This window comes from Deinococcus budaensis (assembly GCF_014201885.1).
Taxonomy (GTDB): Bacteria; Deinococcota; Deinococci; order Deinococcales; family Deinococcaceae; genus Deinococcus; species Deinococcus budaensis.
In genome coordinates this window covers 223,355-278,075 of sequence record NZ_JACHFN010000002.1, presented here as the reverse complement: position 1 = coordinate 278,075, position 54,721 = coordinate 223,355, and the positions used below count along the sequence as shown (strand labels likewise).

Sequence of the window (54,721 nt, the reverse complement as noted above, 5' to 3'; positions counted from 1 at the left end):
ATATACTCGCTGTCCTGCGCCGTGATCACGGGCCGCGCCATCATCTCGGAGACGGTCAGCTTGCTCAGCAGGTAGTTCAGCTCCCAGACGCTCAGGGTGGTCGCCTTGCTGGGCATCGCGTCTTTGAGGTCCTTGCGGGTCGTGATGCCGATCAACCGGCCCTGTTCGACCACCGGCAGGCGGCGAAAGCCCCGTTCCTTGAGGATTTTCAGGGCGTCCATCACCGGGGTGTCGGGCGTGACGGTGATCGGGTCCGGGGTCATCCAGTCGCTGACGAGCATGGCTCAGCTTACCTTTCTTCGGGGGGCAGGAGGGGCGGCGGGCCTGCTTCCCGGATGACGCCCGTCTGACGGCCCATGTGAGTGGGCGGCGGCGAACTTCATTCCGCTCAGAAAGGTGCGTGCTAGCGTGCTCGCCATGAAGATGAACGCCAAGGCGCTCGCCCCCGCCGCCATCGTGGCCGCATTCGGCCTCGGGGCACTCGCTCCCCACGCGCAGACCACCCCCCAGAAGGTCGGCTTCGTGAACGTGCAAAAGCTGCTCTCGGCGCATCCCAACGACAAAGACCTCCAGGCCATCCAGAAAAAGGCCAACGACGAACTCGGCGCCCTCGACAAGCAGATCAAGGCCATCGATGCCAAGGGGGCCTCGGCCAGCGCCGCCGAGAAGCAAAACCGCGCCACCCTGGTCTCCACCATCCAGGCCAAGGCCAAGGCCTACGACGACCAGATGAAGCCCAAGGTCGCCGCCGTCGAAAAGGCCGTGGACCTCGCCGTCAACACGGTCGCCAAGCAAAACGGCTACAGCATCGTGATGGACAGCAACGTCGCGGCGGGCAGCAGCCTGGTGATCTTTGCCGAGAACGGCACCGACCTGACCGACGCGGCCCTCAAGGCCCTCAAGCCCTGATCCCTCTCCCCCCGGGAGGCTCCTGGGTCTCCAGCCTCCGCCCCGTGCGGGGGCTTTTGCTTGAGAGGCCTGCCTTTGCTCGGGGGGCTGGTTGCCAGCGCGGCCTGCCGAAGAATCTGCCCGAAAGGACCCTGACATGAAATACGCCCTTCTCCTCCTTCCGCTCGCGCTGCTGAGCACCGTTCCGCAGGCGCAGAAGTCGCGCAGCCGTGTGGGCTTCGTGGACGTGCAGCAGGCGGTCGCCGCCATGCCCGGCAGCAGCGCCTACCTCACCCTCAGCAAGCGGGTCGATGCCGACCTCCAGGCCAAGCGGACCAACATTCAGCGGCTCAGTGCCCAGGCGGCCCGCACCCGCAGCACTGCCGACCGCGCCGCCCTTCAGCGGGCGCAGCAGAGCTTCCTGAGTGCCCAGCAGGGTTACCAGGGACGGCTGGCGACCGCCTTCAAGCCGCTGGCCTCGCGCCTGAACACGACTGTCGCCAATGTGGCGCGCGGCAGCGGCTTCACGGTCGTCCTCGACCGCCGGGTCGCCGCCCAGTCGGGCCTGGTCGTGTATGCCAATATCGGCGCCACTGACCTGACGCCCGCCGTGGTCCGGGCACTCAAGAAGTAAGCCGCACCAGCGCGGCAGCAGCCCACCGCAGCGGCCTACCCTCATGCCGGGGGTGGGCCGCTGCTACGCTCTGCCCCATGACTGGAGACGAGAAGGACGGCGCGGCGGGTAGCTCGGGGGCCAGTTCCGCACGCGAGCAGATTTTCGGTGCCCAGGAGGACCGGATTCTGGAGCGGCTGGCGAGCCTTGACCCTGACCTGATGGGCTACGTGCGCGACTTCGCCTACGACACGGTCTACGAGCGGCCCGGCCTGGACCTGAAAACCAAGGAACTCGTCGCCTGCGCGCTGCTGACCTCGCTGGGCAGCCCCACCGAACTGCGGACCCACCTGCGCGGCGCGCTGCGGGCGGGCGCGACCGAGCAGGAGGTCCGCGAAACGCTGCTGCTGTGCGTGCCCTACCTGGGGTTTCCCCGGGCGGTCGCGGCCTTTGCTCAGCTTCAGGCGTTGCTCGACCGGCGGCTGTCCGCAACGGAAAAGGCCCCCGCCCGCGAGGGGTAGGGGGCCAAAACAGGCAACGGTCAGAAGGTCGTCTTGATCCCGATGCGGGCCTTGAAGACGGTGCCGGGACGGACGAAGCGGCTGCTGACGTCGTTGTAATTCGCCTCACCCGAACGGAAGGTGTCGGTGTTGCCGTCGGCGTCCCTGGTGGTGATGGACGAGCCGAAGAACTGGTCGACCCCCAGGTCGCCCACCAGGCTCAGGTTGCCGGAGACGGGGTAGCTGAGCATGACCCCGGCGCCGAGGCCGAATGCACTGCTGGTGTAGACCAGCGGCTGCTCGTTGAACACCTCCGTGGAGCGGAACATGCCGTAGCGCCCACCCGCATAGAGGGTGGAGCTGAGGCCCGGGCTGAGCTGGCCGAGGTTGTAGGTGCCGTCCAGGCTGAAGACGGTGCGGGAGCCGGACTCGGAAGCGTCGCCGTCCGCCTTGGCCTGTCCGAAGGTGTAGGTGGTCGGGAAAAAGAGACCGGTCGGGTCCACCGGGCTGGCGTCGTTGATCGCGTCCGCCGCGCGGGTGTAGGACACCCCTGCCTTGACGCCCACCGGCCCGGCGACGTTGGGCACGTGCACGAACAGCTCACCGCTGAGGCCGCCCGCGTAGCCGCCGGTCAGGCCGAGTTCGACGCCGCTCAGGCCCGTGCCGATGGGCGTGGCGGGAATGGTGTTCACGCTCTGGGCGCCCGCCGTGGCAAGGGCGGCGCTGAGGGTCAGGGCAAGAATCTTTTTCATATCGCCTCAAAGCCTGACCCGGCAAGATGAGTGGGCAACCTCATGAGAGTCACGGCGGCTTTATGAACTGGGCAGCTCATCGTCAGCCACAGATGTGAGAACGGCGTCATGGCGGCGCGGCCACGGGTGGACCGCAGATGGAAATTTGCCTGACCTGCTAAACTTGGACCCGGTTTAATTTGCCCCACCGGGCGTGCGCCGCGCTTTCTGGGGCGGATCGCCACCATTTGGCCGCGCCCGCCCGCCCTATTCTGGAGGACCCATGAAGATCCTGACCCTAGTTCGCCAAGTGCCCGACGCGGAGGCCCGCGTCAAGATCAGTGCCCAGCAGGTCGACCTCGAAGGCACCACGCTCGTGATCGACGGAATGGACGAGTACGGGGTGGAGGAGGCCCTGCGCCTGCGCGAGAGCGGCGCGCCCGTCGAGGAAATTGTCGCCCTGGCGGTCGGCCCCAAGCGGGTCGAGGACGCGCTGCGGACTGCCCTGGCGATGGGCGTGGACCGCGCGATCCACGTGGAGACCGACGAGAAACTCGATCCCATCGCCCTGAGCCGCGTGGTGGCCCAGATCGCGGGGCAAGAAGGCGCGGGTCTGGTGCTGGTCGGCGGACAGGAGGCCGACTGGGACAGCCAGGCGCTGGGGGCCGCGACCGCCGAGCGGCTGGGCTGGCCGCAGCTCACCTGGACCAACGAACTGAAGGTCGAGGAGGGCAGCCTCACCGGGCGCCACGACGTGGACGACGGCAACGAGAGCTTCCGCGCGGCCCTGCCCGCCGTGGTGACCACCCAGCAGGGCCTCAACGAGCCGCGCTACCCGACCCTGCCCAACATCATGAAGGCCAAGAAAAAAGAACTGCGCAAGGAGACACTGGACACCTACGGCGTGCAGCCCACCGTGCGCGTGGTGAACGCCGAGATCCAGACCCGCGCCCGCCTGAACCGGATGATCGACGGCAAGGACCCGCAGGCCGCCGCCGCCGAACTGCTCGACCTCCTGCGTAACGAAGCGAAGGTGCTCGCATGATCCTGATCGTCGCCGAACACGCGGGCGGCAAGCTCGCCAAGTCCACCCTGGAAATGGTCACTGCGGCCCGCGAGTCGGGCCGCGAGGGGCCGGTCACCGTGCTCGTGCTGGGGCAGGGGGTGGCGGAAGTCGCCAGCGCCGCCGCGGCGGTCGCGGATCAGGTGCTGGTCGCCGACCTGCCGCAGCTCGCGCAGTACAGCGCCGAGGTCTGGGCCGCCGCCGCCGCGCAGATCGCGCAGGAAGGCGAGGCCCACACCGTCCTGATCGGCGGCAGCCGCTCGGGCCGCGAGTACGCGCCGCGCGTGGCGGTCAAGCTGGACGCCCCCTACCTCGAAGACGCGATCCGGCTGTCCGTGAGCGGCAGCGCCCTCCAGGCCCAGCGCTACACCTACCTCGCCCGCGTGACCGAGACGGTGGAGGCCCAGGCCCCCGTGACTGTCGTGACGGTCAAGCCGGGGGCCTTTGCTCCAGCGGCGGCGAGCGGCGAGGCCGGGGAGCAGTACGACGTGGAACTGGAACTCCCGACCCCGCGCGTCGAGGTGACCGGCCGCAGCGTCGAGAAGTCCAGCCGCGTGGCCCTGACCGAGGCCGACGTGATCGTGTCGGGCGGGCGCGGCGTGGGCAGCCCCGAGAACTTCGCGGCCTACGTGGAAGGCCTGGCCGACCGCATCGGTGCCGGGGTGGGCGCGACCCGCGCGGTCGTGGACGCGGGGTGGCGGCCCTACGCCGAGCAGGTCGGGCAGACCGGCAAGACCGTGCAGCCCAAGGCCTACGTGGCGCTGGGCGTCAGCGGCGCCGTGCAGCACCTGTCCGGCATGGGCAAGAGCAAGTTCATCGTCGCCATCAACAAGGACGCCGAGGCCCCCATCTTCAAGGTCGCGGACTACGGCATCGTGGGGGACGTCAACCAGATCGTGCCCGCCCTGATCGAGGCGGCCAGGAAGTAAAGCGGGTGCCCAGGCCCGGGGCCGCTCGCGCCTGGCCCGCGCTGCTGCTCGCCGGGGTGCTGGGGTCGTGCGCCCCGGCCCTCTTGCCCGCCGCGCCCGTGGGGGACGAGGGTGATCCCGTCGCGCTGGTCAAGCGGCTGGGCTGGGGCAGCCCGGAGGCCTTCGAGGCGGCGCGGCCCCTGCTGGCCCCCCGTTGGCCCGCCCTGGACTGGGCGGGCAACGGGTGCAGCGCTCCCCGGGGCCTGGGCCTGAGCTACCGGGACGACTTTGCCCCGGCCTGCGCGGTGCACGACTTCGCCTACCACAACCTGCGGGTGCTGGAACCCACCGCCGCGAACCGCCGCGCCAGCGACGACGCCTTTGGGGTCAACCTGCGGGCCATCTGTGCCCGCAAGGCCCTGGTCGCGCGGCCCGCTTGCCTCTCGGCGGCAGCGGCCTACCTCGCGGCCGTGCGGCTGCGCGGACACACCCGCTTCGCGCCGGGGACCTAGACCGTTCCGGTCGGCGCCGCTCAATGGCCTTCCCATTCCCCTGGGAGGGCCATGTTCCTGGCGCGGCGCGGCCGTGTAGACTCCGGGGGCACCGACAATTTCCCTCCGGCACTGTTCCCTTTTTGGGAGGCCCCATGAACCGACGGCCCGCCGCCCTGCTGACGCTCGCCCTCGCCGCCTGTGGAGCGGCGCCCCCGGTCCCCCCCTCCGCCCCCGCCCCCTCTGCCAGTCTGACCGCCTCCTACGCGGCTCGCCCCGAGCTTCAAGACGCGGACAGTCAGGCGGTCCTGGCCCGTTACGGGGACGCCCCCGGCCTGCTTGCGGCGCTTCAGGAGGCCTACGGGGAGCGCCCGGCGGACCACTCGCGCCCCCAGGTGCCGGCGCTGACCGGCCTTGACCTCGCCAGCGACCGGCTGGCCTACGTCAAGCGCACCGGCTGGGGCAGCGTGGCGAACTACACCGCCCAGTACGGTGCCTACGCCGGCACTGCCTTGCCCTACAGCGGCCTGGACTGGACCCGCGACGGATGCAGCGCCCCCGACGGCGTGGGCCTGGGCTACCGCGAGGATTTCCGGCCCGCCTGCAACGTCCACGATTTCGGCTACCGCAACCTCAAGGTCTATGAGCGCACGGCCGCCAACCGCCTCGCCACCGACGACGCCTTTTACGCCAACATGAAGGCGATCTGCGCCGCCAAGGGCTGGTACGCCCGCCCGGCTTGCTACAGCGCCGCCTACGCCTACTACCAGGGGGTGCGGATCGGCGGGGGCAGCAGCTTCTAGAGCGCGGCAGGAGCCGGGCTGCGTCAGTCCAGTTCCAGAATCGCGGGATGCGCCAGCCCCGCCGCCTTGGCGGCCCGCCAGGCCCCCCGCGCGTCCCCCCGCCCGACCCCGGCCATGAACTGCGGGTCGCGGGCCAGGGTGGTGAGCACCCAGAAGTCGCCCCAGACCTCCAGGCCCCACTCGGCGCGCATCGCCCTCGCGGCGGCGGCCCACACCGGCTCGGAGAGGTGTTCCAGCGGCGCGATGAAGTGCAGTTCGCCGTCGGTGCCGGGGGTGCGGGCGACCTCGCGCCGGTAGCTCTCGCGCTCGCGGCGGGTCATCTGCTCCCACGCGCCGGCCTCGCAGTAGCGGGCGGGCAGGGCGCTGAAGGTGTCGCGGCAGCGGGTGGGGCGCACGGCGTACTGGGTGCAGCCGCCGCTCCTGGGGTCGAGCAGCGGGCAAAACCCCACCTCGCGGCGGTGGCGCTCCACGTAGGTCTCGTCGTCGGGGGCGGTGCGGGCGTTGTGCAGGACCCGGCGGGCGTGCGCGGCGACGGCGGCGGCCTGCGCGGCGTCCAGCGCCCCGGCGGTCAGCAGCGCCTCGGCCAGGCTGACCCGGATGGGCATGTTGCAACACGCGAAACACCCCGCCCCGCAAAACACCCGCCCGCCGCGTTCCTGGTAACGGGCGGTCCAGGCGGCCGCCCGGCGGGCGTAGGCGGCGTACCCGCGCTCGACCGGACCGGTCACCCGCGCGTGCGGGTCGCAGGAAGGCCGGGGGGTGGGGGGGAGCGGGCGTGTCACCCGCGTAACGTAGCGCGGCTATACTGACCGGAACGTGTTCCGACGCCCCCGTCCGCAGTCCCCGGCCCCGTCCGGGCCTGATCCCCGTCCGTCCGCTGCCCTCCCGGTGGAGGACCAGCCCTCCGATTCTGCCCAGGTGCTCGCGGACCTGCTGGCCCGGCCCAACACGCGGGGGGTTCTGGAAGCCGCCCTGGCCCATGCCTGCGGCCTGCTGGGAGGCGAGGCGCGCGGGTACGCCGTGCTGCGCCGGGCGGCCCAGGACCGGGGAGGGCCGGACCGGGTGGCGGCCGCCTCCGGCTATCCCAAGAGCCTGGTGGGCACCCTGCTGGCCGGGCCGTGGAGCGGCACGCGCCCGCGCCTGCTGGAGGCGGGCAGCCGCGAGGTGTACGCGCTCAACCCGCCCGAGGTGCAGGCGGCGCTCGACGAGGCGGGGCTGCGCGACGCGGCCGTGACGCTGGTCGTGCCGCTGCTGGACCGGGGGCGCAGCCTGGGGGTGCTGGTGCTCGACCGGACCCGTGGCAGTGTCACGCCGGAGCAGCAGGAGGCCGCCGCGCGCTGGGCCGGGGCCGTCGCGCCGCTGCTGGGCGTGTTCGAGTCGCGCGACGAGTGGCGCCAGACCGCCCGGCATATCGCGGCGGCGGTGGTCGAGGCGGTGGAGAGCCAGGAGTTCGACGCGCTGGGCCACGGCCAGGCGGTCGCGGACACGGCGGTGCGGCTGGGCCGGGCGCTGGGGCTGTCGGGCCGCGAGCTGGAGGAGCTGTGGTACGCCGGAGCGCTGCACGACCTGGGCAAGATCCACGGCGAGACCGGGCACGCCGAGGTGGGGGCGAACTTCCTGCACAGCGTGCCGCACCTCGCGCAGGCGCAAAAAGCGATCCGCCACCACCACGAGCGCTGGGACGGGGCGGGGCAGCCGGGCGGCCTGGAAGGCGAGAGCATTCCGCTGTACGCGCGCATTCTGGCGGTCGCCAACGCCTCGGTGCGGCTGGGCGACCCCGAACGGGTGCAGGCGGAAGCTGGCCGGAGCCTCGACGCGCGGCTGGTCGAGCTGCTGCTGAAGTTGCCCCCCGAACCGGCCCCTGTGGGCGAGGCGGCGGGCGGACCGGGCGCGGCGCGGGCGAGTGCCGATTGAGGCGCGGCGTTTCCCGCCCGCCTCCGGTCCGGCTCCCGGTCCGCCCGGCAACGCGGCCCCCGCTATGATGCGCGCGTGACTCCGGGCGGCCTGCCAACCCACCGCTTTCCCGTGCTGGAAGCCCGCTTCGGTCCGCTGACCCCGATGGACGCGGGCATGCAGAGCCGGGTGTATGCCGCGCCCGGCGGCGACGTGGTCGTGAAGGTGTACCGCAACCAGCGCGGCGACCACCGCCTGGAGGCCGCCAACATGCGCCGCGCGGGCCTGGGCGCCTGGGTGGTGGACGCGGTGGAGGCCGACGGGGTCGAGGCCCTGATCCTGCGCCGCTTTCCGGGGCGGCCGCTGGGGGCCGACGACGTGCCCGCCGCGTTGCCGCGTCTGCGCGAGATCGTGGGCGCGCTGCACCGGGCGCGGGAAGGCCAGGTGGACGTGGAACGCCTGCGCGAGCGGCTGAGGCGCTTTCGCCGGGCGCTGGCCGCCTATCCGCTCGACGACCTCTTCGGGGCGGTGGAGCTTCCCCTGGAACGGGGCCTGCTGAACCAGCCCGCCGCCTTTTGCCACCTCGACCTGTGGCACGACAACATCCTGATCGCGGCGGGCAGAGAGGGAGACGGGGCGCGGCGCGAGGTGCTGGTGATCGACTGGACCAAGGCGGGGTGGGACGATCCCCTGCGCGACGTGGCGCTGCTCAAGACCGGCACGCTGGACCTGCTGGGGATGGACGCCAGCCTGGACGCGGCGCTGACTTTCCTGCCCGACCACGCGCCCGCCACCCTGACCCGGCTGCGCGCCTACCTCGCGCACACCTACCTGCACGACCTCTACTGGTTTCTGATGAACGAGCCGTACGAGTTCGACCGCCAGCGCGCCCAGAAGCTGCCCCGGGCGCGGCACGTGCTGGCGCGGCTGCCAGAGTAGCGGGAGAGCGGCAGCGGTCAGCCGACCGCCCCAGAGGCTGCGCCCACAGCTCCCGCCCGCTGACCGCCACCTGCCTCGCGCCGGGTATCGTGGGCACATGCTCACGGCCGTGACCCATCCCCTGATCCAGCACAAACTCTCCCTGATGCGCGACGTGAAAACCGGCGTCAAGGAGTTCCGCGAACTCGCCGCCGAGGTCTCCATGCTGCTCGCCTACGAGGCGACGCGCGACCTGGAGGTGACGCCCACCCGGCTTCAGACGCCCATCGAGGAGGGCGACTTCCCGATGCTCAGCGGCAAGAAGCTCGCGCTGGTCGCCATCCTGCGCGCCGGGCTGGTGATGACCGACGCCATCGTGAACCTGGTGCCCGCCGCCAAGGTGGGGCACATCGGGCTGTACCGCGACCCCGGGACCTTGCAGCCCGTCGCCTACTACAACAAACTCCCCGCCGACATCGCCGAGCGCCGCGTCTTTCTGACCGACCCCATGCTCGCCACCGGCGGCAGCGCGAGCGCCGCGATCCAGTTTCTCAAGGAGGCGGGTGCCCAGAGCATCAAGCTGATGTGCATCCTGGCCGCCCCCGAGGGCATCGCGGTGGTCGAGCGCGACCATCCGGACGTGGAGATCGTGGTCGCCGCCGTGGACGAGCGCCTCAACGACCACGGCTACATCGTGCCGGGGCTGGGGGACGCCGGGGACCGCATCTACGGGACGAAGTAGGGGAGGGGGCCGGGCCGCTCCCCACCTTTTGCCGGACGCGCGTTCCTCACCCCCAGCCTTTAGACTCCCCTTAGTTTATGGAGTCCCTCAAGGCGCTCTCGGCGCAAATCGGTATCGCGGACCTGTTCGGGCGCGGCTTTTTCAGCGTGCTGCTGACCTTTCTGACTGCCTGGGTCTTTACCTGGCGCTTTATTCCCCGGGTGCGCGCCTTTGCCATCAAGGTGGGGTGGGCGGACCTGCCCAACGAGCGGCGGCTCAACCGCGAGCCGCTGCCCAACGCGGGCGGGCTGGCGATCTTCGCGGGCTTCCTCCTGAGCGTGGTCGTGGCCTGGGCGCTGCGGCCCATCGTGATCGAGCAGGTCAATATCCAGGTGCTGGCAATTTTGCTGGGCGCCTCGGTGCTGGTGCTGACCGGCTTTATCGACGACCAGTTCGGCCTCTCGCCCGTGTTCCGGCTGCTGGTGCAGGCGCTCTCGGCGGTGCTGCTGGTCGTCAACGGGCTGACGGTGGATTTCAACAGCCTGCCCTTCCTGCCGGTCTTGCCCGACGCGGTCAACGGTCCCCTCAGCGTGGGCCTGACCATTCTGTGGGTGGTCGGCCTGACGAACGCGGTCAACCTGATGGACGGGGTGGACGGCGTGGTGGGCGGCGTGGGCTTCGTGGTGAGCATGGTCCTCTTGGTCACGGCGGCGCAGTTCACGGACCGGGCGGCGGCGGTCGTGCTGCTGGCCGGGCTGGCGGGCGCCGCGCTGGGCTACTTGCGGCACAACTTCAACCCCAGCCGCATCATCATGGGGGACGCGGGCGCCTACCTGTTCGGGTACACGCTGGCCGCCGTGAGCCTGCTGGGCACCCTGAAGTTCAGCGCCGGCGCCAGTCTGCTGGTCCCGCTGCTGGTGATGGCGCTGCCCATTCTGGACACCACCCAGGTCGTGATCGGGCGGCTGCGGCGCGGCATCCGCAATCCCCTCGGACACCCCGACAAGACCCACATCCACCACCGGGTCCTGGCGCGCACCTCCAGCGCGCGGCGCACCGCCGTGATCCTGTGGGGCATCGCGCTGGGCTGCGGCGTGGTCGGCATGCTGGCGCAGGGGGTGGGCCTGCTCGCCATCGTGGCGACGGTGCTCGCCGTGCTGCTGTGCCTGTGGTTCGTGGCCTACCGCCGCGTTCTCGCCCACGACCGCGAGGGCACCGGAACGGCCCCCACGTCCACGCCTGGCCCCGGCGGCCCGCTCTGATAGCGTGGCCGGGATGACCGTCTCCACCGACCCGCCCGGCGCCAAGCGCGTTGTCCTCGCCTTCGGCACCCGGCCCGAGGCGACCAAGATGGCCCCGGTGTACGCCGCCGTGGCCGCGCAGCCGGGCTTGACACCGCTGATCCTCTCGACCGGGCAGCAACGCGAGATGCTCGACGAGGCGCTGGCCGTCTTCGGCCTGACGCCCGACGAGGACCTGAATGTCATGACCGAGCGCCAGACCCTGGCCGAGCTGACCGGGCGAATCGTGCCGCAGGCCGGGCGCAAACTGCGCGAGCTGGGCGCCGACATGGTGCTGGTCCACGGGGACACCACGACCTCCTTTTGCGTGGCCCTCAGCGCCTTTTACGAGGGCATTCCCGTCGGGCACGTCGAGGCGGGGCTGAGAAGCGGGAACCTGCGTGAACCCTTCCCGGAGGAGGCCAACCGCCGCCTGACCGGGGTGCTCTCCACGCTGGATTTCGCCCCCACGCCCGGCAGTCAGGCGAACCTGCGGCGCGAGGGCAAGGCGGGGGAGGGCCTCTTCGTGACCGGGCAGACCGCCGTGGACGCCGTGCGCGAGGTCGCCGGGCGGATGCCGCTGCGCCCCGAATGGCAGCGCAGGCTGGACGCGGGGCAGCGGCTGGTCACCGTCACCATGCACCGCCGCGAGAACCTGCCGGTGATGGCGGGGATGGCGGCTGCGCTGGCGGACGTGGCCCGCGCCCACCCGGACACCCATTTCGTGTATCCGGTCCACCTCAACCCCGCCGTGCAGGAGGCGGTGCGGCCCGCGCTCTCGGGCCTGCCCAACTTCGAGCTGACCGAACCGCTGGACTACGCGCAGATGGCCCCGTTGATGGCCGCCTCGGCGCTGCTCGCCACCGACTCGGGGGGCTTGCAGGAGGAGGGCGCGGCGCTGGGCGTGCCGGTCGCCGTGCTGCGCAACGTCACCGAGCGGCCCGAGGGCGTGGAGGCGGGCGTGCTGGTCCTTGCTGGAAACGACCCGGCCGAGCTGCGCACGGTGCTCGGCCGCCTGCTGAGCCGCCCCGAGGAGCTGGCCCGGATGCGCGCGGCCCGTAACCCCTACGGCGACGGCCGGGCCGCCGGGCGCATCGCCCAGGCCATCGCCTGGCACTTCGGGCTGGCCCCGAGGCCCGAGAACTGGAGCTGAGGTGGCCGGGCGCCGGGTGCCTGCCAGACCCTATCCTGTCCCCAACGTGACCCACGCACCTTCCCAGCGTTCCTACGCCGTCGTTCTCAATGCTGCTGCCGGGCGGGGTCTGGCCGGGCGCGAGTGGCCCCGGCTGGAAGCCGAGCTGCGCTCGCGGGGCCTGCCCTTCGAGGTGATCCGCGAGCCGAGCGGCGCGGCGGCGCTGGAACGGGTCCGGGCGCTGGCTCCCGGGGTCGCCGTGCTGGCAGTGGGCGGCGACGGCACGGTGGGCGCGCTGCTGCCCGCGCTGGTCGCTCCGGCGGGCGGGGGAGACGGCCGGGCGCTGGGCATCGTGCCGCTGGGGACCGGCAACGATTTCGCGGGAATGCTGGGCCTGCGGGCAGGCGACTTCGCCGGAGCGCTGGATCGCCTCAGCGACGCCCCCCGGCGGGTGGACGCCCTGCACGCCACCGTCCTGGGCGGGGAGGGAGCCGGAAGAAGTCGGCTGCTGCTCAACGGGCTGGGCATGGGCTTCGACGCGCAGCTCACGGCGCGGCTGCCGCTGGCGCCCGCGCGGCTCTCGGGCTTCGGGCGCTACGCCTGGGCGGCGCTGAGCACCCTGCGTGCCCTGAGCCTGACCGACGTGACGGTCGAGGTCGGCGGCCAGACCCTCTACCACGGCCCCAGCGCCCTGGTCGCCGTGATGAACGGCACGCGCTACGGCGGCGGCTTCCAGATCAGCCCGGCGTCCGACCCGCGCGACGGCCAGCTCAACGTCCTTGCCAGCGGGCCGCTGGGCCGCCTGCACCTGCTGGCGCTGATGGGCCGGGTGCTGCCGGGCCGCCACCTGGGTCACCCGCGCGTTCACCACGCGGCGGGAAGCGCGGCGACCGTCCGCTGGGCGCGGCCCATTCACCTGCACCTCGACGGCGATCTGGCGGGCCAGGCCAGCGGGGTGCAGGTGGAGGTGTGGCCGGGCGCGGTGACGCTGCTCAACGGGTAGTCGCCAGCGGCCAGCTTCCCGCCGCCAGCCAAAGAAGATGCCCCGGCTTCCGGCCGGGGCATCGCCATTCTCAATCTGGGGTTCTCAACCTGGGTGCTGGACGCGGGGTGCTCCTTACAGCGAGGCCAGGCGCGCCTTCGCCGCGTCCAGGTCGCGCTTTTGCCAGAAGGTCGTCGCGGGCAGGCTGACGGCCTTTTGCAGCTGGGCGGCGGCGGCGGCCTTGTTGCCCTGAAGCAGCAGGGCGTTGGCGTACTCGATGCGGTGAATCGCCTCGCCCGGTTCCAGCGCGATGGCCTTTTCGAAGTTGGGGGCGATCTGGTTGCGCTTGGCGCCGGTCAGCAGGGTCGCGGCGCCGCCCTTGCTGACCAGGTTGGCGTGCCACAGGCCCAGCGCGACGTAGGCCGACGCCATGTTGGGGCGCAGCTTGATCGCCTGATCGAGGTTCTTTTTCATGTCCCCGGCCAGCCCCAGGCTGTTGAGAATCCCGCTGTACTGCGCCAGGCGGCCCTGGGCGCGCGCCAGCTCGAAGTAGGCGTCGGGGTTGTTCTTGTCGAGGTTGATCGCCTGCTTGGCGTAGTCCTGCGCCTTCTGGAAGAGGGCCTTTTTGGCGCTGTCGGGGCTGAGGCCCGCTCCGGCGGTGGTCGCCTCGGCGGCGAGGGCCAGCCCGGCGCTGGTTTTCAGCGCGGCGGCGGCCGTGGCGGCCTCCTGCCAGTTGCCCTGGTCGTAGAGGGCCTGCGCGGCGCTGAGGGTCTGGGCGCCGGCGGTGGTCGCGGCAGCGAGGGCAAGGGTCACCAGGGTCTTCTTCATGGGGTCCTCCTGAGGTGCGGCTGGGTTGGGTTGGAAAACTGGACCGAGTATACACAGCGGCGGCCCGGCTGTCTGACGCGGCCGTCAGCCTGGGTGGCCCCCGGGTGATAGCCTCGGCTCACCTTGGACTGGAAAGGCATTCTGGCCGACCTGCGCGCCCACCTGCCGCCGACGCGCGCGGGGGGCCAGCCGGGGAACCGGAGCACGCGCGGCAGCCTGCGCTGGCTGGAAGCCGAGATGCGCGCGCGCGGGGCCAACCCGGCGTCGCTGCGCAACATCGTGTACCGGGGCGTCGGCACCGCCGCCGACAAGGCCGCCCTGCACGCGATCCTGGCGGAGCTGGCGCGCGAGGCGGGGCGGCCGCTGGCCGGGGGAGGCCCCGCCCGCGCGCCCGACCCGCTGCCCCCCGAACTGGAGCTGCTGGGCCGCAGCAAGAAGCGCGCCTACAAGCAGGTGCTGGCGGGCGTGCGGGCGGGCCGCGCCCCCCGGCTGATCGTGACCGGCCGCGCGGGGGCGGGCAAGACGATCCTGCTCGACCACCTTGAACGCGGGCTGGCAGGGCTGGAGGGCGCGCCCCGGGTCCGGCGGCTGCACCTGAGCGGCGACGCGGCGGAAGGGCTGGGCCTGACCCGGGGCGGCACGTCCTTCGCGCAGCAAGCGCAGGCCCAGGCCGACGCCGCCCGCGCGGTCTGGCCCGCTTTGCCCGGCGTGCTGCTGGCCCGGGTGACGGCGGACCTGCACTTCGGGGGGCAGCCGCCGCGCTCGGCGGAGGGCACGCCGCTCTCCGCCGCCGCCTGGGCCGCCGAACATCTGCTGCGCCGCGCTCCCGCCGGGGTGGCCGTGCTGCTGGCGCTGGAAGACGCCGCCGGAGTGCCCCAGGGGCTGGCCGAGGTGATCGAGCTGCGGCCCCCCACGCCCTTGGAAGCCCGCGCGTACCTGATGGCGCGGCTGGGGGTGGGGCGCGAACAGGCCGACGCCCTGGTGCGCGAGACGGGCCGTCATCTCGACCGGCTGGCGCTGCTGGGCGGAAGTGGGACGCACGGAGCCGCGCCCGAGCGCCTGCTGGCCGACCCGGACGTGCGGCGGCTGGCGGCGGCGCTGGCGGCCCTGGCGCCGGGGGGGGAGGACGCCGTGTCCGGGGTGGCGCTGGCCGCCGCGCTGGGGCAGCCGCTGGCCGAGCTGCCCCCCCACGCCCGCGCGCTGCTGGCGCCGCAAGGCCCCGGCTGGACCCCCCTGCCTGCCCTGAGCGCCGCCTCGGCGCACCTTCCGCCCGCCGAGCAGGGCGCGGCCCGCCGCCGCCTGCTGGCCGCGCCGCCTGACCCGGACCTCGCCCCGGCCCGGCTGGCTGCCCTGGCGGCGCTGGGCGAGTGGGAGGCGCTGGCCGCCCAGGTCGCGGCCCGGCCCGACGAGGCCCGGCACCTCCCGCCGCTGTGGCCGCAGGTGCGCTCAGGTGCCCGGGGGGCGGCGCGGGAGGCGCTGGCCCGCGCGGTCGCCGCCCACCACGCGGGGCGCGGCGAGTACGACGAGCCGCGTGCCCGCGACGCCCTGTTCACCCTGCTGGAGTCGCCCACGCCCGCCGTGCGCGGCTGGGCGCGCGTCAAGCTGGCCGAGAGCAGCGTGGACGCGGGCAACTTCGGGGCCGCGACCGCGCAACTGGCGCACCCCGACCTGGGCGCCGCACCTGCCGGGCCACCGGGCGACTGGTCCCCCGATTGGCTCCCCGACCGGCCCCCCCACTGGACCGCCGATTGGGCCGCCGCCGCGCAGGCCGACGCGCTGCTGGTCCAGGCGGCCCTGGCCCGCTGGCAGGGCGACCTGGGGGCGGCCACCCGCGCCGTGAGTGACCCGCGTACCGCGCCCGGCGGTCCCCGCGCGCACCTCTGGCGCGGCCTGATCGCCAAGGATGCGGGCGACTGGGAAGCGGCGGTGCGTCACCTGCACCTCGTGCCCCAGACCAGTCCGCTGCTCTCGGCGCGGGCGCGGTATCAGGAAGGCGACCTCAGGTTGCGTCTGGGCCAGCCGCGCGCGGCGCTGGCCGCGCTGGAGGACGCCGCCGCCCGGCTGGAGGCCGCCGGGGGAGGCGCCGAGGAACGTGCCCGCGCGCTGGCCCGCGCCGCGACCGCCCTGCGCCGCCTGGGCCGCCCCGCCGAGGGCAGGAGGCTGCTGCGCCGCGCCCTGGCCCTGCTGCCGGACGAGGCCGACGGGGCCAGCTTGTGGGAAGGGGGCCGCGCCGACGCGGTCTTGCGCGCCCGGCTGCTCAGCGAGGGGGTGCCGCTGCACCTCGCGCTGGGCCGCCCCGACGAGGCGCTGGCCGACGCCGCCCGCGCCCTGCACCTGCTCTCGCGCTCCGGCCCGCGCCGCCCGGAGGCCGCCTACCGCACCCGCCGCACCGGGTACCGGGTGGCGCTGGCGTACCTGACGCGCGGGATGGGGCTGCCTTACCTCCAGCCGTTTGCCGGGCCGGAGCGCGACCATCCCGACCTCGCGCACGCCCGCGCCCTGCTGGACGCCGAACTGAGCCGCCCGGCCGCCGCCAGCGACCGCGAGCAGCTGCTGAAGTTCGACCTGTACCTCAGCCGGGCGCTGGCCGACCCCGACCCCGCCTCGGCGCGCGAGTTCACGGCCCGCGCGCTGGCGATGGCCGACCACCCCTACGCCGGGGCGCAGGCAGGTGCCCTGCACGCCGAGGCGCTGCTGCGTTCCGGCCAGAGCGAGGCGGCGCTGGCCCAGATCAACCGCGCGCACGCCCTGGTCCGCCGGATGTCGTCCGGCCTCCCCGGCCTCCCCGACAGCGACCCCGGCCTCACCGCGCAGCTGCTCGCGCTGGAGGCCCGCGCCACCATGGCGGGCGGCGAGGCGACCCTGCGCTGGCTGCGCGACGCCCTGACCGACCCCGCGCTGGCCCCCTTCCGCTCAGGCGTGTGGCGCGAGGCGGGCCGCGCCCTGGAAGCCGGGCACCCCCACCCGGAGGCCGCGCTGCGCGCCCTGCACCCCGGCTGGGAGGCGGGGCGGCTGCGCGTGCGCGACGCCCTGCGCCTGCTGGAGGCGGGACAGCCCGGGGACGGCCCCAGGAAGGCGGCCCGGGAGGGCGCGGACGGGCCGTGACCCCGGGCCGCCGCCTTCCGGGCCGCTTCCGCCTGAGCCGCCAGGGCGGGATGACGGTTCGGGGCCGCCGGACCTGTCAGGCTCGGCAGGAAGGGGACGGCCCCTCCGCCCGCCCGTCCCCCAGGAGCCGCCCATGACCGCATCCCCACCCCTTCCCCCGGATCCGCCCGAGCAGGCGCCGCCCGCCCCACCACCGGAGGGCGCCCCGCTCCCCCCACGCCGCGAGTTTCTCCGCCACGCGGCGCTCTTTGCCGGCACGGCCCTGGCGCTGGGCGGCAGCCTGCACCTGCTGACCCGCCGCTCCGGGGAGGATGGGGAAGCCGCCCGTCCTTCCCCGCCCCCGCCCGCGCGCCCCCCCGGCCCCTACGACACCTCCGAGGCGGTCACGCCCTACGCCCAGGCGACGGGCTACAACAACTTCTACGAGTTCGGCACCGGCAAGGACGACCCCGCGCGCCTGGCCGCCAGCCTGGTCACGCAGCCCTGGACCGTCACCATCGACGGCGAGGTGCGGCGGCCGGTGCAGCTCGACCTGGACACCCTGCGCGGCTGGTTTGCGCCCGAAGACCGGGTGTACCGCCTGCGCTGCGTGGAGGGCTGGTCGATGGTGATGCCCTGGCAGGGCTTCGAGCTGGGGGCCCTGCTGCGGCGGGTCGAGCCGACCGGGGCGGCGCGCTACGTCCGCTTCACCGCCCTACACGACCCCGAGCAGTTGCCGGCGCAGCGGCCCTCTTTCTTCGGCACCACGGCGCTGGACTGGCCCTATGTCGAGGGCCTGCGGCTCGACGAGGCGCTGCACCCGCTGACCCTGCTGGCGACCGGTCTGCACGGGCGCCCGCTGCCCGGCCAGAACGGGGCGCCGCTGCGGCTGGTCGTGCCCTGGAAATACGGTTTCAAGAGCATCAAGTCGGTCGTCCGCATCACCCTGACGCGCACCCGGCCCCAGACCACCTGGGCACTCGCGGCGCCCCACGAGTACGGCTTTTACGCCAACGTGAACCCGGACGTGCCTCACCCCCGCTGGAGCCAGGCCACCGAGCGCCGCATCGGCGAGGCGCGGCGGCGCCCCACCCTGCCCTTCAACGGCTACGCGGCGCAGGTGGCGTCCCTCTACCGCGGCCTGGACCTGCGCCGCGAGTTCTGAGAGGGGAAAGACCGGTGAGCCAGTCTCCACCCTCCCTGCGCCGCCGCCCGGCCCCGCCGCTGCCCTGGCTCGTGCCGGGCGTGGTCGCGGGCGGGCTGCTGCCGCTGGGCGGGCTGCTGCTCGCGGCGCTGAGGGGCGAGCTGGGCGCCAACCCGGTGCAGGAGGCGCTGCTTCAGACCGGGGGGCTGGCGCTGGCGCTGCTGGTCTTGTCGCTGGCCTGCACGCCGCTGCGGCGGTTGACCGGCTGGAGCTGGCCTGCCCGCGTCCGCCGGGCGCTGGGGTTGCTGGCCTTCCTGTACGCGGGGCTGCACTTCCTGATCTACCTGCTCGACCACGGCTTCGTCGCGGCGACCGTCCGGGAGGACGTGCTGGAGCGGCCCTTCGTGACCGCCGGGTTCGTGGCCTTGCTGCTGCTGGTGCCGCTCGCGCTGACCAGCACGCGGGGCGCGGTGCGCCGCCTGGGCTTTGGGCGCTGGCAGCGGCTGCACCGCCTCGCCTACCTCGCGGCTGGGCTGGGCGCGCTGCACTTCTGGTGGGGCGTCAAGCAAGGCGGCGCGGCGCCGCTGCTGGTGGGACTGCTGGTTGCGGCCCTGCTCGCGCTGCGCCTGAAGGGCGGGCGCGCGCGGCCCTGAAGCTGCGCCTGATCCTCCGGTCTGCCCCGGCCCGAGCGGGTATGCTGCGGGGCGATGAGCACTGCTGACGACCGGGCCGACGCGGGAGGCCTGCACGCGGGGGGACCGGGCGACGGAGGCCGCGCCGCCGTGCGCCTGCTTCAGGGATACGTGTGGCACCCGGCCGAGGCCGACGTGGACCTGGAACACTACCTGCCGCACGAACTCGACGAGGCCCACGTGCTGTGGGACATGGTGCAGCCCCCCTTCGCTTTTTTCGAGAACGGGGAGCCGACCGCCGGGCAGACCTTCTACCAGTTCACGGTCCTGCGCGTCTACGACGACAAGCCGGGCGGCGACGCCCTGCACGGCGACGCCGAGGACGCCTCCCAGGCGCTCAATCCGCTGCTGGACGCCACCCCCGAGGGCGTGGGCTGGCAGCTGTGGGAGGACCTGCGCGAACTATGAGCGCCGGGGGCCTCACCTGGCTCGACCTGCGGGTGGAGGGCGATCCGCACCCGCGCCGCTTCGACGGCCCCGGCACCCTGCGCGCCTACCTCCAGCGGGTCGAGCGCCTGCCCGAGGAGGCCATCGAGCACCTGCTCGACCACGGCGAGGTCGGCCCGCCTCTGGCCCGGCGGGGCTACTGCACCGCGCCGCTTCAGCCGTGACCGAACAGCCTGCCTCTCAGCCGGTTCCGGAAGGGCCGCTGGTCGCCCTGCCCGTCTACGCGGGCGTCAGCGAGCTGGAACTGGGCATCATGGTCGCGGTGTGCCGCCTGTGCGGGGGGGAGGGCGCGGCCCGCACGGTGAGCCGCTCGCGCGCCAGCATCGTGACTGCCGGGGGGCTGGTCAGCACGCCGCATGTGCTGTACGCGGCCCTGCCGGAACCCGCCGCGCTGTTGCTGCCGGGGGGTCCCGGCGCCGCCAAGGCTGCCCGCGATCCGCTGCTGCGCGAGTTCCTGGCCCGCCACGCGGCGCTCCCCACCGGCGCGAGCGGCAGCGGTCTGCTGCTGCTGGGAGACGCGGGAGGGCTGCGCGGCCGGGTGGTCGGGGGACCGGCCGACCTCGAAGGCACGCTCTGGGGCCACGGCCCCGACGACGTGCGCCCCGGCGAGGTCGTCACCGACCGCCTGCTGACCACCACGCCGGGGGGGCTGCCCGCCCTGCACGCCGCGCTGGCGGTGGCGGCCCACGTCTGGGGCGAGGACGCGGCGCGGGAGGCGGCGGGGCGGCTGGGGCGCGCCTGAAAGGCCTGTTCTGGCGGCCCGGCCGTTCCTTCCTCCCCATTTCTCCCCGCCCGCCTGCGCTAGCCTGCTCCCCATGCTCGATCGTCCCCGCCGCCTTCGCCGCAGCGCTGGCCTGCGCGCCCTGACCCGCGAGGTGACCCTCGCGCCGGGGCACTTCATCCACCCGATGTTCGTCCACGAGCAGGAGACCGAGGCCCCCATCGCCACCATGCCGGGTGTGAGCCGCCACAGCGTCGCGGGCGCGGTGGAGCAGGCCAGGGCGGCGCGCGACCTCGGGATTCCCAGCGTGATCCTTTTCGGCATTCCCGACCACAAAGACCCCCAGGGCACCCAGGCCTACGCTGAGGGCGGCGTGATTCAGCGCGCGGCGGCGGCGATCAAGGCGGGGGTGCCGGAAGTCACGGTCATTGCCGACACCTGCCTGTGCGAGTACACCGACCACGGCCACTGCGGCCCGCTGTGCCAGACCGCTGACGGCGACTGGACCGTGGACAACGACGCGGCCCTCGACCTGCTGGCCCAGACTGCCGTTTCCCAGGCGCGGGCGGGCGCCGATGTGGTCGCCCCCAGCGCGATGATGGACGGGCAGGTAGCCGCCATCCGCGCGGCCCTGGACGCGGCGGGCTTCTCCCATATCCCGATCATGAGTTACGCGGTCAAGTACGCCAGCGCCTACTACGGCCCCTTCCGCGACGCGGCGGGCAGCACCCCCAGCGTGGGCAACCGCGCCAGCTACCAGATGGACCCGGCGGGTGGCGCGCGTGAGGCCCTGCGCGAAGCGCGGCTTGATGCCGAGCAGGGTGCGGACTTCCTGATGGTCAAGCCCGCGCTGGCCTACCTCGACATGGTGCGGCTGCTGCGCGACCATTTCGACCTGCCCCTCGTCGCCTACAACGTCAGCGGCGAGTACGCGCTGATCAAGGCCGCCGCCCAGGCCGGATTCATGGACGAGCGCCGCACCGTGCTCGAAACCCTGACCGGCATGCGCCGCGCCGGAGCCGACGCGATCATCACCTATCACGCGCTGGATGCGGCGCGGTGGCTCAAGGAGGGAGTGAGCCTATGAAGAGTGCGGCAAGACAGGCGAGCGGCCGCCCGCGAGCCTGGGGTCACCCAAGAACGGGTCAACCCGTGAAGACCGCGGCCAGCAGCCACCCCGGCGCCGCCCAGAGGGTCCCCCGATGACCAGCGAGACGCATCCCATCCGGGTGGACTGGATCGACACGGGGCTGTGGCCGGGCCGTCTGGGCCTGACCTTCGCGCCGGGCAAGAAGGGCGCCAGCGTGATTCAGGCGGGCGTCACCCACGAGCGCGACCTCGCGGCGGACCTCGACCGGCTGGCGGGCCACGGGGTCAACGTCCTCGCGCCGCTGATCGAGGCCCACGAGTTCGAGCTGCTGGGCATCGCCGACTATCCCCAGGCGGCCGAGGAACGCGGCCTGACCGTCCTGCCCTGCCCGGTGCGGGACCGCGACGTGCCGGGCGATCTGGAGACCTTCGGCGCCTTTCTCGACGAACTGATGGATCACCTGCTCGACGGGCGCGCGGTCGTGGTGCACTGCCGGGGCGGGCTGGGCCGCGCGGGCCTGACCGCCGCCTGCCTGCTCACCCAGGCGGGGATGCCGCCCGAACAGGCCGTGACTCGGGTGCGGGCGGCGCGTCCCGGCGCCATCGAGACGGCGGCGCAGGAACGCTTCGTGTACGACTTCGCTGGAGTCTGAAGGCGGGCGCGGGGGCCGGCCCCTCTGTGCCCTGGATGAGTGCGGCTTGAGCCGAGTGTGGGGGCCGCGTCAGAAAGCAGGGCCACACTGGGGCCATGCTGAAACTTGGTCTCGCCAGCCTGGGCCTGGCCGCGCTGCTGTCGGCCTGCACGCCCGCCCTGACCGCCGCCACCTCGGGCCGCATTGTCAACGCGGCGACCGGCGAGCAGGGTACCGTGTCCTTTCTGCCGGGCGCGCTGCGTCCCCAACCTCCAGGCCAGAGCGGCAACAACGTGACGCTCGTGATCGGCGGCCAGAGCTACGTGGGCCGCGCCGCCGTGTTGGAAGGCGGCCCGGCGGCGTCTGGCACGGGGTCCCTCGGTCTCAGCCTGGGCTTCGGCGCCAGCGTGGGCAGCGCGGGGTCGGGGTGGGGTCTGGCCGCGCGGGTCGGCACCCCGCCTGCCCCCAGCGCCACCCTGCGCAGCGGCAACCTGATCGCCCGCACCGCCGGGGCGGCCCCACGCACCCTGACCTGCACCCTGCAAGTGGATACCGCCGAGCGCGGTTTCGGCGAATGCAGCGGCGAGGGCGGCGTGCGCTACGTCCTGCAGTTCTGAGCGCCGGACCCGGACACCGGCCTCTCCCCGTCTGCCCACGCGAGCAGGCGGGGCTTCGGCTTCCTACCGCTCGGGTCCCCAGCGCCCCGCCTGCATCAGCCGCCACCCCAGCATCAGCATCGCCGCGCCCCACAGCAGAAATCCCAGGTCGTAGGCGAGTTGAGACGGCCCCGGGCGGACGTGGTGGATACCCAGCACCTGGTGGTTGACCAGCCCTTCGACCAGGTTGAACAGGCCCCAGCCCAGCAGCAGCGTGCCCAGAAACGCCGAGGTGCGCCAGTGGGCGCCGCTGCCCCGCAGGCCACTCCAGAGCAGCCCAACGCCCAGCACGGTAAAGACCCAGCTCGCCGCGTGAAAGAGGCCGTCGGCCAGGGTGTTGAGCTGGAGGTTTTCCAAGGTGTCGGGCGGGTAGGCGGCGCTCACCAGGTGGTGCCATTGCAGAATCTGGTGCAGCACGATCCCGTCGAAAAAGCCGCCCAAGCCCAGCCCCAGCAGCACGCCGCCCGCCCTCCAGCGCCGCTGCGCTGACTGCGGCGTCTGCAAGTTCGCCCGCGCTTCTCCTGTCATCCTCGCCTCCTGTGGTTCCAAGGGTAGGGGAGGGGAGGCCGGCCTGGGGCGGGCTTCTGCTCAGCCCGACTTGAGCTTCGCCATACCCACGTCACTCCAGCAAGAAGGGCAGAAGCTCTTGCTCCTGCCCCTCCTCAAGCTGATGGCGGACTGCCGAAAGCCGTCTTACGACTGCTGGCCGCTGGCCCCAGCCTCAGGGGCGGCCCTTGTGCTTTCTTGCAGCCCCTGAGGTGTCCTTACGACTGCTGGTACATCACCGCGCGCTTGACCTCCTCGATCAGGGTGGTGATCGGGATGTCGCGCGGGCAGGCTTCGGTGCAGTTGTAGGCGGTGCGGCAGCGCCACACGCCGGTGTTCTGGTTCATGATGTTCAGCCGCTGGTTGGTCGCCTGGTCGCGGCTGTCGAAGATGAAGCGGTGCGCCTGCACGATGGCCGCCGGGCCGAGGTACGAGCCGTTGACCCAGAAGATCGGACAGGAGGTGGTGCAGGCCGCGCACAGGATGCAGTTGCTGGAATGCGCCATGCGGTCGGCGAGTTCCGGCGATTGCAGCCGCTCCCCGGCGGGCGGCGGCGACTCGTTGATGAAGTAGGGCATGATCGCCCGGTACGAGTCGAAAAAGGGGTCCATGTCGACCAGCAGGTCTTTTTCGACCTTCAGGCCGCGAATGGGTTCCACCGTCAGCGTGCCGTTCTCCTTGACCACGTCGCGCAGCAGCACCTTGCAGGCCAGGCGGTTGCGCCCGCTGATCAGCATCGCGTCGCTGCCGCAGATGCCGTGCCCGCACGAGCGCCGGAAGGTCAGCGACGGCTCGACGTACCACTTGATGTAGTTCAGCACGTCCAGCACGCGGTCGGAGGCCTGGGCCTCCACAGCGTAGGTCTGCCAGTGGGGTTTGCGGTCTTTTTCGGGATCGAAGCGCAGGATCTTGACGTTCACGCGCATGGGAGGCGTCGTGTGGGTATCGAGCGGAATGTGCTGTTCAGCCATGTCGTTTCCTCTGGTCGGGAACGCGGGGGGGGGAAGCAAAGGGAAGAGCGTCGCGGCGTCCTCACCGCCTGCCCGCCCGCGCGGCGCTCGTCTAGTACACGCGGGGCTTGGGTTCGAAGGCGTGGGTGTAGCCCCTCAGGGACACGTCCTTGTATCCGATCACCACGTCGCCGGGCTTGTTGAGATTCTTGTAGGCCATGGTGTGCTTGAGCCAGTTCACGTCGTCGCGCTCGGCGTAATCCTCGCGGTCGTGGGCGCCGCGCGACTCGGTGCGGTTCACGGCGGAGGCGGTCATGGCCTCGGCGCAGTCGAGCATAAACCCGAGTTCCATCGCCTCGATCAGCTCACTGTTGTAGCGCTGGCCGGGGTCGGAGACGCTCACCTGCGCGTAACGCGCCTTGAGGTCCTTGAGGATGTCCACCTGCCGCTCCATGTCCGGCCCGTTGCGGAAGATGCCGACGTTGTTCATCATCGACTCTTGCAGCTCGCGGCGGATCAGGGCGGCATTCTCCTTGCCGCTGCCCTGGCGCAGCCCCTCGAACATCGCCACGCTCTCGCGCTCGGGGTTCTCCGGCATGTCGGGGTAGGCCACCTGCGCGGCGTAGGCGGCGGCGGCGACCCCCGCCCGGCGCCCGAAGACGATCAGGTCGCCCAGGCTGTTGGTGCCCAGGCGGTTGGCCCCGTGCAGCGACACGCAGGCCTGCTCGCCCGCCGCGTACAGCCCTTCCACGCTGCCGCCCGCGCCGTCCGAGAGGCACAGCCCGTTGATATCGGTGGGGATGCCGCCCATCGCGTAGTGCGCCGTGGGCTGGATCGCCACCAGGTCCTTGACCGGGTCCTGGCCCAGGTAGGTCCGCGCCAGGTCGGTGATCTCGGCCAGCTTGCCCTCGATCACGTCACGCGGGAGGTGCGTCAGGTCGATATGGACCGCGTCCTTGTCGGCGCCCACGCCCCGGCCCTCGCGGATCTCGGTGATGATGCTGCGCGAGACGATGTCGCGCGGCGCGAGGTCCTTGATGGTCGGCGCGTAGCGTTCCATGAAGCGCTCGCCGTCCGAATTCCGCAGGATGCCGCCCTCGCCGCGAATGCCTTCCGTGACCAGAATCCCCAGCTTGGCCAGTCCCGTGGGGTGGAACTGGTAGAACTCCATGTCCTCCAGCGGCAGGCCCTTGCGGTAGTAGATGCTCATCAGGTCGCCCGTCAGGGTCAGGGCGTTGGACGTGATCTTGAAGATGCGCCCGTAGCCGCCCGCCGCCAGGATCACGGCCTTGGCGTGGAAGGTGTGGATCTCGCCGGTCGCCAGGTGGTAGGCCACCACGCCGCAGCAGCGCCCGCCCTCGATAATCAGGTCGGTCACGTGGAACTCGTTGAAGAAGGTGGTCCCGTTCTTCACGTTCTGCTGGTACAGCGTCTGGAGGATCATGTGGCCGGTGCGGTCTTTCGCGTAGCAGCTGCGCTCGACCGCCGCCTTGCCGAAGTCGCGGGTATGGCCGCCGAACTTGCGCTGGGCGATCTTGCCTTCGGGCGTGCGGGAGAAGGGGAGGCCCATATGCTCCAGCTCGTACACCGCCTCGATGATGTCCTTGGCGAACACCTCGGCGGCGTCCTGGTCGGTCAGGTAGTCGCCGCCCTTGACGGTGTCGAACATGTGCCATTCCCAGTGGTCTTCCTGCACGTTGCCCAGCGCCGCGCCGATGCCGCCCTGCGCCGCGCCCGTATGCGAGCGGGTGGGGTACAGCTTGGAGATGCAGGCGACGGACACGTTGCCCTTGGCGGCGTACAGGGCGGCCATGAGTCCCGCGCCGCCCGCGCCGACCACCAGTACGTCGTAACGATGGTGCATATCAGTCCTTTGAACCGGGTCCGCCACCGCCGTGCCGGGCGGACCGCGTGAAACGAGAGGGGTGGAAAGCGCCGGGCACTAGATCGAGAACAGGCCGACCGAGCCGAGCGTGAAGATCACGGCGCAGACCGTGTAAAAGATGCTCTTGACCCAGGCGCGGTTGGGGCGCGACCGGACGTAGTCCTCGATGGAATACCGGGCGCCGTTGACCCCGTGCAGCATGGACAAGGCCAGGATCAGCCAGTCGTAGAACTTCCAGGCCGGGCTTTGCAGCTTCGCCACGACCGCCGTGTAGGTGGCGTCGGCCTCGCTGACCTGGATAAAGGTCATGTAGATGTGCCCCAGGATCAGGAAGACCAGGATCATGCCGCTGATCCGCATGAAGATCCACCAGTTCAGCTCGGCGTTGGAGTGCGACTGCTGCCGGGCGTCGGTGAAGGTGCGCGCACGGATCATCAGTAGCCTCCCAGGATGCGCGGGATGTTGGCCCAGGCGGTGTAGGCGGTCGCCAGCAGGGTGATCGCCAGCACGCCGTACCACATCTGGCGCTGGTAGGCCACGCCGGTGCCGGTAAAGTCCATCACGATGATGCGCAGGCCGTTAAACGCGTGGTAGACCACGCCCGCCGTCACGAAAATGAGTCCCACCCGGAAAATCCAGAAGTCGTACAGGTGGTGGACGGTCATATACGCTTCCTCACCGAACATGATCAGGCTGATGCTGACCACGTGCAGCAGGAAGTAAGCCAGAATTGCCAGACCGGACAGGCGGTGAAGCAGCCAGGCCCACTGCCCTTCTCTTCCTCGGTACATTCCCTCTTCCTCCTCTAACGTGTGTGCCCTCGCCGCCTTCCTGCTCGGGGGAGAGAGGCAGCCCAGCGTGGGTCAAGCCTGTGCGGTGAAAGCTGTTCACGCCACCTTTGCAGACAGCCCACAAGATAACACCGCGTCCGGGCGTTTCCGGCCGCCTCGCCCGGCCCGCCGCCGCGCTCCCTCAATCTAGAGTCCAGCGGCGCCGGGACGTGCTTTTTGGGCCACACTTTGCCGGTGTGCGGGGCTGGACCTCCCCGTTCGTGACGCGCCCCTGGCCCCGGCGCGCTAGGGTGCGCCCATGACGCGGCGTGACGTGCCTCCGGCTTCCCCCTCCGGCCCTGCTCCCTCCAGCTCCTCCAGCGAGACCGAGTATGTCCGCAAGCTCTCGCTGGCGATTCTGAGCACCCTCCAGAGCAAGGGCCTGCTCTCGGCCGACGAGGTGGACGCCATCCTGATCGCGGCCCGCCGCGCGGCCCAGCTGCCCGGAGCGGCGGCCCAGGCCCGTCCGGGCAGCGCTTCCCCGCCCGCGCCCGCCGGAACGCAACCGGCGCCCGCCATGCAGGTGACGGTGCAGCCCCCCGGCTCCCTGACCTGGCACACCACGCCCCCCAGCGCCGCGAGTGGGGAAGAGACGAATCCGACCAACGCCGAAGCGGCGGTTCCGGGCGCACGGACTGAGGAGGCGACTCCCGAGCGCGCCGAGGCCGGGCCGCCTGTCACTGACGCCTCCGGCGAGCTGGACGGGCAGCCTGATAGCAAGGACGCCGACGCCGCAGGGGGAGAGAAACCCGAGCCGCGCCCCCAGCCGCCGATGTTCGACATCAAGCTCGACTGAGCCGCCCGACAGATGAGCGGCCCGACAGAACAGAGCGAGGCGGGAGCGTGGGCCACTGGCTACACGCTCCCGCCTCACCTCCGCCGCAAGGTCAGAACTTGACGGTTTCGTTGGTCCCGGTGTCGCTGGCGGGCTGGCCGGTCACGGCGGCGCGGGCCTGCTGCAAGATGTTCTTGATTTTGCCGTCGCTGCCCCAGTACTCGGCGCCGTAAGCCTCGATCTTGATCAGCTGAACGTCGGGATCGTCGATGCCGCCGGGAAAGTAGGCCTTGTAGCCGTCGTTCCACAGTTCTTCAAGCTTGGCGCGGTTCTCGACGAGCTGCGCCGCGCCGCCGATGCTGACGTAGTTGCCCTTGCCGGGGTCCGAATAGCTCACATTGACCTGGGGGCGCTCGGCCATGCACTGCACCTGCTCGGTGTCCTTGCCGCCGATAAACCACACGTCGCCGTCGAACTCGGTCTGCTGGGTGGTCATCGGGTGGGCCTTGAGGTGCCCCTGGGCGGTCTGGACCGTCAGCATGGCGAACTTCACATCCTTGACAATGCTGGCGATGGCCCGGATGTTTTCCTCGCGGGTGGGGTGGTTGGTGTCCTGGTCGCTCATGCCGCCGAGCTTGGCACGCCCGCCCCGCCGCACTCTGGAGGAGCGGGCACCGTCTAAAGGTTCCCGTCAGGTTCGGTGAGCACGGCTACAGTCGGCCGCCGGGGTTACCCGGCTTCACCCTGTGCCCGGCCGTGGACGCGCTCGGGGACGTTGCGGACGAGCACCACGCCCGCCAGGAAAAACAGCGCGGCGATCCCGAAGACCAGCGTGTACCCCAGGTTGCCGCCCTGCGCGTTGCCCCAGTCGAGCAGGGCGCCCTGCGGCGCGCTGGACAGCTGCGGCGCCACAAAGGCCACGTGCCAGATGCCCATGTCGCGGGCGTAGGAGCGCGCACTGGGCATGGCGTCGCTGCCCAGCGCCCAGTCCACGCTGGTAAAGGCCCCGAAGCCCAGCCCGAACAGGGCCGCCAGCGCCAGCGCGGCCGGGTAGCTCGGCGCGACCAGCAGCAGCAGGGCGGCGGCGGCCATCGCGCCCCCCGCCACGTAGATCACCGGCTTGCGGCCCACCCGGTCGCTGATCTTGCCGCCGATCAGGGCCGAGACGATGCTGCCCACGATGATGCAGGCCAGCATGACCGAGGTGCTGGTGCCGCCTTCGCGCTGGCGCAGCACGTCCACGTTGTAGTACTGCAAAAAAGGCTGCACGCTGTACTGCCCCAGCGCGAACAGCACCCGGGTCACGAACACCCAGAAAAAGGGCTGGTGCGCGAACAGTTGCCGCAGGGGCAGGGTGGGGCCGCCGCCCGCCGGGCCGAGGCGGTCCACCTCGGCCGGAACGCCCCGCAGGGTGATCAGCGCCGGAACGAGCAGCATCAGCGCGATCAGCCCGAAGGACACGGCGGTCGGCAGCGCCAGCAGCCCGACGGCAAAGGCGCTCAGCGCGCCCAGCAGCTGCCCGGCAGCTTGCAGCATCGCCATCACGCCGCTGTAGCGCCCGCGCTGCTCGGGCGGCACGAGCTGCGGAATCAGGGCGCTGTAGGGCGCGGTCGCGTAGTTGTTGCCGAACTGCACCAGCAAGAAGCCCAGCACGTACACCCAGAAGCCGCCCATGCCGGTCAGGGCCGTGGCCGCGAAGCCCATCACCGCCAGGCCCGCGAGGTTGACCCCCAGCCCCAGCCGGATGTAAGGCAGCCGCCGCCCCGTGCGGTCGCTGCGCGCCCCGATGATGGGCGGCAGGATCAGGGCCATCAGCGCGCCGACAAAGAGCAGCACGCCCAGATACGTCCCCTTGCGCTCCTCGCCCACGAAGCGCACCACGTCGGCGGGCATCAGGATCAGCAGCAGCAGCAGCCAGTGAAAGGCGGTGCCGAACCAGAACGCGGAGAGCGCCCACGGACTCACGCGCGGGGCGGCGGCAGGAGAAAAGGTCATGTGCGGCGAGTATACGGGCCGCCCTCCGCCGCCTTCACCTGCCCTTTAGGCCCCCTTACGGGTGTGGCGCGAAAAGCAGTTGGGTCCGGCCGCCGCGCGGCAGACTGCCCGCATGACCGCACGCCTGAACCTGCAAGACGCCCTGACCGCCTTTCAGACCGCCTTCACCTACGAGCACCCCGAGGGCCTGACCATCGACCCCCGGGTCGAGGGCGGCACCCTGCGCATCGAGGTGCGCCACCAGGACGTGAATGCCCTGCGCGGCTTCGATGTGATCGCCGAGCCGCTGGAGAGCGAGGAGCGCGGCGCCCAGCAGCTGGGCGAGGACATCGCCCGGGTGGTCGAGCAGGAATTGATGTACGGCCAGCTTCCCGCCGTGGGCGAGGACGGGGCCTACCGCCGCATCGTGGTCTGAACCCCGGCAGAGGCAAAGGGGGAGGGGCGGAGCCGCGTTGCAGGTCCGCCCCTCTCCTTTGTGCCCGTTCAGCTTCCCCAGGGAAGGGTGGGGTGCGCACACCCCAAGTCGCCGCTCTGCTGAAGCCTGCGCGTAGGCCGAGGGCTGCCTCGGGCCTGCCGGGGGCCTCAGCCGTGCGCGAGGCCGTCCCAGAACGCCTGCAAATCGGGCGCGAGGGGCGCCTCGGCGGCGAACTGGGTGCCCGACCAGGGAAAGGCGATGCGGGCCGCGTGCAGCGCCTGGCGCGCGAGCAGCAGCCGGGCCGTCAGTTCGGGCGTCTGGCCTGTCTCCATAAAGTCGAGAAACGCCTGGGGGTCGCGCCCGTAGATCTTGTCCCCGACCATCGGCAGGCCGAGGTGCGCGAGGTGCGCGCGAATCTGGTGCAGCCGCCCCGAACGCGGGTAGGCCTCCAGCAGGGTGAAGCCGCCGCGCCGCTCCTGCACCCGGAAGTCGGTCACGGCTGGGCGCCCGTCCGGCACGACCGCCTGCCGGATCACGATGCGGTTGGCGCCCCCCAGCCCCAGGTCGCCCAGCGGGGCGTCCAGCGTGGTGCGCTCCCACTCCGGTGAGCCGTGGACCAGGGCGAGGTAGGTCTTGCCCACCAGATGCTCCTTGAACAGGGTGAAAAAGCGCCGGGCGGCGTCGGCGTCGCGCGAGAGCAGCTGCGTCCCGCTCGTCTCGCGGTCGAGGCGGTGCGGGGGGGCCAGGGCCGCCTCGCCCGTCTCGGCCCGCATAAAGGTCAGCAGGTCGGGCACATCCACCCGCGCCCGCACCGGATGGGTCAGCCACAGCGCGGGCTTGTGGACCACGTAGAAGTCGGGGTGCTCGACCAGCACGCGCGGCTTTTCGGTGGGGGGGAGCAGGGGGGCGCGGCCCGCCGGACGGGTCACAGTCACACTTCCCACACCGAGCGGTAGCTCCGGCCCCGCAGCCGCTCCGCGAGGTCCACCCCGCGCTCGACGGTGCGGGCCAGCCGCGCCGCCAGCGCCTCCCCAGGCGCCCCGTCCGCCGCCCACTCGGCGCCCGTCGCATACACGGCGTGCGGATTGACCACGCAGCGGAAGTCGGTCATCAGCCCGAAGGCGAAGGCCCCGTGGCTGAGGTACCCGTGCGCGAGGCCGCCCGACACCAGAAACGTCACCGGCTGGTCGAACCACGCCCCATGCAGGCCCCGGTCGGGGTCGCTGCTGCCGGTCAGCTCCACCAGCGCCTTCGCGCCCGACCCCAGCCCCCAGTTGTAGACGGGCACAGCCAGAACCACCCCGTCGGCCTCGCGGATGGCGCGGTGGTAGACCTCGGCGTGGGGGTGGGCGTAGCAGGTGTCATTGTCGAAGGGAGGCAGGGGCGTCGTCCGCAGGTCGAGGTGGGTCACGTCGTGCCCGCCTGCCCGGAGCTGCCCCGCCGCGAGGCCCGCCATCCAGCCGCTGCGGCTGACCGGATCAAGGCTGGTGGAGAGGACCGCGAACTTCATGTCGGGCAGGCTAGCAGGCAGGCAGGGAGTGGCCCGGCTGCTGGCCCCCCGGGTGCGGAGGCTGCTGCCCCGCCTGACCAACCTTCGCTAAGCCACAAGGCCCACGTTCCCGCCCTGCAAGCGTTGTTATGCTCCCCACTGACATGCCGTTCGATGCCCGCGCCCTGACCGCCCTCGATTTTCCCCGCATCCGCGACGCCCTGACGGAGCGCAGCGCCACGTCGCTGGGGGCCGAGCGCGCCCGCGCCCTGGCCCCGTCGGACGACGCGGGCCGCATCGCCCGCGAACTCGACGAGGTGGAAGACGCCCTCTTCGGCGTCAGCCTGAGCCTCGGCGGCATTCAGGACATCCGCGAGCTGCACGCGCGGGCGGGGGAGGGGCGGGTGCTGGCAGGCCAGGAACTCCTCAACGCGGCCTATTCCCTCGACGGCGCGATGACGGTCAAGCGGGCCATCCACGCCAACTCGCGCGGGCCGCTGCGCGACGTGGCGCTGGGGCTGGGCGACCACAGCGAACTGGTGCGGCGGGTGCTCTCGGCCCTCGACCGCGACGGCGGCGTGCGCGACGACGCTTCCCCCCGGCTGCGCGACCTGCGCAAGCGCATCGAGCCGCTGCGGGGACGCATCCGTGAACGGCTCGCGGCCACGCTGGAGAAGTGGGCGGACGTGCTTCAGGAAAACATCGTGACCATCCGGCGCGACCGCTACGTGCTGCCGGTGCAGGCCAGCCGGGTGGGGCAGGTGCAGGGCATCATCGTGGACGCCTCGGCCACCGGACAGACCTACTTCGTGGAACCCGCCGCCGTCACCCAGCTCAACAACGAACTCGCCCGATTGATTCTCGACGAGGAGGCCGAGGTCCGGCGCATCCTGACCGAACTCTCGGGTCTGCTGGCCTCGGACGCCGACGTGCCCATGACCCTGGCGACGGTCGGGGAACTCGACCTGATCGCGGCAAAAGCCCGGCTGGCGCGCGACTGGCGCCTCAACCGCCCCGAGTCGGTGCCGGGGGCCAGCTACGACCTGCGCGAGGCCCGCCACCCGTTGATCGAGAACCCGGTGCCCAACGACATCCAGCTCGGGGAGACCCAACTGCTGCTGATCACCGGGCCGAACATGGGCGGCAAGACGGCGACCCTCAAGACGCTGGGGTTGAGTGTCCTGATGCACCAGTGCGGGCTGTATGTGGCCGCCGCGAGTGCCCGGCTGCCGGTGGTGCGGGACGTGCTGGTGGACATCGGGGACGAGCAGAGCATCGAAGCGAGCCTCTCGACCTTTGCCAGCCACCTCAAGCACCTGCGGTTCGTGCTGAGGCACGCCGCGCCCGACACGCTGGTCCTGATCGACGAGCTGGGGTCGGGCACCGATCCTGCGGAAGGCGCCGCGCTGGCCCAGGCCCTGATCGAGACGCTGCTCGCGCAGGACGCGCGCGGCATCATCACCTCGCACCTCTCGCCGCTCAAGCTGTTCGCGCTGGAGACGCCGGGCCTCAAGAACGCCTCGATGGGCTTTGACCTGGAGGCCCTGGCACCCACCTACCAGCTCCAGGTCGGGCAGCCGGGCCGCTCCTATGCGCTGGCCATCGCGCGCCGGATGGGACTGCCGGAGGAGGTGCTCGCCCGCGCGGGGGACCTGCTCGGCCCCGACGCGGGCCTGATGGAGCGGATGCTGGAGGGCCTGGAGCGCGAGCGCCGCGAACTCGGCGCCGAGCTGGAGGCCGCCACCACCGCCCGGCGCGGGGCGGAGGGCGAACTCGCCCGCGTGCGCCAGGAGCGCGAGACGCTCGAACAGCGGCGCAACGAGATGCTGGCGGAAGCCGCCCAGAAGGCCGAAACGCTCTACGCCGACGCCATCGAACGGGTCCGCAGCCTGCGTGCCCGCGCCCAGGAGGACAGCGCCCGCCCGCGCGTGATGCAGGAGCTGCGCGAGCTGCGCTCGGCGGCGCAGAAGGCCCGCCCCGCGCCCCCTGCCCCCCGCGAGGACCGGGGCGACCCCATCCGGGTGGGCAGCCGGGTCGACGTGCCCGCCTACGGGGCGACCGGGCAGGTGCTGGAACTGCGCGGCGACGACCTCGTGGTGCAGCTCGGCGTGATGAAGGTGGGCGTCAGGAGGCGCGACGTGCGGCTCCAGCAGGAGCCGAAGGTCAAGGCCCCCCGCCCCACCTTTGCGGGCACGGCGCCGAACGCCTTCCAGAACGAACTGCAACTGCGCGGCCTGGGCGTCGAGGAGGCCGTCGAGGAGTTGCGCACCGCGATCAGCGAGGCCCACGCGCTGAGGGAAACCCCGCTGCGGGTGGTTCACGGCAAGGGCCAGGGGGTGCTGCGCCGCCTGCTGCGCGACTACCTCAAGACCGACAAGCGCGTCGAGTCCTTCCACGACGCCGAGGCCAACCAGGGCGGCCACGGCGTGACCATCGTCAACCTGAGGGCGTGAACCTGCGCGCCTGAGCCGGATACCCCAGGCTGGGGGGCTGTGCCCCAACCTGACGCGGCTTTTCATGTACGCGGCGCGCGGGGCAGGCAGGATGGGGAGGTGCTGATCCACCGCTTTCCGCTTGCCCGGCTCGGGACCACCCTGCTGCTGAGTGCCCTCGCCGCCTCGACCGCCGCTGCCCAGAGCACACCCAGCCTGAAGCTCCCGGCCAACTACCTGTCGCGCTTCGGCAGCACCGAACTGGTCGTCTCGACCGAGTCGGGTTACGGGGTGCGCTATTTCCCGCTGATGTTCGACCAGGACATCCGCATCTCGCTGGTCAAGGCGCCGACCTACTGGGACTACAACATCAGCACCCGCACCAACGACACGACCCTGGCCGCCGGAGTCTTCTACAACAAACCCCGGCTGGAAATCACGCGCGACCCGTCCAAGGGCGTGCAGTACAGCGGGCTGCTTCAGGGGCGGGGCGCGTATTCCAAGGTCTCGGGCGGCTACGCATTCACGGTTTCCAAAGACCGGGTGCGGGTCTTGAACAACGTCGGCGTGGCGATTACCCCCACTGTCGCCGCGCCCTACACCCAGAGCGAGGTCAGCGGCGGCTACGGCAAGAGTTTCGGCAAGCTCAACACCTACGTCGGCAGCACCGCTCGGCTCTACACCTTCCCGGTGCAAAAGCAGCTTCAGGGCAGCTTCGACGCGGTCGCGGTCGCCAACATCTCGCCTGTGAAGGGCCTGACGCTCGACGCCTCGCACTTCGAGCGCTTTGTGGGGGGTCAGGTGGCGGTGCCGGACTTCGGCCTGGGCCGCTATCAGGAGTCGAACGTGGGGGTGACCTACCGCCTGCCGGGCGCAGGCGCGGCGTCGGGCTTCGGGGTGGGGGCGGTGCGCAGCCGACTGACCCACACCTGGCAAAACGACTACACGTATCTGCGCGGCGACCTGCTGCTGAACGTGGGCTTCATTCCCAGCCTCTTCGGCCCCAGCGTGGGCTACCAGTGGTCGCCCACCGGCAAGGACAACAAGTGGCTGATCAGCCTGGTGACCCTGCCCAAGTGAGACCCGCGCCCAAGTGAGACCCGCCGGAGCGTGGCCGCGCCGTGCTACGCTCCCCCACCGATGAAGGCCCCGCCCCTGACCGTCACCCTGCTCGCGCCGGGAGCGGTCGCTTTTTTGATGCTGGGCGTGCTTCAGGCGATGTACGGGGCGGCCTTTCCGCTGTTTCAGGCCCGCTACGGGGTGGGGCCAGCGGCCGTGGGGTGGGTCGCCAGCGCCCACTTCCTGGGGTCGACCACGGCGCCGCCGCTGGTGGGGCTGCTGCTCTCGCGGGTGAGCCTGCGGGCGGTGGTCGCGGGCAGCGCGGTGGTGCTGGCGGCAGGCGTGACGGGCGTGGCCCTGGCCCCGACCTGGGCGCTGGCAGTCACGGGCGCGCTGGTGGGCGGCCTGGGCCTGGGTGGGGTCAGCGCGGCCCTGAACGCCGCTTACGCCAGCATCGGCACCCGGGCGGTGAATCTGGTCAATGCCGTCTTCGGGGTGGGCAGCATCCTGTCGCCGCTGCTGGTGCTGGCGCTGGGGGGCCGCTCGCTGGCGCTGCCTTTCCTGGTCGTCGCGGCGCTGGGGGGCGTCACGCTGCTGGCCACCCGCGTCTGGGGGGTCCCGGCGCTGCGGCCCCCGGTGGCGGCGGGAAGCGGGCAGCCGGGCGTCACCCTGGCCCTGTTCGCGGTCCTGATCTTCCTGTACGTGGGGCTGGAGGTTGGCTTCGGCGCGTGGCTGGCGCGGCATCTGGACAGCCTGCGCTTTGGGGCGTCCGCCCTGATTCTCAGCGGCTACTGGGCGGGCCTGACGGCCGGGCGCATCCTGACCGGGCTGCTGGGCGGGCGGGTCTCGCCGCCCCGGCTGGTGCTGGCGGCCGCCGCGCTGACCACCCTGGCCGCCCTGGCCGCGACCGTGCCCGCGCTCTCGCCCGCCGCCTACGTGCTGGCGGGGCTGTGCCTGGGGCCGATTTTCGGCACCACGCTGGCGTGGATGGCTGCGAGCCTTCCGGCGCGGCTGGTGCCTTACCTGCTGGTGGCGGGATCGGCGGGGGGCGTCCTGGCTCCGGCGGCGCTGGGAGCGCTCTACGCGGGCGCCGGTCCCGCCTCGGTGCCGCTGACGCTGGCGGCGTTGGGGCTGGCGCTGAGCGCCGTGGTGGCCCTCACGGCGCGGGTGAACTGGTCAGCCCGGCACGGAGGGCGGCACTGAGGGCTGCCGCGTCCCGGCCCACGCTTTTTTCCCCCCCCACCTTCTGTTGCCCCCTGCCCCCCCTTGTGGCAGAATGCCCAGCGATTCTCAGAAATCAGATTGGTCCTGTCCACAGGTTCCTTTCACATTCATGCGGCAGCGGAGGTCAACAGTGGCACAACCGACCAGACAGGTGAAACTCACGCGCGAGGGCTTCGAGCGCCTGCAACGCACCCTCGATCAGGAACAGGGGCGGCTCGCCGAGGCGACGCGCATCCTCCAGGAACAGATGGAAACCAGCGCCGACAACGAAGACACCGGCCTGGAAGACGCCAAGCGCGAGAAGATGACCATCGAGGCCCGGATCGAGGAACTCGAAGACACCCTGTCGCGCGCCTCCGTCATCGAGGACCACGAGAACGACGGCCGGGTCGAACTGGGCGCCCTGGTCACACTCTCGAACGAGGCCACCAAGAAAGACATGCGCGTGCAGGTCGTCAGCGCCCCGGAGGCGGCGGTGCTGGGCGGCAGCCTGCCGCGCATCAGCGAGGACAGCCCGGTCGGCAAGGAGCTGATGGGCCGCAAGAAGGGCGAGAGCTTCGTGGTGAACCTCGACAACGGCAAGCAGGTCAAGTACAAGGTCAAGGGCATCGAGTATTGACCGGGGCCCCCAGGGCTGAGGACAGAGCAGAAGGGCGCAGAGCGGTTTGCCCTTCTGCTCTTCTCGTTGCCGCTCCTGGCGCCGCCCCCCATCTGGCCCCCCCTCTGCTAAGCTCGCCCCCATGCCCGACGACGCTCCCCACCCGGACGGCCCGGACCCCTCCCGCGCAGGCCTGCACGAGCAGACGGTCAGCCGCCTGAACAACCAAGGCGCGCTGCGCGAGGCGGGGTTTGCCCCATCGCCCTACAGCTATCCCCAGACCCACCACACCCACGACCTGCTCGCGGCCCACCCTGCAGGCGAGCTGGAACCGGGGCAGGAATGGCCGCAGGAGACCTACGCCCTGGCCGGGCGCCTGACCCTGATGCGCCATATGGGCAAGGCCGCCTTTGCCGACCTGACCGACGAGCGCGGCTCCTTGCAACTGCACTTTTCCAAGAACGACACCGAACAGTTTGGGGCCACCAAGCGGCTCGACCTCGGAGACATCATCGGCGTGACGGGTTTTCCCTTCGTGACGCGCACTGGGCAACTCACCTTGCGGGTCACAAGCTGGCAGCCGCTGGTCAAGAGCCTGCACCCGCTGCCCAGCAAGTTCGGCGGCCTGCAAGACGAGGAACTGCGCGCCCGGCGCCGCTACCTCGACCTGATCGCCCACCCCGAGCGCCGGGAGGCCTTCCGCACCCGCGCCCGCGCGATTCGCTATATCCGCGCCTACCTCGACGAGCGCGGCTTCATGGAGGTCGAGGGACCCACCCTGCAAGTTGTCCCCGGCGGCACCGAGGCGCGGCCCTTCAAGACCTTTCACAAGGCCCTGGGGCACGAATTCAGCCTGCGCATCAGCCTGGAGCTGTACCTCAAGCGCCTGCTGGTCGGCGGTTTCGAGCGTGTGTACGAGATCGGGCGCAACTACCGCAACGAGGGCATCGACCGCACGCACAACCCCGAATTCACCATGCTGGAGGCGTATTTCGCCTACGGCGACTATGAGGACATGATGCGGCTGGTCGAGGAGATGCTCCACGGCCTCGTCACCGAGGTCAAGGGCGAAGCCCGCCTGACCTACCAGGGCCGGGAGGTAGATTTCAGCCTGCCTTTCCGGCGGCTGGACTTCGTGACCGCCCTCAAAGACGCGGCGGGCCTGGACTTCGACCCCACCGACCTCGCGCGCCTGCGCGCCTGGACCGACGAGCGCCACCCCGAACTGCGCAAGGTGCCCGACTACAAGCTGCTGGACAAGCTGTTCGGCGAGTATGTGGAGCACACGCTGATTCAGCCGACCTTCGTGACCGACGTGCCGCTGGCGATCAGCCCGCTGGTCAAGGCGCACCGCAGCCGCGCGGGCCTCGCGGAGCGCGCCGACCTGTTCGTGGCGGGCTTCGAGCTGGCGCCCATCTACTCGGAACTCAACGACGCCTTCGAGCAGCGCGCCCGTTTCGAGGCCCAGTCGCAGAGGCGCGACGCCGGAGACGACGAGGCCCACGAGCAGGACGAGGACTTCCTGCTGGCGCTGGAATACGGGATGCCCCCCGCCGCCGGCATGGGCATGGGGATGGACCGCCTCGCCATGCTGCTGACCGATTCGGACTCCATCCGCGACGTGCTGCTCTTTCCGCTGCTGCGCCCCGAAGGCGCTGGCGCCCCAGGACCCGCCATCACAGAACCCGGCCCCCAGAGCGGCGGCGAGACGGAAAGCCCAGCGGTATAAGCCCAGTGGCGACCCCGCCGGGGTCTGCTGACGCGGGGAACTGCGGCCCACCGGCCCGGTTCCCCTTTCGCATGGCGGCGGCCCGACTTAATTGGTTCATTTGACAAACAAAATTGGCCGCGCGCATGATGAATTCCTCATACAGCCCGGGTTCGGGGTGCCTGCACGCGGGGCGCCGCCCACCTTTTCTCGCCCCTGCGGAGACGCCGTGAATTCAGCTGTTCCCCTTGCTGTTCCCCTTGCTGTTCCCCTCGATCTGGCGGCCATCCGGGCGCGGCACACGCTGCTGTTGCTGGGCCTGCTGTGGGAGGGAGACCGGGCGCGGGTGGACCTCGCGCGGGATCTGGGGCTGTCGCGCAGCGCGATCAGTTCCATCGTGGCGGAACTGATCGCGGCCGGATTGGTCGAGGAGGCCGGGCAGCGCGGGGGCGGGCAGGTGGGGCGCCGGGCCACCCTGCTGTCGCTGCGGGCGCGGGCGGCGGGGCTGCTCGCGGTGGACCTGGGGGCCAGTCACCTGCGGGTGGATCTGCTGGACCTGCGCTGCACGTCCCTGGCGAGCCGCTCGGTCTCGCACGACGTGCTGGCGGGGCCGCAGGCGACCTACGCCCGCCTGGCCGACCTCGCCGCCGAGGTGCTGGGCGAGGCCGGGCTGGCCCGGGAGCGGGTGGCCGGGGTGGGCGCGGGCGTCCCGGGACCGGTGGACCACGCGACCGGCCGGGTGATCAGTCCGCCCAACATGCCCGGCTGGGACGGCGAGGATGTCCGCGCCGGGCTGGAGCGGGTGCTGGGCGTGCCCGCCTGGGTGGACAACGACGCCAACCTGGGTGCCCTGGCCGAGACGCGCTTCGGGCAGCACCGGGGAGCGCGGGACCTGATCTACGTGAAGGTGGCGACCGGCATCGGAGCCGGGGTGTTGCTGGGCGGGCGGCTGCACCGGGGCGTCCGGGGCGGCGCGGGCGAGATCGGGCACATCAGCATCAACGAGCAGGGGCCGGTCGGCCGCAGCGGCAATCCCGGCAGTCTGGAAAGCTACGCGGCGGCGCGGGTGCTGCTGGAGACCGCCGAGGCCAGCCGGGCGGCGGGGGCCGTGACCACCCTGCCCCGGCCGGTCACCCTGGCGGCCCTGATCGCGGGGGCAGACACCGATCCCCTGGCCCGCGAGGTCTGGACCGGGGCGGGGCACCACCTGGGGGTGGCGATCAGCACGGCGCTCAACCTCTTCAACCCGGCGGCGGTCGTGCTGGGCGGACGCCTTTCGCGGGCGGGCGAGGTGCTGCTGCGGGCGGTGCGCGAGAGCGCCCTGCGCCGCACCATGTCGGTCAACGCCGACCCCACCTGCATCGACCTGGGCACCCTGGGCGACCGGACCGGGGTGCTGGGAGCCGGGGCGATGCTGCTCGACCAGCTGATGACCCCGGCGGGCCTGCGGCACCTGTACCGGGTGGCCGCGTGGGGCCGGGGGCCGCCCGCCGCGCCCCCGCCGCTTCTTCCCCTCGCGTTCCCCGCCCCAGGAGGCTTCCTATGAAACTGTTCCCCGCCAAGAAAACCGCGCTTCTCGCCGCCGCCCTCGCCGTCACGTCCACCGCCTCCGCCGCCGGAAAGCTGGAAATCTTCTCGTGGTGGTCGGGGGACGAGGGTCCCGCGCTCGAAGCCCTGGTCAAGCTCTACAAGCAGCGCTATCCCTCGGTGGCCGTGGACAACGCCACCGTCTCGGGCGGCGCAGGCACCAACGCCAAGGCGGTCCTCAAGACCCGGATGCTGGGCGGCACGCCCCCCGACTCCTTCCAGGCGCACGCCGGGCAGGAACTGATCGGCACCTGGGTGGTCGCGGGCCGCATGGAGGACCTCGGCGGCCTCTACAAGTCCGAAGGCTGGGACAAGGTCTTTCCCAAGGACCTGATGGGCCTGATCTCCAGCAAGGGCGGCGTGTGGAGCGTGCCCGTCAACGTCCACCGCTCCAACGTGATGTGGTACAACCCCGCCAAGCTCCGGGCTTGGGGCGTGACCGCGCCCAAAACCTGGACCGAGTTTCTGACCACCTGCAACACGCTCAAGCGCAAGGGCGTGGCCGCGCCGCTGGTGGTGGGCGAGAACTGGACCCAGCAGCACCTCTGGGAGAGCGTGATGATCGGCACCCTGGGTCCTCAAGGCTGGCAGAACCTCTGGGCCGGGAAGACCAAGTTCACCGACCCCAAGGTGGTGGCGGGCTTCACCACCTTCGGCAAGGTCATGGACTGCGCCAACAAAGACGCCAGCGGCCTGAGCTGGCAGCAGGCTTCCGACCGCATCGTGGACGGCACCAGCGCCTTTAACATCATGGGCGACTGGGCGGCCGGGTACTTCACGACCACCAAGAAGCTCCAGCCCAACAGCGGCTTCGGCTGGGCGGCCAGCCCCGGCACGGGCGGCACCTTCGTGATGCTGGCCGACTCTTTCGGGCTGCCCAAGGGCGCCAAGAACCGCACCGAGGCCCTCAACTGGCTGCGGCTGATGGGCAGCAAGGCCGGGCAGGACGCCTTTAACCCGCTCAAGGGGTCTATCGCCGCCCGCACCGACTCGGACCTCAGCAAGTACAACACCTATTCCAAGAGCGCCGCCGCCGATTGGAAGCGCAACAAGATCGTGGGCAGCATGGTCCACGGAGCCGTGGCGCCCGAAAGCTTCATGAGCGCCTTTGGGGCCGTGATCGACCAGTTCATGGCGAGCAAGAACGCCCAGGGCGCGGCGGCGGCGGCCCAGCAGCTCGCCACACGCTCACGCGTCGGCCAGTAAGCCCCCAGGCGCGGTGCGCGCGGTACGTGGGACGCGGTGAGCCTGTCTCCCGCGCACTGCGTGCCGCGCCACCGCGTTCCGGAACCCCGCAAAAGAGGTGAAACGTCCGTGAAAGGCCTCTCCCGCGACCGTCTGTGGTCCATCCTCGTGCTGCTGCCCAGCGTGCTGCTGCTGGCGGTCTTCGTGTACGGCTTTATCGGCCGCACCGTGGTGGTCAGCCTGACCGACTGGGGCAGCGACCCCGCGCAGGCGCTGGCGCTCAATCCGGTGATCCGTCCGGTGGGCCTGGCCAACTACCAGGAGCTGTTCACCGGCTTCCTTCAGGTGCGCTTCCGGCAGGAACTGGTCAACACCCTCTTTTTCACGCTGTTTTTCATCGTGGGGTGCCTGGGGCTGGGGCTGGCGCTCGCGCTGGTGCTCGACCGCAATCCCCGGGGCGAGGGGCTGTGGCGCACCATCTTCCTCTTTCCCATGAGCCTGAGCTTTATCGTGACGGGCACCATCTGGCGCTGGATGCTTCAGCCGCAGGGGGGCCTCAACCAGGTGCCGACCGCGCTGGGCCTGCCCGCCGGAAGTTTCGGCTGGCTGAGCAGCACCGAGTCCATCTGGAAGTTCGACTGGAACGCGCTGCCGCTGCTGACCGCCACGGTGGTCGGGGCGGTGCTGGCGCTGCTGGCGGTGCGCGCTGTCCGGGCCGGGGACCGCACCCGCGCCCTGGTCGCCGGAGCCTGCGCCGCGCTGCTGCTGGGCTGGGCTTTTCTGGTCGGTCCCAACGTCAAGTTGCTTCCCGCACCCGAACCGCACGGCTTCAACCTCGCATTGATCGGCATCATCGTGGCGGCCGTGTGGCAGATGAGCGGGTACACCATGGCGCTGTACCTCGCCGGGCTGCGCGGGATTCCCGAAGAGCTGCGCGAGGCGGCGCGGGTGGACGGCGCGAACGACCTGGGCCTGTACCGCCACGTCATTTTTCCGCTGCTCGCGCCCATCACCCTCAGCGCGATGATCATCCTGGGGCACATCAGCCTCAAGATCTTCGACCTGGTGTACGCGATGGCCGGACCCGACAACACCGCCACCAGCGTTCCGGCGCTGAACATGTACCTCACCTCGTTTCGGCAAAACCAGTTCGCGCTGGGGGCCGCCATCGGCACGGTCTTGCTGATTCTGGTGGCCTTCGTGATCGTGCCGTACCTGGCAAACGCTTTCCGGGGCGAACGGGGGAACGCGTGACCACCACCGCGCCCGTGCCCACCGTCACCCCCACGCCCGCTGCCCGCAAAGCCGGGCGGAGCCGGGTGGGCCTCTACGCACTGTTGCTGCTCGCCGCGCTGTTTTTCCTGCTGCCGATCTACCTGCTGCTCGCCACCGCCTTCAAGGCCCCCGAAGCGATCAACCTGGCGACGACCTGGCAGTGGCCGCGCGCGCTGAACTGGGCCAGCTTCGCAGACGCCTGGGCCAAGATCGGCGCGAACATGGGCAACAGCCTCTTTCTGGCGGTCGTGGCCACCGCCCTTTCGGCGCTGCTGGGGTCCCTCAACGGCTACGCGCTTGCCAAGTGGAAGTTCCGGGGGGCCAACACCCTCTTCGCGCTGATGCTGTTCGGCATGTTCATTCCGTACCAGGCGGTGCTGATTCCGCTGTTCCAGTTCGTCAAGTCGCTGGGGCTGTACGGCTCGATCTGGGGCCTGATCCTGGCGCACGTGGTGTACGGCCTGCCCATCACCACCCTGATTTTCCGCAACTACTACGCCGAGGTGCCCGACGCGCTGGTGGAGGCCGCGACCATCGACGGGGCGGGGTTCTGGGGCATCTACCGGCAGGTGATCTTTCCGCTGAGCGTGCCGGGCTTCGTGGTCGTGATCATCTGGCAGTTCACCCAGGTCTGGAACGAGTTCCTGTTCGCCGCGACCCTGACGAACACGGGCAGCCAGCCGGTCACCTACGCGCTCTCGCAGCTCGCGGGCGGGCAGGCGGTGAGCTGGAACCTGCCGATGGCGGGCGCGATTCTGGCCGCGCTGCCGACGCTGCTGGTGTACATCCTGCTGGGCCGTTATTTCGTGCGTGGGCTGCTGGCCGGAAGTGTGAAGGGGTAGGCCCCGCCCGGGGGGCAGGGCGGCGTTGCGACGTGTTTCGCACGTCCGCCGCGCGGCCCCCGGGGTAGACTCCCGGGAGCCTCATGTCCAGCGCTCCTCTTCCGGTGGTTTTTGTCGTTTCCCCTGACGCTTCGCGGGCGGCCCGGCTGCGGCCGGTGCTGGGGGGGGTGGACGTGGTGCAGGTGCCGGGCGCCGAGCCGCTACTGCGCGAAGCGCATGTCCGCCCACCCGCCGTGGCGCTGCTGTACGCCGACACGCCGGGCGTGCCGCTGGCCGAGGTGCTGCCGCTACTGCGCCAGCGCGCGGAACTGGCAGGCACCTTCTGGCTGGCGGTCGGGCAGGCGGGGCTGGGCGGGCTGCTCTCGGCCGGGGCCGACGCCCTGATCAGCGACGCGACCCCGCCCGACATGCTGGCCCTTCAGGTCCGCACCCTGCTGGCGCGCGCGGCGCAGCACGCCGAGCTTCAGGAGCGGCTGGCCCAGTTCCAGCGCCGCCTGGACACCTGGGAGCACGAGGAGCGGGTACGCGACCAGCTCGTTCACATGCTGGTCCACGACCTGAAAAATCCCATCGCCGCCGTGATGGGCCTGCTGGAAGTCGTGGAAGACGACGACCGCGTGCCCGACGACGCCCGCGAACTCGTCAAGATCGCCCGCGACGAGACCGGGCACCTGCTGCACCTCGCCGTCAACATGCTCGACGTGCGCAAGATCCAGGCGGGCAAGATGCACCTGCGCCCCGAACTGGTCTTCAGCCCGATGTTCGAGGAAGTGATTGAGCAGGCGCGCGGCGACGTGGGCAGCGGCCTGCGCGACCGCCATATGCGTGTGGCGGTCGCCCCCGGCCTCAGCCCCACCCGCGCCGACCCGGAAATCCTGCGCCGGGTGCTGGCGAACCTGATCAGCAATGCCATGAAGCACACCGTCACGGGCGGCCTGATCTCGGTCGAGGTCTGGCAGACGGAGGGCGCCACCCACCTCCGGGTCCGCGACGACGGCGAGGGCATCCCCACCGAGGACATCCCCAACCTGTTCGCCGCCTTCGAGCAGTCGCGCCTGACCCTGCATGGCCGCTTCGACACCGGCATGGGTCTGGCGTTTTGCAAGCTGGCGGTCGAGGAACACGGCGGGCGCATCTGGGTCGAGTCCGAGCGCGGCCAGGGCGCCGCCTTCACCCTGACCCTGCCGCTGGCGCAGGACAACGACGACGACGACTTCGTGGAACTGCTGAGTTAGGGGAGGAGCGAGCCGCGCAGCCTGCCTCCCTGTGGGCCGTACTGGGGCCAACCGGGGACGTATCCGGGCACGCTGCTGGTGAGTGGGTGCCGCAGCTGGCATTCGCCTGCCACTCCGTCGCCGTCGCGGTCGTTTCAATCCTCAGCCCACCCGAAAGCAGGCTGCAACCGCTGATCTCCACAGCGGGCATCTCCAGGCTGTTTCAATCCTCAGCCCACCCGAAAGCAGGCTGCAACGCGGGTGGGGCGTCCAGTGTCGGTCCCGGTCCAGTTTCAATCCTCAGCCCACCCGAAAGCAGGCTGCAACAGGGCATCGCGGACCAGGGAGACGGGACCATGCTGGTTTCAATCCTCAGCCCACCCGAAAGCAGGCTGCAACCACGAACGATGCCCTGCCGGACAGCCTGCGCCAGTTTCAATCCTCAGCCCACCCGAAAGGAGGCTGCAACACCGACACCCGGCAATGGTCGGCTGCCGAGGTGGTTTCAATCCTCAGCCCACCCGAAAGCAGGCTGCAACGGGAGTGTCGCCTCCAGGCGTCCCAGCGGCAAGCTCCGGGGGCCGAAACGCGAACGTCCGGGCGAGCAGACCGGCAGCTCCCCTCGGTGGGTGGCGCGGTGGGCGAAATTGAGGTTTCTGAACGTCCGTTTGCGGATCGCGCGAACGTCGTCTCATCCGGCCGCCACGTGGGGTTCGCGCACGATCTGAACGCGGTTTTCGTGCTAGAACATGAGGCGTACCACAAGTCGGTTTAGGTTTCAGTTCGTCAGGCCCACTCTCTTTTTTCGATGACTTCGTGCGATTTTTCACGAGCAGAGGAGAAGAGGAGCGGGCGGAAGGGAGACTCCTATCGAGTACGCGAATTTCGTGATCATGCTGGTCATCGCCCTGGGCATCGGCATTCTGGCCGTGCTGGTCAGCGCGCTGCTGGGGCCGAAAAAGGCCACCCGTGCCAAGCTGATGGCCTACGAGAGCGGCAACGACCCCGAGCACGGCGGCGTGGGCACCGGCCAGCGCTTCCCGGTGCATTTCTACCTGGTCGCCATGCTGTTTATCGTCTTCGATATCGAGACGGCGTTTTTCTTTCCGCTGGCAGTGGCTTACCAGAAACTGGTGCCCTTCGCCTTCTGGGAGGCGCTGACTTTCGTGGGACTGCTGCTGGTGGGCTACTACTACATCCTCAAAAAAGGGGTGCTGGAGTGGACCTGAGAGCAGGTACTCCTACGTCACTTGGTCAAGAAGGGCGAGGGGCCGCCCCCGAGCCTGCGGCCACCCGAAACGCTCCGGAGACTTTCTTATGGCCCTGAAAGAACTGTTCGACCGCGACTGGCAGGAACTGGAATCCGAAGGCGTCCTGTTTTCCAGCCTGGAAAAACTGGTGGCCTGGGGCCGCAGCAACAGCCTGTGGCCCGCGACCTTCGGGCTGGCGTGCTGCGCCATCGAGATGATGAGCAGCACCAACGGACGCAACGACCTCGCCCGCTTCGGGTCGGAGGTCTTCCGCGCCAGCCCCCGGCAGGCCGACGTGATGATCGTCGCCGGGCGCCTCTCCAAGAAGATGGCCCCGGTCATGCGCCGGGTGTACGACCAGATGCCCGACCCCAAATGGGTGATCTCGATGGGCGCGTGCGCCTCCTCGGGCGGCATGTTCAACAACTACGCCATCGTGCAGAACGTGGACCACGTGGTGCCGGTGGACATCTACGTGCCCGGCTGCCCGCCGCGGCCCGAGGCGCTGATCTACGCGGTCATGCAGCTTCAGAAAAAGGTGCGTGGCGAAGCCTTCGATCAACTGGGCCACCAGCTCCCGATGGTGGAGGCGTGGACAAGATGACGGGTGAGCCGCTGCCGGACCGGATCGTCGTGACGACCCCGCCGTCCGACACCGCGCCCGCTGGAACCGCGCCGCGCGACCCCCGCGACGTGACCGCTCTGATTGCGGAACTGGGGCTGGAGGAGGACGACGCCGCCGAGCCGACCGCCGTCGTTCCTGCCGGACGACTGCGTGAGGTGGGCCGGGCGCTGCGCGAGCGCGGCTTCATGCTGATGGACACCGTGGGCGTGGACTATCTCGCCTATCCCGAGCGCAGACCCGCGCGCTTTGCCGTGCTGCACAACGTCTACCACCCGCACGACCACCGCCGCCTCTTCCTGCGGGTGTGGCTGGACGACTCGCAACCGCTGGACAGCCTGTACCCGGTGTGGAAGGCCGCCAACTACCTGGAGCGCGAGGTGTACGACCTGCTGGGCGTGGTGTTCACGGACCACCCGGACCTGCGCAAGATCCTGACCCCCGACGATCTGGAAGGCCACCCCCTGCGCAAGGATTTCCCGCTGGGCGAGACGCCGACCCTCTTCCGGGACGGGCGCTTTCTCGATCCGCCCACCTTCCGCGCCGGGCTGACCGGCCAGAGCCGGGGCCTGACCGGCTGGCGCGGCGAGCTGCGCCGGGGCCAGGGCGAGGACCGCGTGCCCCCGGTGATGCCGGAAGGCGGCCCGAAGTGAGGCGCCACGCGCTGACCTGGCTGACCTGGAGGTGGACCCATGACCGCTGAGCCGCTCGCCCCCCCCGCCGGGGGCACCCTGATGCACACCGAGATCATGAGCCTGAACGTGGGGCCGCAGCATCCCAGTACCCACGGCGTGCTGCGGCTGGTGGTGGACATGGACGGCGAGCGGGTGGTCCGGGTCACGCCCCACATGGGCTACCTGCACACCGGCTTCGAGAAGACCTTCGAGCACCGCACCTACCAGCAGGGCGTGACCTACGCGCCGCGCACCGACTACCTGCACTGCTTTTCGCACGAACTCGCCTACGTGCTCAGCGTGGAAAAGCTGCTTCAGGCGCAGGTGCCCGAGCGCGCCAACGTGGTGCGGGTGATCCTGCATGAACTCGGGCGCATCCACTCGCATCTGGTGTTCGTGGGCACCGGCCTGCTCGACCTCGGGGCGCTGACGCCCTTCTTCTACGCCTTCCGCGAGAAGGAGAGCGTGGTGGACCTGTTCGAGGCGGTGTGCGGCTACCGCATGAACCAGGGCTACCTGCGGGTGGGCGGCCTGGCCTGGGACATTCCCGACGGCTGGCCGGACGCCGTGGCGCGCTTCCTCGACCAGATGGAGCGTGGGGTGGACGAGTACACCACCCTCTTTGCCGAGAACCCGATCTTCGTGGACCGGGCGAAAGGCGTGGGCGTGATTCCGGCGCACGTGGCGCTCGACCTGGGCCTGACCGGGCCGAACCTGCGCGCCTCGGGGGTGCCGCTCGACCACCGCAAGGACAATCCCTACTGCGGCTTCGAGGAGTACGACTTCGACGTGGTGACCAGCCCCGACGGCGACAGCCTCGCGCGCTTCACCATGCGCCTGCTGGAGTTCCGCCAGAGCATCCGCATCGTGCGCCAGGCGCTCGCGCGGCTGCGCCCGGGACCCGTCAAGGACCCCAACCGCAAGATCAGCCTGCCGCCCCGGCACGAACTCGAAACGAGCATGGAGGCGGTGATCCACCACTTCAAGCTTGTCACCGAGGGCTTTCACCCCCCCCGGGGCGAGGTGTACGTGCCCACCGAGTCCGCGCGCGGCGAGGTCGGCTACTACGTCGTCTCGGACGGCGGCTCGGTGCCCTACCGGGTCAAGATTCGCGCGCCCAGCTTCGTGAACCTCCAGGCGCTGGAGTACGCCTGCGTGGGCGCGCAGTTTGCCGACCTGATCACCATTCTCGCCACCATCGACCCCGTGCTGGGCGACGTGGACCGTTAGGAGAGCTGGCTTCCTTGAGCTACTTCGCAGACAAATCCACCCTCGTCGCGGACCTCTTCTCCCGCTACCCGGACTCGCCGCAGGGCCGCCGCAGCGCGCTGATGCCGCTGCTGCGCGAGGTTCAGGACGCGGAAGGCTTCGTGTCCGAGGCGCGGATGGCCGAGATCGCCGCGCTGTGCGGCACCACCGCGACCGAGGTCCGCTCGGTCATGAGCTTCTATTCCACCTACCACACCCTGCCGACCGGCCGGTACCACCTCCAGGTCTGCTCGACGTTGATGTGCGCGCTGGCGGGCAGCGACGAGCTGTGGGACCACCTCGTCTCCACCCTCGACGTGCAGCCCGGCGACGTGAGCGCGGACGGGCGCTTCAGCGTGCAGAAGGTCGAGTGCCTGGGGTCGTGCGGCACCGCGCCCGTCGTGCAGATCAATGACCAGGGCTACTACGAGCAGGTGACCCGGTCGAAGTGCGACCGCCTGATCGCGGCGATGCGCGCCGACACGCCCCCGCAGCCCGACAACCCGGTCCCCGTCACCGTGCGCGAGGACGGACGGCAGATGCTGGCGAACGGCGAGCGGGTGGGCGCGAGCATCACGGGCCTCACCCCGCTGGAGCAGGCCACCCCGGGAGGGCAAGCATGACCGCCACCCTGACGCCGCCCAAACCCATCACCAGCGGCAAGGACCCCCGCTTTGCCCCCACCCTCTACGCCCACGTCGGGCAGCAGGGGAGCTGGACGCTGGCGTACTACCAGCGCCACGGGGGCTATCAGGCGGTGCGCCGGGCGTTCGGCCTGGGCGCCGACGCCGTGATCGACGAGGTGAAAAAGTCCGGCCTGCGCGGACGCGGCGGGGCGGGCTTCGCCACCGGCCTGAAGTGGTCCTTCATGCCCCTGAACGACGGCAAGCTGCACTACATCATCTGCAACGCCGACGAGTCCGAACCCGGCTCCTTCAAGGACCGCTACCTGCTCTCCGAAGACCCCCACCAGCTGATCGAGGGGATGCTGATCGGCGGGTACGCGATGCGCGCTTCGGTGGGCTACATCTACATCCGGGGCGAGTACGTCCACGCCGCCGAGCGGATGTGGGCCGCGATTCATGAGGCGCGGGCGGCCGGGTTGCTGGGCAGGAACATTCTTGGCAGCGGCTTCGACTTCGACCTTCAGGTTCACCGGGGCGCCGGGGCGTACATCTGCGGCGAGGAAACCGCGCTGATGAACTCGCTCGAGGGCCTGCGCGCCAACCCCCGCCTCAAGCCGCCCTTTCCCGCCGCTGCCGGCCTGTACGGCCTGCCCACCACCATCAACAACGTCGAGACCTTCTGCGCGGCTACCCAGATCCTCAAGTACGGCGCCGACTGGCACGCGGGCATGGGGACCGAGAAGTCCAAGGGCATGAAGCTCTTTCAGATCAGCGGCCCGGTCGCGCGCCCCGGCGTCTACGAGCTGCCGCTGGGCACGACCTTCCGCGAGCTGATCTACGACTGGGCGGGCGGCCCGCAAGAAGAGATCAAGGCGATCATCCCGGGCGGCTCCTCCTGCCCGATGCTGCGCTGGGACGACAAGACGCTGGACACCCCGATGGACTACGAGGCCATCGCGGCGGCCGGGTCGATGCTCGGCACCGGGGGCGTCACGCTGATCCCCAGGGCGGACTGCATCGTGAACGCGACCTGGAATCTGGTGCGCTTCTACGGCCACGAGAGCTGCGGCAAATGCACGCCCTGCCGCGAGGGCATTTCGAGCTGGATGACCCGCATGTACGAGAAGCTGGTGCGCGGCCACGGCCAGCCAGGCGACGTGCAACTCATCCTCGACATGTCGGAGAACATCGGCGGGCGCTCGTTTTGCGCGCTGGCGGACGCCTGCCTGGGGCCGGTGCTCAGCTCGATTGCGCTGTTCCGCGAGGAATACGACGCCCTGGCGCAGACCGGGCAGCCCATCTACCCGGCCCGGAGAAGGTGGAGGGAGGCATGAAAGTCAACGTCGACGGAACCGAACTCGACCTCCCCGCCGGAACCAGCGCCATCGACGCGGTGTTCCAGGCCGGGCGGGACGTGCCGTATTTCTGCGCGCACCCCTACCTCTCGCCGGTCGGCGCCTGCCGGATGTGCCTGGTCGAGGCCGGAAGCCCCCGCAAGGAAAAGGACGGCTCGTTCACCCTGGACCCGGAAACCGGCCAGCCCAAGATTTTCTGGATGCCCAAGCCGATGGCGTCGTGCACCATGCAGGCGACCGAAGGGATGCATATCCGCACCGCCAAATCCTCGGACGTGGTCGCCAAGGCGCAGGCGGGCATGATGGAGTTCACGCTTCTGAACCACCCGCTCGACTGCCCGACCTGCGACAAGGGCGGGGCGTGCGAGCTGCAAGACCGCGCCTTCGAGTACGGGTACGGGGCCAGCCGTTATGGCTTCGACCGCCGCCACGCCGACAAGCACTATGCGCTGTCCGACTTCATCATCCTCGACCAGGAACGCTGCATCCACTGCAAACGCTGCGTGCGCTACTTCGAGGAGGTGCCCGGGCAGGAGGTGCTGGACTTCATCGAGCGCGGCGGGCACACCTTCATCGACACGGAGGAGGGCGGGTTGCCGGTCGGCTTCCAGGGCAACATCGCGGACATCTGCCCGGTGGGGGCGCTGCTGGACAACGTGGCGCGCTTCCGGGGCCGCAACTGGGAGTACGACCATACGCCCACGACCTGCACCCTTTGCCCGGTGGGCTGCTCCATCGTGGTGGACGCGCGCAACGGGCGGCTGGAGCGCGTCGTGGCGGGCGAGAACCGCGACGTGAACGAGATGTGGATCTGCGACGCGGGCCGCTTCGGGCACGTCTTCGCCTCGGAAGAGCGCCTCACCCTGCCCCTCGTGCGGGTGGAGGGCGAGCTGCGCGAGGCGACCTGGGACCAGGCCATCGAGGCGATGCGGCAGGGCTTCTTCGGTTACACCCATAGCCTGGGCCTCTATCTGAACGCCGACTCCACCCTGGAGGAGGGCGCGGCGCTGGAGGCGCTGGCGGAGGCCATCGGCACGGCGTCGGTGGACCACTGGCCGCGCTACAGCCTGAATATCCCGTCCACCGCCACCCTGACCGATGTGGCGACCGCCGACGCCCTCGTCGTGCTGGGCGCCGATCTGGGCGAGGAGGCCCCGGTGCTGGAACTGCGGGTGCTCGAAGCGCTGCGCGGCGGCCTGCTGCCCCCCGAGTTCGCGCACGGCACCGCCATCGCCGACCTGCGTCTGGTGGAGCGCCCCGCCCGCAAGCCTGAAAAGCTGGCCGTGATCGGGCGCGAGTCGCGGCTGTGGGGCCACGCGGGCATTCAGGCGTCGGCCAACGGGCACAACGCGCTGGCGCGGCTGGTCAAGCCCGATACCGAGGAACTCGCGGCGGCCCTGCGCCTGCTGGAGAATGCCGAGCGCCCGGTGCTGATCGTGGGCGCCGACGTGCTCAACCATGCGGACGCCGGGTTCGCAGCCTCGCTCGCGGAGCTGGCGGGGCGGACCGGGGCGAAGGTGCTGGCCATTCCGGCGGCCCCGAACAGCCGGGGCCTGGCGCACCTCAACCTGGTGCCGCGTGCGGGGGGCGCCGGATACGCGGGGCTGGGGGGGGCGCAGGCGGCCTTCCTCTCCCGGCTCGACCCGGGCGTCCGGGCGCGCGGCTTCACGGTCGTTCACGACACGCACCTCACCGCGACCGCGCAGCTGGCCGACGTGGTGCTGCCTGCGGTCACGGGCTACGAGAAGCGCGGCACCACCGTGAACCTTGAAGGCCGCCTGCTTCCCCTCACCCAGGCCGCGCTCGACGCGGGCGAGGGCGCCGACCTGATTCGCGCGCTGACCGCGCTCGCCGAGGCGCTGGGTGTCCGCGCCCCGGTGCGGGGGCTGCGGGGCGCGCAGGCGCGGCTGGAAGAGCGTTTCGGCCTGCGCCTGGGCGAGCTGCCTGCGGGCGGCGCGGTGCAGTCCCTGGGCACCCGCCACGAGGCCGAGGCCGGGATGCCGCACACCCCGCAGCTCTGGAAAGACCGCATGATCCCGCGCCCCGAGCGCCGGGGCAGCGGTGTCCTGGGCCGCGAGGCGCGCACCGAACTGTGGGAGCTGCCGATGTATTCGCCGGATTCTTCCCAGCCCGCGCCGCGCCCGGGGGGTGACGACTGATGCCCGACTGGCTCGCCGAACTGCTGATCACGCTGGTCAAGGGTGTGCTGGTCGCCCTGGCGCTGCTGACCACCTTCGCCTACATGACCCTGATCGAGCGCCGACTGCTCGCCCGGATGCAGATTCGCTACGGCCCGAACCGGGTGGGGCCGGGTGGCCTGCTCCAGCCGCTGGCCGACGCCGTCAAGAGCATCTTCAAGGAAGACCTGCGGGTCACGCTGGCCGACAAGCTGGTCTACACGCTGGCGCCCATCGTCGCCATCGGCATGGCGCTGACGGCCTTCGGGGGCATCCCGGCCGGGCCTGCCGGATCGCTGTTCGGCGAAGACCCCTGGGTGTACCACCTCGACGCCGGAATCCTGGCGCTGCTGGCGCTGACCTCGATGGGCGTGTACGGCATCTTCCTGGGCGGCTGGGCCTCGGGCAGCAAGTACCCGATTCTGGGCGGCCTGCGCAGCAGCGCCCAGATGATCTCCTACGAACTCGGCATGGGCCTGAGCATCCTGGGTCTGCTGATGCTGGTGGGCAGCACGTCCTTTATCAGTATCGTGGAGTGGCAGGCGCAAAACGGCTGGCTGCTGCTGTTCCAGTCGCTGGGCTTCGCGCTCTTTATCGTCAGCTCCTTCGCGGAGGTCAACCGCACCCCCTTCGACCTTCCCGAAGCCGAGCAGGAACTGGTGGCGGGCTACCTCACCGAGTACTCCGCAATCAAGTGGGCGCTCTTTCAGATGGCCGAGTACGTCAACATGATCACCGCCTCGGCGATCATGGCGACCCTCTTTTTCGGTGGGTACCGGGGGCCGGTGTTTCTGGAGGGGCTGATTCCGGGCATTTCCGGCTGGCCGATCGTCTGGCTGGTCGCCAAGATCGCCTTTTTCCTGTTCCTGTTCATCTGGGTGCGCGCCACGCTGCCGCGGTTCCGCTACGACCAGCTGATGCGCTTCGGCTGGAAGCTGCTGCTGCCGCTGGCGCTGGCGAACACCGTCATGACCGCCGCCTACCTCGCCTACGGGCGCGGCCTGGGGCTGTGGCCGCTGGGCCTGCTCAGCCTGGCCGGACTCCTGCTGCTGCTCGCCCTGAGTGACCGGGTGCGGGTGCTGTGGAACAAGCCCACCGGCGTGCGCGACGCGGAGGGCAACCTGCCCGCGCGCCCTGTGGGGGGCGACTGATGCGCCGCTCCCGCTTCCCTGGAGGTTTCCTATGAGCGTTCTTGATATCGCCAAGGGCATGGGCGTCACGCTCGGCAAGCTCTTTCAGAAGCCGGTCACCGTGAGTTACCCCGAGGAGCGGGCGACCCTCCAGCCGCGTTTCCGGGGCCGCCACGTGCTGACCCGTCATCCCGGCACCGGACTGGAAAAGTGCATCGGCTGCTCGCTGTGCGCCGCCGCCTGCCCGGCCTACGCGATCTACGTGGAGGCCGCCGAAAATGATCCCCTGAACCCCACCAGCCCCGGCGAGCGCTACGCCAAGGTCTACGAGATCAACATGCTGCGCTGCATCTTCTGCGGCATGTGCGAGGAAGCCTGCCCGACGGGCGCGGTGGTGCTGGGCAACGAGTTCGAGATGGCCGACTACCGCTACCGCGACTTCGTGTACGGCAAAGAAGACATGCTCGTCGGCGTGGACGGCTCGCTGCCCCAGCGGCGCGAGGCGGCCCGCAGCGGCAAGCCCGTGCGCCTGGGTTTCCGGGTGGAAAGCGGAGCGCGCAAGGAACTGGAGGGGGTGGAGTACCCGTCATGAGACAGAAGACCCAACCCCGTGTCCCGCCCCCCGCCCCCCTTCCCGCCGCGCAGGGGCGGCCATGATCGCCTTCATGATTCTCGGCGCCCTGGCGCTGGTGGGGGCGGTCATCACCATCACGGCGCGGAACGCGGTCCACGCCTCGCTGGGGCTGGTGGGCACCCTGCTGAGCGTGGCGGGCCTTTTTGCCAGCCTCAGCGCGTCCTTTCTGGCGGCCATCCAGGTCATCGTGTACGCCGGGGCGATTCTGGTGCTCTTTCTCTTCGTGATCATGCTGCTCAATGCCAACCAGCCCATCACCGGGCGCGACCCGGTGCCGTTCGTGCGTGAGCTGGCGGGCATCGGGGGCGTGGTGCTGGCCGGCGCGCTGGCGATCATCGCCTTCTCGTACCGTGACCCCCGGCCGCTGACCGAGAGCGCGGCGGCGCTGCGGGGCGGCACGGCGGGGGCGGTGGGCGAGACCCTGCTCACCCGCTTCCTGCTGCCGTTCGAGGCGGTGAGCATCCTGCTGCTGGTCGCCATCGTGGGGTCGGTGGCGCTGGTCAAGCGGCCTGCGGCGCAGCCCGACGGCGTGACCGACGCGGAGGGCATCGCCCTGCCCGTGCCGCCCGAAGGCCGCCCGTATCCCGAGGGCCAGCTTCAGGAAGAAAGGGTGCGCGCCTAATGGCTCCGACCGCCTATTACCTGGCCCTCTCGGGCCTGCTGTTCGCCATCGGCATGATCGGCGTGCTGACCCGCCGCACCGCGATCATGATCTTTCTCAGTGTCGAGCTGATGCTGAATGCCGCCAACCTCGCGCTGGTGGCCTTTGCCCGGTCGTGG

At 70.9% G+C, this 54,721-nt stretch carries 58 protein-coding genes and 1 CRISPR repeat array (2 of these 59 cut by a window edge); of the genes, 45 read left to right on the top strand and 13 right to left on the bottom strand.

Translation table 11 applies throughout. The annotated features are described in order from the left end of the window. Positions 1-281, bottom strand: the 5' end (the start) of a protein-coding gene (locus tag HNQ09_RS04155) for a CBS and ACT domain-containing protein (RefSeq protein ID WP_184025835.1). Its footprint begins 355 nt before the window's first position; the window shows 281 of its 636 coding nt (coding positions 1-281); it begins with the start codon at positions 279-281; its stop codon lies off the left edge, out of view. Positions 282-417: 136 nt separating this feature from the next. On the opposite strand from HNQ09_RS04155, the gene HNQ09_RS04150 reads away from it, so the two are divergent. The 3 genes from HNQ09_RS04150 (at position 418) to HNQ09_RS04140 (ending at position 2,022) form a co-directional block, all read left to right on the top strand. Further along, entirely contained in the window at positions 418-909 is a 492-nt protein-coding gene (locus HNQ09_RS04150) for an OmpH family outer membrane protein (RefSeq protein WP_184025832.1), read from the top strand. Positions 910-1,045: 136 nt separating this feature from the next. Then, the gene (locus tag HNQ09_RS04145; RefSeq protein WP_184025829.1) at positions 1,046-1,522 is read left to right on the top strand and encodes an OmpH family outer membrane protein; all 477 of its coding nucleotides are present in this window, start codon (positions 1,046-1,048) and stop codon (positions 1,520-1,522) included. Positions 1,523-1,599: 77 nt separating this feature from the next. After that, positions 1,600-2,022, top strand: coding sequence for a carboxymuconolactone decarboxylase family protein (locus HNQ09_RS04140; protein ID WP_184025826.1), 423 nt, complete (start codon positions 1,600-1,602; stop codon positions 2,020-2,022). 20 nt (positions 2,023-2,042) lie between these two features. Here the strand turns inward: HNQ09_RS04140 and HNQ09_RS04135 are convergent, their stop codons facing one another. Beyond that, positions 2,043-2,753 (bottom strand): hypothetical protein, encoded by a 711-nt coding sequence (locus HNQ09_RS04135; RefSeq protein WP_184025825.1) that lies wholly within the window; start codon positions 2,751-2,753, stop codon positions 2,043-2,045. A 262-nt stretch (positions 2,754-3,015) separates the two neighbouring features. On the opposite strand from HNQ09_RS04135, the gene HNQ09_RS04130 reads away from it, so the two are divergent. From HNQ09_RS04130 to HNQ09_RS04115, 4 genes are all read left to right on the top strand, one after another. Continuing rightward, positions 3,016-3,777, top strand: coding sequence for an electron transfer flavoprotein subunit beta/FixA family protein (locus HNQ09_RS04130; protein WP_184025822.1), 762 nt, complete (start codon positions 3,016-3,018; stop codon positions 3,775-3,777). After that, on the top strand, positions 3,774-4,724 hold the full coding sequence (locus tag HNQ09_RS04125; protein ID WP_184025819.1) for an electron transfer flavoprotein subunit alpha/FixB family protein: 951 nt from the start codon (positions 3,774-3,776) through the stop codon (positions 4,722-4,724). Before HNQ09_RS04130 ends, HNQ09_RS04125 begins: the two co-directional genes overlap by 4 nt. A 5-nt stretch (positions 4,725-4,729) precedes the next feature. Then, the gene (locus HNQ09_RS04120; RefSeq protein ID WP_184025816.1) at positions 4,730-5,215 is read left to right on the top strand and encodes a phospholipase A2; all 486 of its coding nucleotides are present in this window, start codon (positions 4,730-4,732) and stop codon (positions 5,213-5,215) included. Between the two features lie 134 nt (positions 5,216-5,349). Further along, positions 5,350-5,997, top strand: coding sequence for a phospholipase A2 (locus tag HNQ09_RS04115; RefSeq protein ID WP_184025814.1), 648 nt, complete (start codon positions 5,350-5,352; stop codon positions 5,995-5,997). A 23-nt stretch (positions 5,998-6,020) separates the two neighbouring features. Here the strand turns inward: HNQ09_RS04115 and HNQ09_RS04110 are convergent, their stop codons facing one another. Further along, positions 6,021-6,779 (bottom strand): YkgJ family cysteine cluster protein, encoded by a 759-nt coding sequence (locus HNQ09_RS04110; protein WP_343057604.1) that lies wholly within the window; start codon positions 6,777-6,779, stop codon positions 6,021-6,023. A gap of 34 nt (positions 6,780-6,813) precedes the next feature. Between HNQ09_RS04110 and HNQ09_RS04105 the strand changes: the two genes are divergently transcribed. The 6 genes from HNQ09_RS04105 to HNQ09_RS04080 all read left to right on the top strand — a co-directional run bounded on the left by HNQ09_RS04105 (position 6,814) and on the right by HNQ09_RS04080 (position 12,944). Further along, positions 6,814-7,911, top strand: a complete 1,098-nt coding sequence (locus HNQ09_RS04105) for an HD domain-containing phosphohydrolase (protein WP_184025812.1) — start codon at positions 6,814-6,816, stop codon at positions 7,909-7,911. Between the two features lie 75 nt (positions 7,912-7,986). Next, the gene (locus HNQ09_RS04100) at positions 7,987-8,829 is read left to right on the top strand and encodes a phosphotransferase (protein WP_343057603.1); all 843 of its coding nucleotides are present in this window, start codon (positions 7,987-7,989) and stop codon (positions 8,827-8,829) included. Positions 8,830-8,926: 97 nt separating this feature from the next. Beyond that, positions 8,927-9,550 (top strand): uracil phosphoribosyltransferase, encoded by a 624-nt coding sequence (upp, locus tag HNQ09_RS04095; RefSeq protein ID WP_184025811.1) that lies wholly within the window; start codon positions 8,927-8,929, stop codon positions 9,548-9,550. A 77-nt stretch (positions 9,551-9,627) separates the two neighbouring features. Beyond that, positions 9,628-10,791 carry an MraY family glycosyltransferase gene (locus HNQ09_RS04090; protein WP_184025809.1) on the top strand — a complete coding sequence of 388 codons (1,164 nt, stop codon included), beginning with the start codon at positions 9,628-9,630 and terminating at the stop codon, positions 10,789-10,791. A 13-nt stretch (positions 10,792-10,804) separates the two neighbouring features. Further along, on the top strand, positions 10,805-11,962 hold the full coding sequence (wecB, locus tag HNQ09_RS04085; protein ID WP_184025807.1) for a non-hydrolyzing UDP-N-acetylglucosamine 2-epimerase: 1,158 nt from the start codon (positions 10,805-10,807) through the stop codon (positions 11,960-11,962). Positions 11,963-12,008: 46 nt separating this feature from the next. Next, on the top strand, positions 12,009-12,944 hold the full coding sequence (locus HNQ09_RS04080) for a diacylglycerol kinase family protein (protein ID WP_184025805.1): 936 nt from the start codon (positions 12,009-12,011) through the stop codon (positions 12,942-12,944). A gap of 114 nt (positions 12,945-13,058) precedes the next feature. On the opposite strand, the gene HNQ09_RS04075 is transcribed toward HNQ09_RS04080, so the two are convergent. Then, on the bottom strand, positions 13,059-13,751 hold the full coding sequence (locus HNQ09_RS04075; RefSeq protein WP_184025803.1) for a tetratricopeptide repeat protein: 693 nt from the start codon (positions 13,749-13,751) through the stop codon (positions 13,059-13,061). A gap of 123 nt (positions 13,752-13,874) precedes the next feature. Here HNQ09_RS04075 and HNQ09_RS04070 point away from each other — a divergent pair, with 123 nt between their 5' ends. From HNQ09_RS04070 to HNQ09_RS04030, 9 genes are all read left to right on the top strand, one after another. Further along, positions 13,875-16,856, top strand: coding sequence for a hypothetical protein (locus HNQ09_RS04070; protein ID WP_184025801.1), 2,982 nt, complete (start codon positions 13,875-13,877; stop codon positions 16,854-16,856). Positions 16,857-16,989: 133 nt separating this feature from the next. Beyond that, the gene (gene msrP / locus HNQ09_RS04065; RefSeq protein ID WP_184025799.1) at positions 16,990-18,000 is read left to right on the top strand and encodes a protein-methionine-sulfoxide reductase catalytic subunit MsrP; all 1,011 of its coding nucleotides are present in this window, start codon (positions 16,990-16,992) and stop codon (positions 17,998-18,000) included. 35 nt (positions 18,001-18,035) lie between these two features. Continuing rightward, positions 18,036-18,632 (top strand): ferric reductase-like transmembrane domain-containing protein, encoded by a 597-nt coding sequence (locus HNQ09_RS04060; RefSeq protein WP_184026222.1) that lies wholly within the window; start codon positions 18,036-18,038, stop codon positions 18,630-18,632. A gap of 54 nt (positions 18,633-18,686) precedes the next feature. Then, positions 18,687-19,079 carry a DUF3208 domain-containing protein gene (locus HNQ09_RS04055; protein ID WP_184025796.1) on the top strand — a complete coding sequence of 131 codons (393 nt, stop codon included), beginning with the start codon at positions 18,687-18,689 and terminating at the stop codon, positions 19,077-19,079. Next, on the top strand, positions 19,076-19,282 hold the full coding sequence (locus tag HNQ09_RS04050) for a hypothetical protein (RefSeq protein WP_184025794.1): 207 nt from the start codon (positions 19,076-19,078) through the stop codon (positions 19,280-19,282). The genes HNQ09_RS04055 and HNQ09_RS04050 overlap by 4 nt, the downstream gene beginning before the upstream one ends. Then, a complete protein-coding gene (locus HNQ09_RS04045; protein WP_343057602.1) occupies positions 19,279-19,860 on the top strand; it encodes a type 1 glutamine amidotransferase family protein in 582 nt (193 codons plus the stop codon). Before HNQ09_RS04050 ends, HNQ09_RS04045 begins: the two co-directional genes overlap by 4 nt. Positions 19,861-19,933: 73 nt before the next feature. Beyond that, positions 19,934-20,926 (top strand): porphobilinogen synthase, encoded by a 993-nt coding sequence (hemB, locus tag HNQ09_RS04040; RefSeq protein ID WP_184025792.1) that lies wholly within the window; start codon positions 19,934-19,936, stop codon positions 20,924-20,926. A gap of 115 nt (positions 20,927-21,041) precedes the next feature. After that, complete coding sequence (locus tag HNQ09_RS04035) at positions 21,042-21,581, top strand: cyclin-dependent kinase inhibitor 3 family protein (protein ID WP_184025790.1); 540 nt, start codon at positions 21,042-21,044, stop codon at positions 21,579-21,581. Positions 21,582-21,676: 95 nt separating this feature from the next. Next, entirely contained in the window at positions 21,677-22,177 is a 501-nt protein-coding gene (locus tag HNQ09_RS04030; RefSeq protein WP_184025787.1) for a hypothetical protein, read from the top strand. Positions 22,178-22,240: 63 nt separating this feature from the next. On the opposite strand, the gene HNQ09_RS04025 is transcribed toward HNQ09_RS04030, so the two are convergent. The 5 genes from HNQ09_RS04025 to sdhC all read right to left on the bottom strand — a co-directional run bounded on the left by HNQ09_RS04025 (position 22,241) and on the right by sdhC (position 26,454). Beyond that, entirely contained in the window at positions 22,241-22,744 is a 504-nt protein-coding gene (locus HNQ09_RS04025; RefSeq protein WP_184025785.1) for a DUF2243 domain-containing protein, read from the bottom strand. Between the two features lie 236 nt (positions 22,745-22,980). Beyond that, positions 22,981-23,733, bottom strand: a complete 753-nt coding sequence (locus HNQ09_RS04020) for a succinate dehydrogenase iron-sulfur subunit (RefSeq protein WP_246363116.1) — start codon at positions 23,731-23,733, stop codon at positions 22,981-22,983. Between the two features lie 91 nt (positions 23,734-23,824). After that, on the bottom strand, positions 23,825-25,576 hold the full coding sequence (gene sdhA / locus HNQ09_RS04015) for a succinate dehydrogenase flavoprotein subunit (protein WP_184025783.1): 1,752 nt from the start codon (positions 25,574-25,576) through the stop codon (positions 23,825-23,827). A 78-nt stretch (positions 25,577-25,654) separates the two neighbouring features. Further along, positions 25,655-26,032 carry a succinate dehydrogenase hydrophobic membrane anchor subunit gene (locus tag HNQ09_RS04010; protein ID WP_184025780.1) on the bottom strand — a complete coding sequence of 126 codons (378 nt, stop codon included), beginning with the start codon at positions 26,030-26,032 and terminating at the stop codon, positions 25,655-25,657. Next, positions 26,032-26,454: a succinate dehydrogenase, cytochrome b556 subunit gene (sdhC, locus tag HNQ09_RS04005; RefSeq protein ID WP_281378278.1), complete on the bottom strand. Its 423-nt coding sequence runs from the start codon at positions 26,452-26,454 to the stop codon at positions 26,032-26,034. Before sdhC ends, HNQ09_RS04010 begins: the two co-directional genes overlap by 1 nt. Positions 26,455-26,686: 232 nt before the next feature. Between sdhC and HNQ09_RS04000 the strand changes: the two genes are divergently transcribed. Then, entirely contained in the window at positions 26,687-27,223 is a 537-nt protein-coding gene (locus tag HNQ09_RS04000; protein ID WP_184025759.1) for a hypothetical protein, read from the top strand. A 91-nt stretch (positions 27,224-27,314) separates the two neighbouring features. On the opposite strand, the gene HNQ09_RS03995 is transcribed toward HNQ09_RS04000, so the two are convergent. Both HNQ09_RS03995 and HNQ09_RS03990 read right to left on the bottom strand, forming a co-directional pair. Next, complete coding sequence (locus HNQ09_RS03995; protein WP_184025756.1) at positions 27,315-27,827, bottom strand: pyridoxamine 5'-phosphate oxidase family protein; 513 nt, start codon at positions 27,825-27,827, stop codon at positions 27,315-27,317. Positions 27,828-27,931: 104 nt separating this feature from the next. Further along, positions 27,932-29,197 (bottom strand): MFS transporter, encoded by a 1,266-nt coding sequence (locus HNQ09_RS03990; RefSeq protein WP_184025753.1) that lies wholly within the window; start codon positions 29,195-29,197, stop codon positions 27,932-27,934. 112 nt (positions 29,198-29,309) lie between these two features. Here HNQ09_RS03990 and HNQ09_RS03985 point away from each other — a divergent pair, with 112 nt between their 5' ends. Beyond that, positions 29,310-29,612: a hypothetical protein gene (locus HNQ09_RS03985; RefSeq protein WP_184025750.1), complete on the top strand. Its 303-nt coding sequence runs from the start codon at positions 29,310-29,312 to the stop codon at positions 29,610-29,612. 167 nt (positions 29,613-29,779) lie between these two features. Here HNQ09_RS03985 and HNQ09_RS03980 read toward each other — a convergent pair whose 3' ends face one another. Together HNQ09_RS03980 and HNQ09_RS03975 are read right to left on the bottom strand one after the other, a co-directional pair. After that, complete coding sequence (locus tag HNQ09_RS03980; protein ID WP_343057601.1) at positions 29,780-30,547, bottom strand: RluA family pseudouridine synthase; 768 nt, start codon at positions 30,545-30,547, stop codon at positions 29,780-29,782. Continuing rightward, a complete protein-coding gene (locus HNQ09_RS03975) occupies positions 30,544-31,122 on the bottom strand; it encodes an NADPH-dependent FMN reductase (protein ID WP_184025747.1) in 579 nt (192 codons plus the stop codon). Before HNQ09_RS03975 ends, HNQ09_RS03980 begins: the two co-directional genes overlap by 4 nt. A 143-nt stretch (positions 31,123-31,265) precedes the next feature. Here HNQ09_RS03975 and HNQ09_RS03970 point away from each other — a divergent pair, with 143 nt between their 5' ends. The 21 genes from HNQ09_RS03970 to nuoK form a co-directional block, all read left to right on the top strand. Further along, on the top strand, positions 31,266-33,554 hold the full coding sequence (locus HNQ09_RS03970) for an endonuclease MutS2 (protein WP_184025744.1): 2,289 nt from the start codon (positions 31,266-31,268) through the stop codon (positions 33,552-33,554). 99 nt (positions 33,555-33,653) lie between these two features. Then, a complete protein-coding gene (locus HNQ09_RS03965; RefSeq protein ID WP_343057600.1) occupies positions 33,654-34,613 on the top strand; it encodes a hypothetical protein in 960 nt (319 codons plus the stop codon). Between the two features lie 60 nt (positions 34,614-34,673). Continuing rightward, positions 34,674-35,795 carry an MFS transporter gene (locus tag HNQ09_RS03960; protein ID WP_246363115.1) on the top strand — a complete coding sequence of 374 codons (1,122 nt, stop codon included), beginning with the start codon at positions 34,674-34,676 and terminating at the stop codon, positions 35,793-35,795. A 151-nt stretch (positions 35,796-35,946) separates the two neighbouring features. After that, a complete protein-coding gene (locus tag HNQ09_RS03955) occupies positions 35,947-36,435 on the top strand; it encodes a GreA/GreB family elongation factor (RefSeq protein WP_184025741.1) in 489 nt (162 codons plus the stop codon). 121 nt (positions 36,436-36,556) lie between these two features. Beyond that, positions 36,557-38,143 (top strand): lysine--tRNA ligase, encoded by a 1,587-nt coding sequence (gene lysS / locus HNQ09_RS03950; protein ID WP_184025738.1) that lies wholly within the window; start codon positions 36,557-36,559, stop codon positions 38,141-38,143. 208 nt (positions 38,144-38,351) lie between these two features. Next, positions 38,352-39,668, top strand: a complete 1,317-nt coding sequence (locus HNQ09_RS03945; protein ID WP_184025736.1) for an ROK family protein — start codon at positions 38,352-38,354, stop codon at positions 39,666-39,668. Continuing rightward, on the top strand, positions 39,665-40,915 hold the full coding sequence (locus HNQ09_RS03940; protein ID WP_184025734.1) for an ABC transporter substrate-binding protein: 1,251 nt from the start codon (positions 39,665-39,667) through the stop codon (positions 40,913-40,915). Before HNQ09_RS03945 ends, HNQ09_RS03940 begins: the two co-directional genes overlap by 4 nt. Before the next feature lie 108 nt (positions 40,916-41,023). Continuing rightward, a complete protein-coding gene (locus HNQ09_RS03935; RefSeq protein WP_184025732.1) occupies positions 41,024-42,148 on the top strand; it encodes an ABC transporter permease subunit in 1,125 nt (374 codons plus the stop codon). Further along, positions 42,145-43,011 carry a carbohydrate ABC transporter permease gene (locus HNQ09_RS03930; RefSeq protein WP_380003268.1) on the top strand — a complete coding sequence of 289 codons (867 nt, stop codon included), beginning with the start codon at positions 42,145-42,147 and terminating at the stop codon, positions 43,009-43,011. The genes HNQ09_RS03935 and HNQ09_RS03930 overlap by 4 nt, the downstream gene beginning before the upstream one ends. A gap of 83 nt (positions 43,012-43,094) precedes the next feature. Next, a complete protein-coding gene (locus HNQ09_RS03925; RefSeq protein WP_184025729.1) occupies positions 43,095-44,246 on the top strand; it encodes an ATP-binding protein in 1,152 nt (383 codons plus the stop codon). A gap of 131 nt (positions 44,247-44,377) precedes the next feature. Further along, a CRISPR array of direct repeats spans positions 44,378-44,764; the repeat unit is 37 nt; unit sequence GTTTCAATCCTCAGCCCACCCGAAAGCAGGCTGCAAC. A 354-nt stretch (positions 44,765-45,118) separates the two neighbouring features. Beyond that, on the top strand, positions 45,119-45,454 hold the full coding sequence (locus HNQ09_RS03920; RefSeq protein WP_184026198.1) for an NADH-quinone oxidoreductase subunit A: 336 nt from the start codon (positions 45,119-45,121) through the stop codon (positions 45,452-45,454). Between the two features lie 88 nt (positions 45,455-45,542). After that, positions 45,543-46,079, top strand: coding sequence for a NuoB/complex I 20 kDa subunit family protein (locus HNQ09_RS03915; RefSeq protein WP_184025727.1), 537 nt, complete (start codon positions 45,543-45,545; stop codon positions 46,077-46,079). Then, positions 46,076-46,750, top strand: coding sequence for an NADH-quinone oxidoreductase subunit C (locus HNQ09_RS03910; protein WP_184026196.1), 675 nt, complete (start codon positions 46,076-46,078; stop codon positions 46,748-46,750). The genes HNQ09_RS03915 and HNQ09_RS03910 overlap by 4 nt, the downstream gene beginning before the upstream one ends. A gap of 39 nt (positions 46,751-46,789) precedes the next feature. Beyond that, the gene (nuoD, locus tag HNQ09_RS03905) at positions 46,790-48,001 is read left to right on the top strand and encodes an NADH dehydrogenase (quinone) subunit D (RefSeq protein ID WP_184025724.1); all 1,212 of its coding nucleotides are present in this window, start codon (positions 46,790-46,792) and stop codon (positions 47,999-48,001) included. Between the two features lie 14 nt (positions 48,002-48,015). After that, entirely contained in the window at positions 48,016-48,642 is a 627-nt protein-coding gene (gene nuoE / locus HNQ09_RS03900; RefSeq protein ID WP_184025721.1) for an NADH-quinone oxidoreductase subunit NuoE, read from the top strand. Next, positions 48,639-49,979 (top strand): NADH-quinone oxidoreductase subunit NuoF, encoded by a 1,341-nt coding sequence (gene nuoF / locus HNQ09_RS03895; RefSeq protein ID WP_184025718.1) that lies wholly within the window; start codon positions 48,639-48,641, stop codon positions 49,977-49,979. The genes nuoE and nuoF overlap by 4 nt, the downstream gene beginning before the upstream one ends. Further along, positions 49,976-52,159, top strand: a complete 2,184-nt coding sequence (gene nuoG / locus HNQ09_RS03890) for an NADH-quinone oxidoreductase subunit NuoG (RefSeq protein WP_184025716.1) — start codon at positions 49,976-49,978, stop codon at positions 52,157-52,159. Before nuoF ends, nuoG begins: the two co-directional genes overlap by 4 nt. Continuing rightward, positions 52,159-53,328 carry an NADH-quinone oxidoreductase subunit NuoH gene (gene nuoH, locus HNQ09_RS03885; RefSeq protein WP_184025714.1) on the top strand — a complete coding sequence of 390 codons (1,170 nt, stop codon included), beginning with the start codon at positions 52,159-52,161 and terminating at the stop codon, positions 53,326-53,328. Before nuoG ends, nuoH begins: the two co-directional genes overlap by 1 nt. 31 nt (positions 53,329-53,359) lie before the next feature. After that, complete coding sequence (gene nuoI / locus HNQ09_RS03880; RefSeq protein ID WP_184025712.1) at positions 53,360-53,899, top strand: NADH-quinone oxidoreductase subunit NuoI; 540 nt, start codon at positions 53,360-53,362, stop codon at positions 53,897-53,899. A 61-nt stretch (positions 53,900-53,960) separates the two neighbouring features. Next, positions 53,961-54,563 carry an NADH-quinone oxidoreductase subunit J family protein gene (locus HNQ09_RS03875; protein ID WP_184025710.1) on the top strand — a complete coding sequence of 201 codons (603 nt, stop codon included), beginning with the start codon at positions 53,961-53,963 and terminating at the stop codon, positions 54,561-54,563. Further along, a protein-coding gene (gene nuoK, locus HNQ09_RS03870; protein WP_184025707.1) for an NADH-quinone oxidoreductase subunit NuoK crosses the window boundary here: on the top strand, positions 54,563-54,721 show its 5' portion. 144 nt of this gene lie beyond the right edge of the window; only the first 159 of its 303 coding nucleotides appear in the window; the start codon lies at positions 54,563-54,565; the stop codon falls past the right edge of the window. The genes HNQ09_RS03875 and nuoK overlap by 1 nt, the downstream gene beginning before the upstream one ends.

What these genes read in the sequence shown, in the direction of transcription:
- HNQ09_RS04150 (WP_184025832.1), top strand. Translation starts at nt 418, where the DNA reads ATGAAGATGAACGCCAAGGCGCTCGCCCCCGCCGCCATCGTGGCCGCA.
- HNQ09_RS04145 (WP_184025829.1), top strand. Translation starts at nt 1,046, where the DNA reads ATGAAATACGCCCTTCTCCTCCTTCCGCTCGCGCTGCTGAGCACCGTT.
- HNQ09_RS04140 (WP_184025826.1), top strand. Translation starts at nt 1,600, where the DNA reads ATGACTGGAGACGAGAAGGACGGCGCGGCGGGTAGCTCGGGGGCCAGT.
- HNQ09_RS04135 (WP_184025825.1), bottom strand. Translation starts at nt 2,753, where the DNA reads ATGAAAAAGATTCTTGCCCTGACCCTCAGCGCCGCCCTTGCCACGGCG.
- HNQ09_RS04130 (WP_184025822.1), top strand. Translation starts at nt 3,016, where the DNA reads ATGAAGATCCTGACCCTAGTTCGCCAAGTGCCCGACGCGGAGGCCCGC.
- HNQ09_RS04125 (WP_184025819.1), top strand. Translation starts at nt 3,774, where the DNA reads ATGATCCTGATCGTCGCCGAACACGCGGGCGGCAAGCTCGCCAAGTCC.
- HNQ09_RS04115 (WP_184025814.1), top strand. Translation starts at nt 5,350, where the DNA reads ATGAACCGACGGCCCGCCGCCCTGCTGACGCTCGCCCTCGCCGCCTGT.
- upp (WP_184025811.1), top strand. Translation starts at nt 8,927, where the DNA reads ATGCTCACGGCCGTGACCCATCCCCTGATCCAGCACAAACTCTCCCTG.
- HNQ09_RS04090 (WP_184025809.1), top strand. Translation starts at nt 9,628, where the DNA reads ATGGAGTCCCTCAAGGCGCTCTCGGCGCAAATCGGTATCGCGGACCTG.
- wecB (WP_184025807.1), top strand. Translation starts at nt 10,805, where the DNA reads ATGACCGTCTCCACCGACCCGCCCGGCGCCAAGCGCGTTGTCCTCGCC.
- HNQ09_RS04075 (WP_184025803.1), bottom strand. Translation starts at nt 13,751, where the DNA reads ATGAAGAAGACCCTGGTGACCCTTGCCCTCGCTGCCGCGACCACCGCC.
- msrP (WP_184025799.1), top strand. Translation starts at nt 16,990, where the DNA reads ATGACCGCATCCCCACCCCTTCCCCCGGATCCGCCCGAGCAGGCGCCG.
- HNQ09_RS04055 (WP_184025796.1), top strand. Translation starts at nt 18,687, where the DNA reads ATGAGCACTGCTGACGACCGGGCCGACGCGGGAGGCCTGCACGCGGGG.
- HNQ09_RS04050 (WP_184025794.1), top strand. Translation starts at nt 19,076, where the DNA reads ATGAGCGCCGGGGGCCTCACCTGGCTCGACCTGCGGGTGGAGGGCGAT.
- hemB (WP_184025792.1), top strand. Translation starts at nt 19,934, where the DNA reads ATGCTCGATCGTCCCCGCCGCCTTCGCCGCAGCGCTGGCCTGCGCGCC.
- HNQ09_RS04035 (WP_184025790.1), top strand. Translation starts at nt 21,042, where the DNA reads ATGACCAGCGAGACGCATCCCATCCGGGTGGACTGGATCGACACGGGG.
- HNQ09_RS04030 (WP_184025787.1), top strand. Translation starts at nt 21,677, where the DNA reads ATGCTGAAACTTGGTCTCGCCAGCCTGGGCCTGGCCGCGCTGCTGTCG.
- HNQ09_RS04025 (WP_184025785.1), bottom strand. Translation starts at nt 22,744, where the DNA reads ATGACAGGAGAAGCGCGGGCGAACTTGCAGACGCCGCAGTCAGCGCAG.
- HNQ09_RS04020 (WP_246363116.1), bottom strand. Translation starts at nt 23,733, where the DNA reads ATGGCTGAACAGCACATTCCGCTCGATACCCACACGACGCCTCCCATG.
- sdhA (WP_184025783.1), bottom strand. Translation starts at nt 25,576, where the DNA reads ATGCACCATCGTTACGACGTACTGGTGGTCGGCGCGGGCGGCGCGGGA.
- HNQ09_RS04010 (WP_184025780.1), bottom strand. Translation starts at nt 26,032, where the DNA reads ATGATCCGTGCGCGCACCTTCACCGACGCCCGGCAGCAGTCGCACTCC.
- HNQ09_RS04000 (WP_184025759.1), top strand. Translation starts at nt 26,687, where the DNA reads ATGACGCGGCGTGACGTGCCTCCGGCTTCCCCCTCCGGCCCTGCTCCC.
- HNQ09_RS03995 (WP_184025756.1), bottom strand. Translation starts at nt 27,827, where the DNA reads ATGAGCGACCAGGACACCAACCACCCCACCCGCGAGGAAAACATCCGG.
- HNQ09_RS03990 (WP_184025753.1), bottom strand. Translation starts at nt 29,197, where the DNA reads ATGACCTTTTCTCCTGCCGCCGCCCCGCGCGTGAGTCCGTGGGCGCTC.
- HNQ09_RS03985 (WP_184025750.1), top strand. Translation starts at nt 29,310, where the DNA reads ATGACCGCACGCCTGAACCTGCAAGACGCCCTGACCGCCTTTCAGACC.
- HNQ09_RS03975 (WP_184025747.1), bottom strand. Translation starts at nt 31,122, where the DNA reads ATGAAGTTCGCGGTCCTCTCCACCAGCCTTGATCCGGTCAGCCGCAGC.
- HNQ09_RS03970 (WP_184025744.1), top strand. Translation starts at nt 31,266, where the DNA reads ATGCCGTTCGATGCCCGCGCCCTGACCGCCCTCGATTTTCCCCGCATC.
- HNQ09_RS03960 (WP_246363115.1), top strand. Translation starts at nt 34,674, where the DNA reads ATGAAGGCCCCGCCCCTGACCGTCACCCTGCTCGCGCCGGGAGCGGTC.
- lysS (WP_184025738.1), top strand. Translation starts at nt 36,557, where the DNA reads ATGCCCGACGACGCTCCCCACCCGGACGGCCCGGACCCCTCCCGCGCA.
- HNQ09_RS03940 (WP_184025734.1), top strand. Translation starts at nt 39,665, where the DNA reads ATGAAACTGTTCCCCGCCAAGAAAACCGCGCTTCTCGCCGCCGCCCTC.
- HNQ09_RS03925 (WP_184025729.1), top strand. Translation starts at nt 43,095, where the DNA reads ATGTCCAGCGCTCCTCTTCCGGTGGTTTTTGTCGTTTCCCCTGACGCT.
- HNQ09_RS03920 (WP_184026198.1), top strand. Translation starts at nt 45,119, where the DNA reads ATGCTGGTCATCGCCCTGGGCATCGGCATTCTGGCCGTGCTGGTCAGC.
- HNQ09_RS03915 (WP_184025727.1), top strand. Translation starts at nt 45,543, where the DNA reads ATGGCCCTGAAAGAACTGTTCGACCGCGACTGGCAGGAACTGGAATCC.
- HNQ09_RS03910 (WP_184026196.1), top strand. Translation starts at nt 46,076, where the DNA reads ATGACGGGTGAGCCGCTGCCGGACCGGATCGTCGTGACGACCCCGCCG.
- nuoD (WP_184025724.1), top strand. Translation starts at nt 46,790, where the DNA reads ATGACCGCTGAGCCGCTCGCCCCCCCCGCCGGGGGCACCCTGATGCAC.
- nuoF (WP_184025718.1), top strand. Translation starts at nt 48,639, where the DNA reads ATGACCGCCACCCTGACGCCGCCCAAACCCATCACCAGCGGCAAGGAC.
- nuoG (WP_184025716.1), top strand. Translation starts at nt 49,976, where the DNA reads ATGAAAGTCAACGTCGACGGAACCGAACTCGACCTCCCCGCCGGAACC.
- nuoH (WP_184025714.1), top strand. Translation starts at nt 52,159, where the DNA reads ATGCCCGACTGGCTCGCCGAACTGCTGATCACGCTGGTCAAGGGTGTG.
- nuoI (WP_184025712.1), top strand. Translation starts at nt 53,360, where the DNA reads ATGAGCGTTCTTGATATCGCCAAGGGCATGGGCGTCACGCTCGGCAAG.
- HNQ09_RS03875 (WP_184025710.1), top strand. Translation starts at nt 53,961, where the DNA reads ATGATCGCCTTCATGATTCTCGGCGCCCTGGCGCTGGTGGGGGCGGTC.